Source organism: Mucilaginibacter segetis (assembly GCF_016522075.1).
GTDB lineage: Bacteria > Bacteroidota > Bacteroidia > Sphingobacteriales > Sphingobacteriaceae > Mucilaginibacter > Mucilaginibacter segetis.
Map to the genome: position 1 here is coordinate 403,700 of NZ_JAEHFW010000002.1, position 57,671 is coordinate 461,370.

Below are 57,671 nucleotides of genomic sequence, written 5' to 3' on the forward strand. Positions count from 1 at the left end.
GAAAAAATACGACCGGAGCATAAGCTAATTAAAACCTATGGCGCTGGCGCGGATATAACCCGCGCCGACTGGCAACGTTACCTGCGTGAATTGATTTCCCGGGGCTATTTATTGCTTACCGAAGATGCTTACCCGGTATTAAAACTGACCGCGCTTAGCGGTCCGGTATTAAGGGGAGAAAAAACTGTAGAACTTATTGCATCGCAACAGGTAGAAGAGCAAACTCCGCAACCACTTGATTTTGAAGCTGAATTATTGAGCGACCTGCGTAAGAAACGCCTGGAGATAGCACAGCAGGAAAACCTACCCCCACATATTATTTTGTCTGATGCTTCTTTACTGGAAATGGCTACGTATTTGCCGCAAGGTTTAGATGAGTTACGATTAATATCGGGCTTTGGCGATATTAAACTGGCAAGGTACGGAAGAGAGTTCACCAGTGTTATCAACTTATATTGCTATGCAAAAGGTTTAATATCCAGAGTGAGTAAGAAGGTGAAAAAGCGCGAAAAAAAGCCCCGCAAGCAAATAACATCTGATACCTACAAAAACACGCTTGAACTTTACAGAAAGGGAAAAAACGTTACAGAGATAGCTGCAGAACGCGGATTATCACCCACAACTATTGAAGGGCATTTAAGTACATTTGTACAAAGCGGTGAACTCGACGTGCTGGAATTTGTTGACGAAAGTAAAATTCCAGCCATTAAGGAAGCCGCTGAAAGTTACGGATACGAGAGGCTCGCGCCGATAAAAGAAGTATTAGGTGATAATTTTACGTATGGTGAAATTAAGGCAGTAATAGCCTGGATGAACAGAAAATAAAATAAATACATTAACATAACAATGCTTATCGCTGATAATGAATACCATTGAACATATCTACTCGCTGTATCTTAAGCATCCTGATATTTGCACCGATACCCGAAAAATAACACGCAATTGTTTGTTTTTTGCTTTAAAAGGCGAAAATTTTGATGCTAATACTTTTGCTAAACAAGCTATTGAGCAGGGGGCGGCTTACACTATTGTGGATAACCCTGCATTTGCCGAAGACAAACGTTATATATTGGTAGATGATGTATTAACCGCTTTGCAAAAGCTGGCAATATACCACCGCCGGCAATTAAATATACCGGTAATAGGTTTAACCGGCACCAATGGAAAAACCACCACTAAAGAACTTATAAACGCTGTACTCTCTCAAAGTTTTAACACACTTGCTACACAAGGAAATTTAAATAACCACATTGGTGTCCCTTTAACTATTCTAAAAATTAACAATGGGCATCAAATGGCAGTGATAGAGATGGGTGCCAATCATCAGCATGAAATTGAACTGTTATGTACAATTGCACAACCTACTCACGGCTTAATAACCAATGTAGGTAAAGCTCACTTAGAAGGCTTTGGAGGGGTTGAAGGTGTAAAAAAGGGAAAGGGTGAACTGTATGATTACTTAAGTAAGGCCGGAGATGAAAGAGTTGCATTTATTAATGCAGATGATAATACTTTAGCAGAGATGCAGCAGCAACGTAAGCTGGCTAATATTGTTTACTACGGTAAAAGTAATGATCCGAAGAACTTAATTAATGGTAAACTACTGGAAAACTCCCCTTTACTTAAACTGGTTTGGAACGCTAATCATACTGAAACAGACACGCATGAGGTAGCTACGCAACTTACGGGTACCTATAATCTGGATAATATACTTGCCGCAATCTGTATAGGTTGTTATTTTAAAATAAGTCCGGAAGCTATAAATAAAGGTATTGCGGATTATCAGCCTAAAAACAACCGCTCGCAAATAACGCATACGGCAACCAATACACTTATCTGCGATTATTATAATGCCAACCCAAGCAGTATGGCAGTAGCAATTGAAAATCTGGATAAAATTTACGCTGATAAAAAAATATTAATACTTGGTGATATGTTTGAAATGGGTAGCGAGGCGGCCATTGAACATGTTAACATTATAGAAAAGGCCTTTCAGGCTAATGTTGATGAACGCATATTTATAGGAAAAGCGTTTGAAAGCGTGAGATATACTATTAAAGGCGAGGGAAAAGAAGCACAATTTTATGCTACTGCTGAAGATGCCATAACCGCTTTAAAAGCAAGACCTGTAATGAATGCTACCATTCTTATAAAAGGATCACGCGGAATGGCACTGGAAAAATTGGTAGAACTATTTTAAGCCAGCCACTAATTAACTCATTGCCAGTTCGGCTACTTCTTCACCAATAAGGCTACCCATAGCTATACCCATACCGTTACAGCGCACTGCGCAAAATATATTGGGCTCAACCTGTTTTACTATTGGGTTTATATTTTCTCCAAAGCCCATTATGCCACTCCACCAATAATCAATTTCTGCATTTTGGCCTGGCAATATTATATCATTTAAATATTGTGTTAATTTTTCTTTTACTACAGCGGTGTTGCAAAATTCATGGGTGGCTTCTGCTTCAAAATCAATATTTCGTCCGCCGCCAAATAACACTCGGTTTTCAATATTACGGAAATAGTAATACCCTTCGTTAAAATGATAAGTTCCTTTGATTTTTATGCCGGTTATAGGCTTAGTTACCAGCACCTGGCCCCGGCCAGGGCTAACTTCCAAATCTGGATACAATTGAGCCGCAAACGCATTGGTCGCCAGTATTACCTTATTTGTTTTAAACATGCCCTGTGTTGTTTCTATATGAACATACCTCCCTTCAGAAGCAATGGAAATCACCCCACAGTTATTTAAGACCTGAACTTCATTCTTAAGTACCTTATACAACAATGTACGCATCATTAGCCCGGTATGTATTTGTCCCTCAAATGGGTTGTATAGCATATTGCTAACTCCTGCAAAACCAAATTCGGTAATTTTAGCATTGGCTACTGAATAAATGTCATGCCCGGTAATGGCGGTACCTAATAAATCATTTAACTTTTTTAAATGGCTTATACATTCCTCTGCTTTATCTTCTTCTCCATCCATAAAAAGCTCGTAACCACCGTGCTGGCGGTAACCTATGTTATTATCCCCTAAATTATTCCTTAGCCTTTGCAAGCCGTTCCATTTATATTTAGCGAGATGTAAAACATCATCCGCGTTAGCTTTATTTAATAATCCCAGTTGCTCTGAAACTGTACCAAAACAAGCAAAACCTGCATTTTTTGTACTTGCTCCGCTTGGCAAAAAACCCCGCTCCAATACCAAAACCTTTAACCTTGGGTGATGTTTTTTTAAATGTAATGCAGCACTAAGGCCCACTAAACCACTCCCGATAATTATTACATCATTATCATCAATAAATGCGGTGCGCTCCCAATACGAAAATGAAGAGGTTGAATTCATTTATAATTTTTTTAAGACAAATATTGTTAGTAATTTAAATCGGAATACTTTTTGAACCACCGGCATTTATTAAATAACTTTTGATATGGAACATCTGACGTTGATAACCGCATTTATTTCTTATAATTCGGCTTTACTATTGATGATTGTTATAGCTATTGCCAGTTTTATAGTTCAGTGGCGGTTTAAGAGCAAATTTAAACAATATTCAGAGATAGCGTTGACATCCGGACTATCCGGCAGAGATGTTGCTGAAAAAATGCTGCTTGACAGTGGTATATATGATGTGAAAGTGATCTCAGTAGAAGGACAACTCACAGACCATTATAATCCGGAGACCCGAACCGTTAATCTGAGCCCTGATGTTTATAACAGCCGCAGCGTAGCTGCTGCAGCGGTAGCAGCACATGAATGCGGTCATGCGGTTCAGCATGCTAAAGCATATAGCTGGTTAAGTTTACGATCAACCCTCGTACCTGTAGTTAGCGCAGCGTCTACTTTAACACAGTGGACCTTGATGATAGGTATAATGCTGTTAATATTTATGCACAATCCTGTAGTATTAGCTATAGGCGTTGGCGCACTGGCCCTTATAACCCTTTTTAGTTTTGTTACCTTACCTGTGGAATTTGATGCCAGCCGCAGGGCACTGGCGTGGTTAAATAATAATTATACCATAATGCAAACGCGTGAAGAACACGAGCAGGCTAAGAATGCTCTTTGGTGGGCTGCAATGACCTATGTTGTAGCGGCTTTGAGTGCACTGGCAGCATTGCTTTATTATGCGTCGTTTTTATTCAACAGACGCGATTAAATTTTAGAAGTTGATAACAAACACACGCCTTTTTGCCTTTATGTTAATAAAATGCGTTTTTAGCCTGTAATTTTTTTAATAATATCACTTTAGTTAAAAAAACTGGTATAAATTTTCATTTTAGTAAAACCTTAATGTACATATATACGTATTAATGTATAACCAAAATAACCTAATACGGGAGTATATGATTACGTTAATAAACTACTTAATAGTAGCTGCTCTAATAGTTTTCCTTATCAGTTTTATTATTAGCTGTACAAAGCAAAATCTATCCTGATTTTAACTGCACTATAAATAATAATCTGCTTAAACTTAGTTATACCTGTACGGAGCGATCAGGTAAAATTCGGGGATTTGTACTTTAAAGGTTGCGTTATCCAAAAGGCGCTGCATTTGGTATTCGCCTTTCATGCTACCCATATCTGTTTTAAGGTTACAGCCGGATATATATTCATGGGAGCTACCAGGTTCAATTACCGGTTGTAAACCTACTACACCTTCGCCCTCCACCTCACGTTTTGCTCCATTAGAGTCAAAAATATACCAATGGCGGCTCATTAACCTTACCGCATAATTACCCAGGTTCTCTATATTTACCCTGTAGGCAAACATAAAATGGTCATTAGCCGGGTTAGAATATTCGGGCTGATAAATTGTTTCAACTGAAACTTTAACGCCTTCAGTTATAGTGGTAGCCATTATTAATAAGTATCTTTTTTCTCAAATATAAATTTTCAAATCAAATATTACGCCATTTCAATGGCATATTTTTCGTTAACCTGATCTAAAATCTCCATTACTTCCTCAATTGTACCAGCAGTAACTAATCGCATTCGGTGTTCCTTAAAGTTTTCAACCCCTTTAAAATAATTAGAGTAATGCCGGCGCATTTCAAAAATACCGGTACGCAGGCCTTTCCATTCAATTGATTTTTCGAGATGAGTTTTGCAGACCTCAACCCTTTCAGCAATGGTAGGCTTTTCCAGAAATTCACCTGTTTTAAAATAATGTTTAATCTCGCGGAATATCCAGGGATAGCCAATTGCCGCCCTGCCTATCATCATACCGTCAACTCCATATTCCATACGCCAGTTGGCTGCTTTTTCCGGGGAATCAATATCACCATTACCAAATATCGGAATCTTTATGCGAGGGTTCTTTTTAATATCACGTATCAGTGTCCAATCGGCAACGCCTTTATACATTTGCGAACGGGTGCGGCCATGTATGGTAAGCGCCTTTATGCCTATATCCTGAAGACGTTCTGCAACTTCATAAACATTTTTAGTGTTATCATCCCAGCCGAGTCGGGTTTTAACGGTTACCGGCAAATGCGTTGCTTCAATAACAGCCTTTGTCATGGCCACCATCCTATCAATATCTTGCAGCAAGCTTGCCCCTGCACCGCGACAAGCCACCTGCTTAACCGGGCAGCCGTAATTAATATCCATCAGATCGGGGTTAGCCAGTGTGGCAATTTCAGTAGCTTCGCGCATATGCTCAATATCGCTGCCAAATATCTGAATGCCAATAGGGCGCTCATATTCAAAAATATCCAGTTTCTTACGGCTCTTGGCTGCATCACGGATCAACCCTTCTGATGAGATAAACTCCGTGTACATCATATCCGCCCCGTTTTTTTTGCATACGTAACGGAATGGCGGATCGCTTACATCCTCCATCGGGGCCAATAAAAGTGGGAATTCCCCTAAATCAATATTTCCTATTTGTACCGACATGGCTTATCTTTAAGCCCTGCAAAAATACGAATATTTAAAGTAATATGGTAAAAAGCCCTATAAATCAAATATCTCCTGCATTACAGTTCCTGATATTAGTAGCCATAACCATAGGCACTATATTAATCGGTAATTTAATCGGTGTAGGTATAATCTCGGCAAAATATGGGCTTAACGTCTTATTTGACATTACTAATTTAAACTTTACAGCACCGGGTGTTACCCAGGCTTTGTGGATATTACAAATAATAGGAACCACGCTTCCGCTTTTCTTAGCCCCTGTATTTTTTTCCTGGGTGATTGTAAAAGAGCCTTACGCTTATTTGAAACCCCGTACTAAGTTTCCGTTAATGCTATTGATAGTGGCATTTTTTGTAATGATGGTTTCTTCGCCATTAATTGAATTTTTGAGCAATATCAATCAGCGAATGGTATTGCCCCATTTTTTAGGTGGTGTTGAACATTGGATGAAACAAAGCGAAGAAAGCGCACAAAAAGTAACTGTTGCCATATTGCAAATGCATTCCGTTTGGGATGCAATAAAAAGTGTACTACTTGTTGGCTTACTTACAGCAATTGCCGAAGAGTTTTTGTTTAGAGGAGCAATGCAAACTATCATAAAACGCTGGACAAACAATGCACATGCTGCGGTTTGGATAACAGCGATTTTGTTTAGTGCCTTTCATATGGAGTTTTATGGCTTTTTACCGCGCTTGCTTTTAGGAGCGCTATTTGGCTACTTTGTTGTTTGGAGCGGGAGTATATGGCCCGCAGTATGGGGGCATTTTTTAAATAACGGTACCGCGGTAGTAGTAACTTACCTTTATCAGCAAAAAAAAATAAGCCTCAATCCTGACGATACACATACATTTAATTACGCAAGCTATGCTGTTAGCTTTATAATTGTTATAATTTTGCTGTTGGTTTACAAAAATATTGCACCGGTTAAAAAACAATCTGCAGATTTTAATGGAGAAGAACTGGGTTAAAATTTTTACGTCATCCAATTTTTACCAATCAGAAATTGTTAAACAGGTGCTAATTGGCCATCATATTGATGCTGTTTTGTTAAACAGGCAGGCTTCATCACATCAGGCCTTTGGCGAAATTGAAGTGTACATACACCAGGAAGATTTTAGCCAGGCCATTGAAATAATGATACTGAACCAAATAAATTTATGAAGACACGCGCCATAACGGGCCTTTTTTTTATCATCGTAATGCTGGCCTCGGTTCTTTTGGGGCACTATCCTTTCGGAGCTTTTTACCTGCTGCTAAGCCTGCTTTGCCTTTACGAATTTTACGGATTAAATATAAAAAGCAATATACTACCTAACCGTGTTGCGGGCTTTGTCAACGCAGCATTTATTTATATCATTTTTGCTCTTATAACCTATCAGGATAATCCCGGTTTACACAAAATACTACTTTTATTAACCCTAACCATCAGCGCAATTTTTATACAGGAGCTTTTTAAATTCTCTGTATCTCCGTTCACAAATATTGCCTACACCCTGGGGGGCCTGGTGTTTATTACTATACCGTTCTCGTTCTTCCATGCATTGGCATACTTAAAAGGCCCGTTTAATTTTCATTTCCCTTTAGCATTTTTGTTAATGCTTTGGGCAAATGATACCGGCGCGTACCTGGTAGGGATGGCTATTGGTCGTACTAAATTATTTGAACGGCATTCGCCTAAAAAAACATGGGAAGGCTTTATTGGTGGTGTACTGATAAGTGCGCTGGTTGGATTTATTATCAGCATATACTTTAAAGATCTGAAATGGAATCACTGGGTATCTGTAGCTATAATTATAGCGTGCTTTGGCACGCTTGGCGATCTGATAGAAAGTATGTTTAAACGCAGTATTAATGTAAAAGATTCCGGCGACCTATTACCAGGGCACGGCGGGTTACTTGACAGATTTGATGGATTTTTATTAGCGGCACCAATTGTTTATACTTACCTATACTTTATTATAAATACGTAATTTTGTTATAAATTAAATACTATGACTATTCATAAAGAGGGTTATACCTCACTCGCCATATGTATATTATTCATTTTTGTAATTAATGCGTTAGTGCATTTTTACTATCCTGATGCGCAGGTATTAAGATGGGTAATTTATATTTTTTCTTTTCTTTTGTTTTTCATTGTTCTCCAGTTTTTCCGTAGCCCGTACCTGCAAATAAATGCCGAAGAAACACAAGTACTTTGCCCTGCCGATGGTAAAGTGGTGGTAATTGAAGAGACCGAAGAAACTGAGTTTTTAAAAGACAGACGCATACAAATATCGGTATTTATGTCGCCGGTAAATGTGCATATTAACCGCAATCCCATAAGTGGCGTTATTAAATATTTTAAATACCATCCTGGTAAATATCTGGTAGCCTGGCATCCAAAATCATCAACAGAAAACGAGCGGACAACAGTTGTAACTGAAAACAGCGAGGGAACGGCCGTTTTGTTCCGGCAGATAGCCGGAGCACTTGCCCGTCGTATTGTTTGGTATGTGAACGAGGGCGACAAAGTAGAACAAGGTCAACAATTTGGTTTTATAAAATTCGGATCAAGGGTGGATATATTCCTGCCCTTGAATTCAAGTATAAATGTGGAGCTTGGCCAAAAAGTTAAAGGCGGACGAACCGTATTAGCTGAGTTACCAAGTGTGGGTACTTATGTTGAGGATATCCCTGAGGACATGGAAATAGCGGACCCATTACATCCGGTAGAAAAAGTTTTATCAGACGAGCATGGGGAGCCAACTATGATAATTGAGCACGATGTTGAAAAACAACCGGCAAAAAAAACAGTTAATAAAGCTCCACGTAAAAAAGCTCCTGCAAAAAAGCCTGTTGCTAAAGCAAAAAACAATAAGCCTGAAGGCGACGATAAGAATAATTAACCAGATATAAATACCGGACAAATAAAAAACCTGCTGTTATAGCAGGTTTTTTATTTATATAGCAGGCCATGGATACGGCCACAGTAAATATTAAACTCTTTTTGACTTGATACGAGCTTTTTTACCGGTAAGTTCGCGTAAGTAAAATAATTTAGCACGACGAACTTTACCATAACTATTCACTAAAATTTTATCAATATTAGGAGAATTGAAAGGGAATATACGTTCAACACCTATACCATTTGACATTTTACGTACTGTAAAGGTTTCACTGTTACCAACACTGTTGCGTTGTATAACTACACCCTGGTAAATCTGAACACGCTCTTTATTACCCTCTCTGATTTTATAGTGTACGCTAACTGTATCTCCGGCTTTGAAAGCGGGAAATTCGTTTTTAACTATTGATTGCTCTTCTACAAATTTTACTAAATCCATGATTTTAAGCTCTTAAAGCGATTTTTAGCCCGTAAAAATCGGATTGCAATTATAGGGATTTTATTTGATAAATAAAAGTCAATATTAAAAATTTCAACATTTTGATTTTTACTAACAAAGTGTCCGATTTTACAGCCCCCTATAATCTTACTCGAGCAGATCTGGCCTACGAGTTTTTGTGCGCTCCATGGCTTGTTCGAAGCGCCACTTTTCTACTTCGGGTGTATTGCCGCTTAATAATATATCAGGAACTTTGTGCCCATTCCAATCGGCAGGGCGAGTATAAACCGGTGCATCCAGCATATTGTCCTGAAATGAATCGGATAAGGCAGATGTTTCATCTGACAAAACACCCGGTATCAGCCGCACTACTGCATCAACTAATATTGCCGCCGGCAGTTCTCCGCCTGATAGTACATAATCACCTATTGATATTTCACGAGTAACGTAAATGTCGCGTATGCGCTGATCTATTCCTTTATAGTGCCCACAAAGGACGATGAAATTTTTTTGGATAGATAAGCGGTTAGCGATCTGCTGATTCAATCGCTCCCCATCGGGCGACATAAAAATCACCTCGTCATAGTCGCGTTCTGCCTTCAGTTTTTCAATACAAGCTGCAAATGGCTGAATGGTCATTACCATGCCGCTACCCCCGCCATAGGGATAATCATCCACGCTTTTTTGTTTTCCGGTTGAATAGTCGCGCAAATTATGCACTACGATTTCGGCAATTCCTTTTTTTTGGGCGCGTTGTAAAATAGAATGGGCAAAAGGGCTCTCTAACAAGCCGGGTAAAACGGTGATGATATCAAAACGCATGTGCAAATATGCTGATTTTAGATTGATGTAGGGTTTTCAGATTTTAAATGTACCGTAATAGCTTTGTCTTTGTTAGTTATTATCCTCCGTGCTGATAAATACTCCATAAATTTCCGGCCGGATCTCTAAAGTGTGCCGTTATCTCAGCAGCATCCTTGTTTATCGGCTGGATTATTTACCGCCATTTTCCTCAATCTCTAATACTGTGGCCTTAGCGTCATCTACCATAATAGAGATTAACAATCCGGCTTCTGTCATTGGGTTGCGATCTTTAACCCATATGCCGCTTACTTCGCCAACACCGTCATCAAAAGAAATATTGCCCTGATTATCGGACCGGATGCTCCAGTTAAAAACCTTGCTAAAAAAATTTGCCGATTGGGTGATATCATTTGCAGGAATTTCTATATAACATACCTTGCCTTTACCAAAAGTTGGTTCTTTATCTTCCATAATTTTGTTTTATTATATTACCATTTGTAGCTGCCACTGATGCCCGAACGGGTCTATCACGGTAGCCTGCCGGTAACCATAATCGTAATCTTGTATCGGGGAAACTATTTTAGCTCCGGCCAATTCGGCTTGTTTAACTACTGCATGTACATCATCAACGAACAGCCCTATTATTACTGTAGTTGCACCGAGTTTTGCCGGGCTAAATGCATGTGAATGCTGCGTTTGTTCATGCAGGTGAAATATAGTGCCATTGATGGATAATTCCGACACATGCACTGTACCATCATCATTACTAAAACGCCTTAACTCGATGGCACCGAAGGCTTTTTCATAGAAACTAATATCGGTTATGCCGTTCGGGATGAAAAGTTCGGGGGCAAAAGTTGGTTTCGCATTCATAATTATTATGGCTAATCTTCATCATCTAAAGTAAATATTTCTTCAACAGGCTTGCCGAATACGCGCGCAATTTTAAGGGCTAATACCGTTGAAGGTACATATTTATTACTTTCTATAGTATTGATAGTTTGCCGTGACACACCAATTGCATCGGCAAGATCCGCCTGGGTAATATTTTTTATAGCGCGTTGCACACGCAAAGTGTTTTTCATTTCAATTTAACTGATTGATAAAATTGGTCACAGGTTCTCCTGATTAACAGGTCGGCCAAGCCAATAAATAACCCACCGGAAGCGTATAATAAAAAATAATAAAGGAACCCATAAATTCAGGCGTAAAACATCAGTAAAATTTATCCCATTGGTAAATATTACACTTAGCGTAAGTAAAAAGTAATTAAGATAAATTGCCCATTGCAAGCAATCGAGCCTAAGTTTTGAGATCTGCTCATCTTCCACTTTTTCTTTTGAAAATGCGATCAAAAACAATCCGCTTAGAACCAATACTGTTGATGCAATAAAAAATAAATGACTATTAGTAAAAAGCAGGGAGTCGCCGGGATTTACAGGTAACCGGTGGCTTTGATCGATATCGGGATTGATGGCCTCCCAGATTGCCCTGACCGGAACGTGAGCAGCTATTAGTGCTAAGCCTACAAAACGTGCTTTGTATGGAAACAACAAATAAGGTTTCATATTTGTAAAGTATATTTTATCAAATGTAAAACAAACTTTACAAAAGTCAAGTATATTTGACAAAATTTATTCGTCTAAATAAACATCTAATAAACCCTCGGGCAGGTCAACTGATACGACTCCTTTAACTACATCAATACCTTTTATAATATTTTCGTTTAGCGGAAAAAGCACCTCGTTGTTTTTAAAATTAACCATTGCTATTAGTTGCTGAGGGAATTCATGTATGTCAATGATCTCCCCTAACTCCCCTTCATAAATATCTACAGCAATAAACCCTTTCAGGTCTTTCAGCGTAAATTCACTCTTTTTCTTCTTGGGCTTAAGTTTATTGGGCAGGTAGATGTCCTTTTTAACTAAAACAGCGGCTTTTTCGATAGTATCAATATCCTCCAGATACAAATAGGCTATATTTTTAGGAGCGTATTTTATCGACTCTACAAAAAAAGGCACCAGCTTACCGGCTATATCCAAAAAAACAGAGGAAATGTTAATAGTATCCGCACCATCAAAATCGATGTATAATTGTAGTTCGCCCTTCAGTCCTTTGGTCTTTAGTACACTTCCTATTCTGAAACAATCTTCGGTTTTCATATGATCAGGTGCTTTAAATAACAATGGCGAAGAACCTGTTGGTACTTCGCCATTGTTGTATAGCTTATTCAGTTGATAAACTCAGGAAGTTTCCCGCTTTCATCTCCTGTTTATATTAAATTATTCAGCGCTTTCGGCTTCGCCTTCAGTCTCAGCAGCTGCCTCATCAACAGGAGCTTCTTCTACTTCTTCGGCTGGTGGCGTATTTTTAGCTGCAATAGCTGCCGCTCTGTCTTCTTTCTTTTTAGCTTCAGCAATTAATGCTGCTTTGCGTGCTTCGTCCTTTGCAGCATTAAGGTTAGATTTTTTGCCGGTGATCTTGCTGTCTTTCTGGTCAAGCCATTCTGCAAATTTAGTATCTGCCTGTTCTTGAGTTAACGCACCTTTTTGAACACCGCCTTGTAAGTGCTTTTTGTATAATACACCCTTATAAGATAGTATTGCACGGCAGGTATCGGTTGGCTGTGCACCATTATTTACCCAATCAAGGGTTTTATCAAAATTGATGTCGATAGTAGCCGGGTTGGTGTTAGGGTTGTATGAACCTATACGCTCAATAAAACGACCGTCTCTTGGAGCGCGGCCATCTGCTACTACAATATAGTAAAAAGGTTTTCCTTTTTTACCGTGTCTTTGCAGTCTGATCTTAGTTGCCATTTTTTATTTTTATGTATTCAACATTATCCCCGGAGTTCTTTCTGCGGGGACGCAAAGGTATAAAAAATAATAATAATTTAAAAGCCTAATATTTAATTGCATACAACAGTTTGTGCTAAATACTTAATGCGTTTACATCTAATAATCGTATCGTGGGTTGTAACATCTAAATTGTCCCAATATCTAATATTCACTATATAGCCAAGGTCACAATAAAGCTATAAGTTTTGTGAGGGAGCCGCACCTTAAGGTTCCCGGTAATTAATCAATTAATAAAATGTATAATCCTGTTTTACAATTCTGGTGGGTATTGCCTGTAGTTGCTACCCTCCTGGTGTACAAATCTGTACTTCGTGTATTTTTCGGCATGATCATCGTTCCGGATAATCGTATTGGCCTGGTTATTAAAAAATTTACCCTATACGGTGATAAGCGAATGCCCGACGGGCGTATTATTGCTACCCGCGGCGAAGCCGGTATGCAGGCTAAACCACTGGCTCCGGGGCTTTACTGGCGCATGTGGCCTTGGCAATATGTTATCAAAATGGAACCTTTCATTATTATTGAACAGGGAAACCTGGGACTGGTAAAAGCCAAAGGTGGTGAAATATTGGATTCCGGCAGGGTGCTTGGTCGCCCGGTTGAGTGCGATAAATTTCAGGATGCTGTAGCTTTTTTAGAAAATAAAGGCCAAAAGGGTCCGCAAGCCGCTTTTTTAACACCCGGAAGTTATCGCATAAATACTTTTTTATTTGATATCGAAAAAGTTCCGGTTACTCATATTCATGAAAACAAAGTGGGTATTGTTACCACACTTGACGGCGAACCACTTGAAAAAGGAGAGATAGCCGGTGGATCGGTAGGTGGACACCGCAACTATCAGGACCCGATGGCATTTATAAGTGCCGGCGGGAAAAAAGGATTGCAGGAAGATGTAATATTAGCAGGCACCTATTACCTGAATCCGTGGTTTGTATTGGTAGAGCAGGTTAATATGATACATATACCCATAGGTTATGTAGGCGTGGTGAACTCATTTGTTGGCCCAGAGGGCAACGATACAAGCGGCGATGCTTTTAAACACGGCAACATTGTGAAAAAGTATGATAAAGGCGTTTGGTGTGAACCGCTGGATCCGGGTAAGCACCCTATGAATATTTACACCCATTCGGTAGAGATAGTACCAACAACCAATATTGTGTTGAACTGGGCAAACAGCCGCAGCGAGGCACACGAACTGGATAAAAACCTGTGTACAATAACTGTACGCTCGTCTGATGGGTTTACTTTTAACCTGGATGTATCGCAAATTATTCATATCCCCCGCAATGAAGCGCCAAAGGTTATTGCCCGTTTTGGTAACACCAAAAATCTGGTGTCGCAGGTATTGGAGCCTACCATTGCAAACTATTTCAGAAACTCTGCACAAAAAAGCGATGTGATAGAGTTCCTTACTAATCGTTCGCAAAGGCAAAATGATGCAAAAGACCACATTAGTAAAGTATTGGCAGACTATAATGTTGTTGGTGTAGATACGCTTATTGGAGACATAGTACCACCCGAAGCGTTAATGAAAACATTAACCGACCGTAAAATAGCTGAACAGGAACGAGTGACTTATGAAACCCAAAAAAGCGCCCAAATTGAGCGTAAGGAATTTGAAAGTGCCAAGGCTGGTGCTGACATGCAACCCGAAGTAGTAAAATCTACCCGTCAGGTTGAAATCAATACGCAAATGGCGGCTTCAAAGGTTGCTGCAGCAAAGGGTGATGCTGAATCGCGGATCATAAATGCAAAAGCTGAAGCCGAAAATAAAACCATTATTGCAAAAGCCGATGCCGAAGCTAAAACTATAAATGCTAAGGCTGACGCAGCAGCAACCGAAGTAAATGGTAGCGCTGATGCAGGTAAAATTAAGGCAATAGGCCTTGCCGAAGCCGAAGTTACCAAACAAAAAACCGAAGCAATGGGTATTGAACAATACGCCATAGTGCGGGTTGCTGAAGCCTTAGCAACGAATGGTATTAAATTGGTACCTGAAATACTGGTTAACGGCAGGGATGGCAACGGCAATGGTATGATTGACGCGCTGATAGGCAACGAGATGCTTAAAAAGCTGCAAAGAGAAAGCTATACCGAAGAAGCACAACAGCCGGACAAGTAAATCCGGTTGTTTAATAGCTGCATGCAAAAGAAAAAGCCATTCCGTAGTGGGATGGCTTTTCTTTTAACTTTTAAAATCTGTTTTATACTTTTAAATTGATAATATCTCTACTATCCTTAGCAGGTTGTTATTAATTTCGTTATGATGCTTGGTAGAAAGTTCAAAAGGTGTATATGATATTTCGTTATGAATAACTCCGATCATTTCATTACGATGACCATCGCGTAAAGCCTCTACTGCTGCAACCCCTATCCGGCTTGCCAGTACCCTATCCATACAGGTTGGCTTACCGCCGCGTTGTATATGCCCTAATATTGACACACGGGTGTCATATTGAGGAAACTTCTCCTTTACCTTTCGGCCTATTTCAAAGGCGCCGCCTACATCATCTCCTTCAGCAACCATTACAATTTTCGATGCTTTATCCTGCCGGCCTGTTTCTAATCGTTTCAAAAGCTCTGCTGTTCCTTGTTTTGATTCCGGTATAATTATAGCTTCCGCACCCGACGCAATTCCTGTTCTTAAAGCAATAAGCCCACAATCGCGACCCATCACCTCAACAATAAATACCCTGTTGTGTGATTCTGCCGTATCTCTTATTTTATCAACAGCATCTATTACCGTATTTATTGCAGTATCGTATCCAATGGTAAAATCCGTACCGAACAAATCGTTATCTATAGTACCCGGCACGCCAACTACAGGCATATCATATTCAGCCCCAAATATACGGGCCCCGTTAAATGTACCATCCCCGCCAATCGCAACCAAACCATCTATGCCATGTTTTACTAACTGATCGTAAGCTAATCTACGTCCTTCGGCAGTTCTGAACTGCTCACTACGACCGGTTTTCAACATAGTGCCACCCCGTTGCAAAATATTCGCAACAGATTTTACATCCATAGCAAAAAGTTCACCATTGATCATCCCCTCATATCCTCGACGAATACCAATAACCTCAATATTATAATACTTGGCTGAACGTACAACGGCTCTTATAGCGGCATTCATACCGGGAGAGTCGCCGCCTGATGTAAAAACTCCTATTCTTTTGATCTGCGTCATGTTTGTTTGAAACGCCCTTTTATATGTAAAAATGTACTTATTAAATGAATTGCAATTGTTGATGCCAATAACGACACTTCCCTGCAAACTTGGGGCGAATTTACATTAATTTTTTACCGATTCTTATTTTTATAGGCATCAATTCCACTATCAAGAAATTTTATATAGCTGCTTATATTCTCATCAGACCCACTTGGCGGCACTAATAAATTGCCCTCGCTATCTAATATTACATAATATGGCTGTGAGTTGGAATTAAATCGGTAAGCTTCAAACTCGCTCCATTTTTTTCCGATGGCCGTTATCTTTTTCCCTGTGTATTTTGATATTACCTGATCTGCAGGCAGCAGGTCAGCTTTATCATCTACGACCAATTGTAACATTACAAAATCATTTTTCAACCGTTTAAAAACTTCCGGATCTGACCACACATTCGCTTCCATTTCCCTACAGTTCACACAGTTGAACCCAGTGAAATCAATAAATACAGGTTTGTGTAATTCTTTTGAAACTTGCAGTGCCTGATCATAGTCATACCAGGCATCAAGGCCCCTTGTTTTAATTCGGTCGTAGTTACCATCGTATTTTTTCTTTTTAATACTCGTTTGCTGTTCGGTGGCAGCTGACACTGTATTGCCCCCACCAGGAACAGGCAGCAAATTGAAATCCTGAGTGGCTTCTGGTGGAAGAAATGCACTTATTGATTTTAAAGGGGCTCCCCATAAACCCGGTATCATATAAATAACAAATGCAAAAACACCTATTGATAAAAACACCCGCGGAATAGAAAGATACTTTACATCACTATCGTGTGAAAATTTAATCTTACCTATTAAATAAAGTCCTAACAGCAGCCCGATAGCTATCCATATCGATAAAAATATTTCCCTGTCAAACCAATCCCAGTGATAGGCAAGATCAACATTTGAAAGAAACTTAAGCGCAAAAGCTAATTCTAAAAACCCTAGTACCACTTTCACGCTATTAAGCCATCCCCCTGATTTTGGAAGACTTTTTAAAGCCGAAGGGAATAATGCAAAAATTGTAAATGGTAGTGCTAGCGCAACAGAAAACCCAAACATCCCCATAGCCGGACCCAGCCTATCTCCTTTTGCTGCCGCATCAACCAATAAAGTTCCGATAATGGGTCCTGTACAGGAGAAAGAAACCACTACCAATGTGGAGGCCATAAAAAAAATTCCTGCTAAACCGCCTTTGTCCGCATTTTGATCGAGTTTGTTCGCCAATGAACTCGGCAGCGTAATCTCAAAGGCACCCAAAAATGATATGCCAAATACAATAAGCAGCAGAAAGAAAAATATGTTAAAAACCCCGTTTGTTGCTATTTCATTTAAAGCCGTGGAGCCAAAAATTATAGATATTAGCAAGCCCAGTGTTACATAAATTATAATAATGGATACTCCGTATATAAGAGATTGCACAACACCCTTACTGCGTGATCCGCTTTTTTTAGTAAAAAAGCTTACTGTTAATGGCAATAATGGATATATACAGGGCAATATTACCGCTGTAAAACCACCCAAAAGGCCCTCAATAAAAATTTGCCAAAGTGTTTTAGGCACTGTTTTATTTTCGGCATTCGCTTTATCAGTGATCGCTTGCGCCTGAGCCATAGCATCCAATGTGGCTTTTTTAGCAGTATCGGTCATTTTAGCTTGCGCTGCTGCAATGCTATCTGCAGGAGTGGGTATATCCGTAAATTGTATATCCTCGGTCGAAACAGTATCAACTGGTTGTTGTGCAGCCCTTGCTGCTGGCATTAAAGCCATAAATACGAACAACATTAAAAAAAACGAAAATTTAGCCGTTCGTAAGCTGCGTTTGGTAGCTGGCGTCATTATTTTTATTATTTACCCAATGGAATGGAAAATTCAACTTCTTCAGGTGGCAGGCACTTACTATCATTACATGTCATATATTCCAGCTTGCCGCTTACTGAGGTTGCCTTAGCTGAATTTAATTTTATTTTTTGTTGAAAAACCACTGCGTTTTCAAAATAACTCACATTCATACTAAACGACTTTTCATATTTGGTTTGCGGTTTTGGTTCAATAGTTTTACCAAGGGGCACATAATCCTTGGATTTAGCATAGGTAAAAGAAGTCCTTATCGGCCCGCCGTCTTTTACCGTTTGCGAATATATATGCCAGCCTGGTTCAATAACAGCCTTTAAAAAAACAACCGCTTCCTTACTGTTTATTTTTTTTGCAGCATACTGCCATTTAACGGGTGTTTCAATCTGGGCATAAGCGCTTGCGCTAATTACCAAAACTGTTAATAATACTAATATTCGTTTCATAATTACTTGTTTAAAAATTCTATTTCCTTTAAATTGTATGATTCTTCAGTGCCCTCACGCTCAACTACTAAAAGGCCATTATCCATAACTCTTATTATTTTACCTGTAAACTTGTTATCATTTGACCTGAAATCCCTTACTTCGTTTAACCAATATAGTCGGCTTTGATATAAATCCCTTACAAGGTCTATTCTTCCGGCTTTAACGTGCAGATAATAAACTTCTATATAACTGCAAATTTGTGATAATATGTTCCTTAAATCATAATCTTTATGTAATATCTGTTTTAACGATACAGCATTCGTGGTATTTTCCCCAAAGTTTTGCTGGTTTATATTAAGTCCTATGCCAATAACGGAAGATTTTAATTGTCCGCCCTGTATCATATTTTCTATCAGCATTCCACCCAATTTACCACTGTCACAATATATATCATTAGGCCATTTTATTTTCAACCTGTCACCCAATAATGGCTGTAGTGCATCAAAAACACCTAAACTGACCACTCTTGTTAAATCAAACTGTTGTGCTACAGGGATAAATACAGGATTTAATAACAGGCTAAAGGTTAGGTTTTTACCTGCCTCTGCATGCCAAACATTATCTCGCTGGCCCCTTCCGGCATATTGGCTTTCTGCCATAATGACCGTTCCTTCAGGTACTGGCTTGGAATTTGACAATAAATTCTTCAGGAAATTGTTGGTAGAGTCAACTTCTTTAAGTGTTACTAAATTTTGTCCAACAAATAATCCTGAAATTATGTTATTTTGCAACGTATAATAAATTAAAAACCAAAATCGTTCAAAACTAATTCTTTTTGATGGTAAAAAACAAAGTGTTAAATGAATCGTCCTATATTTCTGAGCTTGCCATACATGGCATACAGGAAAAAAAGGGAAATGATATTATAAGACTTGATCTTCGTAATATATATAGTTCGGTTGCTGATTATTTTGTAATTAGCCATGCCGACTCCGCCACACAGGTAAAAGCTATAGCTAATAGTGTAGAGGAAGAGATTTTTAAAGCCTTACAACAAGAGCCCTGGAGAAAAGAAGGCCTTGAGTATGGCGAATGGATACTGCTGGATTATGTTGATGTAGTTATACACATCTTCAGGACTGATAAACGCGAGTTTTATGGTGTTGAAGACCTATGGGGTGATGCTGAAATAAAAAGCTATAAAAGTGCTTAAGCAAGCTCAAAATTTTACCAGCTAAAAAAACAAGTTATTGATTGTAAGTTGAGCTTATAAAAAAATGAAAGATAAAGATAATAACGCAGATAGCCCAAAACCAACGAGGAAAGTGCCAAATAAAAAAATTACCCCAAAGCCGCCTAAATTTAATTTTATGTGGCTTTATGCAATTGCAATAATAGGTCTGCTGGTTGTACCAACCTTGTTTGGTGGCAGCATTGGTAAGCAAATTGATTTTAAACGGTTTAGTAACCAAATGCTTAAACAACGTGATGTTGATCATATTGTGGCATACAAAAATGGCGACCTTATAACTGCAGAAGTTTATATAAAAAAGGATAGTCTAAGTAAACCACAGTATGCCGATGCTAACAAAAATCAACGTAGTTTAAGCATGTCATCAGATGAACCTCAGTATAATTTTACTGACGCCTCATATGAAAGCTTGAAACAATCCATAGCTGCCGCGGAAAAAGATATGCCCGATTCGCAAAAAACTCCTATAGAGTATCAGCAGGGAAAAGAAAATCTTTTATCGAACTGGCTTGTGCAATGCATTATAATGGCAGTGCTGCTGGTGGGTGTATGGATGTTTATAATGCGCCGGATGGGCGGTGGTAGCGGTGGCGGGCCAGGCGGTCAGATATTTAACATCGGTAAGTCAAAAGCTACCCTGTTTGATAAGGAAGCGCAGGTGTCGGTAACGTTTAATGATGTTGCCGGACTTGAGGAAGCCAAACAAGAAGTGATGGAAATTGTAGATTTCCTTAAAAACCCTAAAAAATATACAAATTTAGGTGGTAAAATACCTAAAGGGGCATTATTGATAGGTGCACCAGGTACCGGTAAAACCTTGTTAGCAAAAGCTGTTGCAGGTGAAGCCCAGGTGCCTTTCTTTTCATTGTCAGGGTCTGATTTCGTTGAAATGTTTGTGGGGGTTGGAGCATCGCGTGTACGTGACTTGTTCCGCCAGGCAAAAGATAAAGCACCATGTATCATATTTATTGATGAGATTGATGCTATTGGCCGTGCTCGCGGAAAAAACAATATAGTTGGAGGCAACGATGAACGCGAGAATACGCTAAACCAACTGCTGGTAGAAATGGATGGTTTCGGTACGGATTCGGGTATTATTATACTTGCTGCTACCAATCGACCTGACGTTTTAGATTCAGCGTTGCTACGTCCGGGACGTTTTGACAGGCAGGTTTCTATAGATAAGCCCGACTTAGTGGGTCGCGAACAAATATTTAAGGTACACTTAAAGCCTGTTAAACTGTCAGAAGGGGTAGACGCTAAGAAATTATCGGCACAAACTCCCGGATTCGCCGGTGCTGAAATAGCTAATGTTTGTAACGAAGCAGCCCTTATTGCTGCACGTAGAAACAAGGAAGCTGTTGACATGCAGGATTTTCAGGATGCTATTGACCGTGTCATAGGCGGCTTAGAAAAGAAAAACAAGATCATATCTCCGGAAGAAAAGCGAATTGTGGCTTATCACGAAGCCGGACACGCTATTGCGGGATGGTTTTTAGAGCACGCCGACCCGCTGGTAAAAGTATCTATCGTACCTCGGGGAGTGGCTGCTTTAGGTTACGCCCAATATCTTCCTAAAGAACAATTTCTGTACACAACAGAGCAATTGTTAGATGGCATGTGCATGACATTAGGTGGCAGGGTTGCTGAAGACATTACCTTTGGAAAAATATCAACCGGAGCACAAAATGATTTAGAACGTATTACTAAACTCGCTTATGCTATGGTAACCATTTATGGTATGAACGAGAAGGTTGGTAATATTTCATTTAATGATACCCAGGGAGAATATCAGTTTAATAAACCATATTCTGAAAAAACATCGGAATTAATAGATAACGAAGTTCGTAATCAAATAAATGAGGTTTATCAGCGCACGAAGCAATTGTTGATAGACAAACGTGAGGGTTTAGAAAAGCTGGCCAATAAGCTGATAGAGAAAGAAATACTTTTTCAATCAGATCTGGAAGAGTTATTGGGTAAGCGCCCGTTTGACAATCGCACCACATATGATGAGTTTGTAAATGGTGAAGGAGAATCAAACCAAGATCCTGTGGCTCAAAATTTGGTTCACGAGGGGGTTGGTGATCATTCAGGTACGTTTGAAAGAAAACAGCCCGAAAAAGGTACCGGCACCGATAAGGAATAATTATTTAGCCGAAAGCTTCTAAACACAAGCTTTCGGCTTTTAAATTATATATGAGGGATACTACCACACCTAAAGAGAAGCTACTTAAAAAAGTACGTAAAGCACTTTTAGAAAAAAGGGATAACCCTTATCCCAATCTGGAGGACAAGCCCCATTATCCGCCCACCCAGGAAATGCTGGAAGTGCTATTTGCTGAGGAATTTTTAGCGGTTTCGGGGCAGTTTGCGTTTTGCGAGGATGAGGTTCAGTTTATTGAGAGTCTTATTAACCTGGCCCAGGAGCGCAACTGGCATAAAATATATTGCTGGGAACCCGCGCTGCAGGAAATACTTAAGCTTTACGAATATCCTTTTTTTGAGACTGATAAAGAGTTTGAGCAAGCTGAGGTGGGCTTTACCCTTTGTGAAGCTTTAATTGCACGCAATGGCAGTGTAATGCTGTCAAATGGCAATGCAGCGGGGCGCAGGTTAAGTATTTACCCTCCCGTTCATATTGTGCTGGCATATACCAATCAGTTAGTGCTTGATCTTAAGGATGGATTTAAATTGATTAAGGAAAAATACGGTAACCGATTGCCCTCTATGATAACTAATGTTACCGGCCCAAGCCGCACTGCTGATATCGAAAAAACTTTGGTATTAGGTGCTCATGGGCCAAAGGAAGTGTTTGTTTTCCTTTTAGATAGTTAATCTATAACAAATCTGGGTGGCTGTTAGTTCTGTTACTCCAATCTTAATTCTTCAAGTTTACACTCTTCCAGTACATAACGTTTACTTGCTTTTCCACTACCTGTCCATTTTATGAGCCGAATAAACCCTTCTGCTATTTCTATTCCGGTAATATCACCATCGTCAAAACAACAGCAACCCGTATTAAAATACGTATCTAAATAACCATTAAAATCCGGCATTTTTTCGCCCTCAATATGCAGAGAAGTTATTTTTTCTTCCAACTCCTGTATTCTGGCAGTGTCTTGTATCTTCTTTGCATCCGATAACGCCTCATAAAGCGATTCCAGGTGTGTAAATGATCTGAAAACTGGCTGATGTGTATGCCCGGTTATTAAAAGCATGTCTTGTTGTTTGGAACTCCACTCGTACATCATTCTGTTATGATCGGTTTTTAATTGATTATTAAAAGCCGGTGTATTAGGATTAATATGTAAATAACCTTGTATTGGCCCCCAGATATCTGACACAAACCATTTGCTGAACCAATTACCATCACTTTGCAGATCACCCTGGTGACCATGTGTCATAAACACTGACAGTGGCTTATTATTTATGGTAGTTTGTAATATTATTCCCTCGTAGATCCGGATAGCCTTATCATAAATTTGCATTAAGCTTACAGTTGCAAGCGGATCGTTCCCCCAGTAAAGATCATGATTGCCAAATATCTTTATAAATGCATCCTGTTGAATAAACTTTTTTTCTTGTTTAAAAGTGGCTTTATTGTGCCTTTTTACCGAAACAAATAAATTCTCCCACAGTTCTTCGCTATCGCCCAAATTGATATAAGTAAACTTGTTTTCGAAGTAGTATTCCAGCGCACTAAGATATGCCTTTTCGCACCCGGCAAACATATCTGCACCATCACGTGCCCCTTTATGCTGATCTGATAATATAATAAACCTGTCGCTTTGAACATCAAAAGACACCACCTTGCCTTTTTTACCAGGTTCAGCTAAAATAGCTTTATGTAATTTGCTAAGTGCTTTATATACCCTTTCTTTTTTAGGGCGGGAAGAAAATTTTGCCGTCAGGCGAATAACCGGCTTGTATAGTAACCTTTGTAAGAAACGACGCATGTGTGGTAAACGTTTATGCTGATAGTTTGTGTTAAGCGCAACTTACTCAAATCAACGTACTAATAGCCAAGTTAAAATACCGTTAAAATACGGGGTGGATAAAAAAGCGAAAACCTTGTACATTAGTTTTAATAAACTTAAACCAAAAACTCATTTTTATGAAAAATTTCCCATTAATTATTATTTGTTTAATTGCCGGTGTTGTTATTGGTTACTTTATTCCCCGCCATCAAGCGTGTGATATTAAAGCGACGGCTTCGGATAGTACTTCTTTAAAAGAACAGGCCGATAACAACGAAACCCCGCATGTAATGTTAAGTGCAAGTCAACCTGCATCTTTACAGGGCTTTACAGAGACAACGATAACCGCTGCACAAGCAAAAAATATGATAAAGCTATTTAAAACTCAAAATTCCGCTGATATCAGAAATGGCCAGGGTATGTATAGCGAGGATATTAAAGGAAATAAGAACGAAGTAGGCGGATTTGTAATTTCGAGGGCAGCAATAGAAAACATATTTAAAACGGATGATTGCAACGGTATAAGAATATATTTTGCAAAACATCCTAAATATTTAGATACAAAATCGCGGGTTTTCACAATAATTTTTGCCGGCACAAAACCGAGCGCAAATAAAGGTGTCGACTCAACAGGCCTTGATATTGAAGCTCCTATTTACGACCATGTTGACCCGTGTCCTAACAATTGCGGACAGCTATTTAATTAAATATGTCTATACGGTTCTTCATCTATCTGTTATTATTACTTGCTGTATTTACATACGGAATGCTCAACTTTAAAAGGCTGAGCATTCCGTTTAAAATATTAACCTTTTTTTTAGGACTTACTTTTTTAAGTGAAACCATAAGCCGGATAGCCATTTTATTATATCGCAACAGCGCGCCTGTTGATCACATTTTCGCCGTTACAGAATACATTATGGTGGCAATGATATACTACAGGTTATCAACAGATAAAACATTTAAGCGATTTTTATTATTCAGTATTCCGGTATTTATTATCCTCGCTATATTTAGCATGCTGCTTTATCAGGGGATTTTAGAGTTTCCGTCTGTTTTGTTATCTATTCAGGAGGTGGCATTTGTAATTTTTTCCCTGTTATATTTTAAAGAAATGTTACTTAACCCTATAAGTATCAGCTTAAAAAAGCAAAGTGCTTTTTGGTTTAACACCGCGTTTTTTCTTTTTTCGTCGGTTATATTCCTCTGTTTCGGGTTGATGAATTCCTTTATAAAAAGTAAATTAGGAACTACGTTTCTGGACACGTTCGTTTATACCCTGAATATAATTTTCTATTGCACAATAGGATTGTCCTTAATTATTGAATCTAAAAAAACAATCAATGTTTCATATCATTGAAATTCAGGAATTATATATTGTGCTCATTTTAGGTATACTGCTTTTTGCACTTTTAGCTGCATTTATACTTCATTTTATTATCCTTTATAAAAATAAGCAACTTACCCATAAACAGGAACAAGAACAGCTAAAATCAAACTTCAGGCAGGAACTGCTCAAGGCCCGGAATGAAATACAGGAGCAAACACTTTTAAACATAAGCCGCGAAATACATGACAATATTACCCAGGTGTTATCATTCGTAAAACTTAATCTAGCAATGACCGGAGACTTAGATCGGCATCAACAAAAGGAAAGAATTGGCGAAAGCCGAATGTTGGTAGCACAGGCAATAAGTGATCTGCGTGATCTGTCAAAAAGTATTAGTTTTGAACATATTTCACAATTAGGTTTGGTAAAAACAATTGAGATTGAAATTGAGCGGATAAGCAAAAGTGGAATAATTAAGGTAGCTTTGTCTGTAGAAGGTGATGTTTACACATTAGGAGATAAGCGGGAACTGGTTCTGTTCCGCATTTTTCAGGAAGCATTAAATAATACGCTTAAACATTCAAAGGCCTCGTTTTTTAAAATCAGCTTGCAATATTCTGAGCTATTATTTAATTTAACCATCGAAGATGATGGAATCGGTTTTACAACCGACACGTCTCAAAAAGGCGGTTCGGGATTGAAAAACATGGAGAACAGAGCAGCCTTAATCGGTGCTGTTGCAACAATTAACAGTATGCCGGGTAAGGGTTGTTGTATTAAAATTACTATTGACCCCTTTATACAACAAGCATATGCTGACGGAAACGACTCTTATAGCTCTGGTTGATGATCACCGGCTTTTCAGAAGCGGGCTCGTTTCATTAATAAATAGTTTAAAAGGTTATAAAATACTTTTTGAGGCCGGAGACGGTGAAGAACTACAGCGTAAAATTTCTCCAAAATTTAAGCCGGATATCATTTTATTAGACATAAATATGCCTGGTATGAATGGTATTACAACAGCGCAATGGCTAAAGGCCAATTATCCCGACGTGTGTATTATCGTATTGTCCATGTTTGAAGATGCCGATAAAGTATTAACTATGGTTAAACTCGGCGTTAAAGGCTATTTGCTAAAAGATGCCGAACCCCATGAATTTGAACAGGCACTAAAAAAAGTTGCACAAGGAGAATTATACTATCCCGAATTTGTTACCCGCCATTTGGTGAGCAATTTTAACCGCAAACCCGAACAGGTAAAGTTAAACAGCCGTGAATTGGAGTTTTTAAAATTGGCCGGTACAGAACTCACTTACAAAGAGATTGCCGACCAGATGTGTATTAGTGCACGAACTGTTGATGGCTACCGGGATCAATTATTTGAAAAACTACAAATAAAAAGTCGGGTAGGCCTGGTACTTTATGCTATAAAAAATAATTTGGTGGAATTGTAATTTGCTAAAAAATTTAGCAAATTTGCTTTATGGCACATGAGGATAATGCGGAGTTTTTTAAAGGCAGGGGCGCACAGGTAAATACTCACAATAAGTTTTTAAAGAATAAATATGTACTTGATGAAATAGAAGGGCTTGACGAACCGTGTCTTGAAAACTCGCATACTCAATTTTTTGAGGAAACCCCGAAAAACATCGTCAGCACATCAAATAGTCCCGATCTTAGTCACATGTTTTCCATTAATCCCTATCAGGGATGCGAGCATGGCTGTATTTATTGTTACGCTCGTAACAGCCACGAATATTATGGCTTTAGCGCCGGCCTTGATTTTGAACGTAAGATAATAGTAAAACGCAATGCTCCTGAACTACTTGAAAAATATTTTAATAAAAAAAATTATCAGCCTGTCCCTATTATATTATCCGGAAATACGGATTGCTATCAGCCCATTGAGCGCAAGTTGAAAATAACAAGAGCAATGTTACAGTTATTTTTAAAATACAAACATCCGGTTAGTATTATTACCAAAAACAACTTGGTATTACGCGATATGGATATCCTAAGTGAAATGGCCCAAATGAATCTGGCGCATGTGAACGTTTCCCTTAACTCTTTAAACGAACAACTGAGGCAAAAACTGGAGCCACGTACCGTTACGGCGAGCGGCCGTTTGGCGGTAATTGAAAAATTATCGCAGAAAGGAGTACCCGTAAGGATAATGGTCGCGCCTATTATCCCCGGACTAAACAGCAACGAGGTTCCCGACATTATAAAAGCCGCTGCAGACCGCGGCGCACTATCCGCCGGGTTCACTTTGGTTCGCCTCAACGGTAGTATCGCCGAAATATTTACCGATTGGGTACATAAAGCCTTCCCTGATAGTGCCGAAAAAGTATTAAATATGATAAAAGCCTGCCATGGTGGTAACTTAAACGATAGCAATTATGGCCGCCGCATGAGCGGTGACGGGCACATAGCCAATTCCATTCATCAACTTTACCGAATGGCCTGTGTACGCTTTTTGGCAGGACGCGAAATGCCACCCTATAACCTCACCTTATTTACCCCTAAGAGTGGAAAACAGACGAGTATGTTTTAAATGTAAAGCAAAAAAAGGCATCCTATGGATGCCCTTTATGATTAGTTTTATACGTGGTCTTATCTTATGCGTTCTCTTCAACCAAAGCCATTTGCTCATCAACCAAAATACGGCCGCAATGTTCGCAAACTATCACCTTTTTACGCTGGCGGATATCCGATTGGCGCTGAGGCGGTATTTGGTTAAAACAGCCGGAGCAGGAATCGCGCTGAATGGTAACAACAGCTAAACCATTTTTAGCGTTATTACGCAAACGGTTATAAGCTATTAATAAACGCTCATCTATTTTGCTTGTGGCTTTCTCAGCCTCTTTAGCTAATGCTGTTTCGTCTTTCTCTGTTTCTGCGGTAATGGTGCCTAATTCGTCTTTTTTGGCTTCAAGATCGCTTTTGCGTGCTTCAAGATCAGCAAGAGCTTTATCGTAAATCTGTGTTTTTGATGTTATCTCAAATCCAAATTCCCTTATCTTTTTCTCGCTAACCTGAATATCTAAACCTTGTATCTCAATTTCTTTTGATATGGCATCATACTCGCGGTTATTCTTAACCTCGTTAAGTTGCGCCTCGTATTTTTTAATATTTGCCTGTGATTCTTTAATCAGGTTTTTGCGGTTGACGATCTCATCCTCCAAATCATCCAGCTCGTTTTTAATTTTTTGTATACGGGTTTCTAATCCGGCAACGTCATCTTCCAGATCGGCAACTTCCATTGGCAATTCGCCTCTTATCTGGCGTATCTTATCAATTTTAGTGTGGATGGTTTGCAGGTCATATAAAGCCTGAAGCTTCTGTTCTACAGTTTGTTCCATTAAATAAAATATTTGACGGGGTTTGTATTCACTTTTGTTAAACGGACCGCAAAGTTAACAAATTTATTTTGAATAATTTCATACAATAATTGTTGTGTAAATTGCTCACTTTCAAAATGTCCGATATCGGCGATCACTATTTTTCCTTCTGCATCAAAAAACTCGTGATATTTATAGTCTGCGGTTATAAAAACATCAGCTCCGGCGGCTATAGCATTCTTTAATAAAAACCCTCCCGAACCACCACAAACGGCAACCTGTTTTACCGGTTTACCGGTAAAAGCTGTGTGTCTTATTACTTCAGCATGCATTTTTTCTTTTACATCAGCTAAAAAATCCTCTTCGTCCATCTGCATCGGCAAATCTCCAATCATTCCGCTTCCCACCTGTTGATGCTTATTGGTAAGTTCGTATAAATCGTAAGCTACCTCTTCGTAAGGATGGGCTAAAACCAGCGCCATAATTATCTTACTCTCTAAATAGGCCGGATAAATGGTCTCTATACGTATCTCGTCTTCGTGGTGGCGCACTCCCGGTTCACCAACGTAAGGATTGGAATCTTCACACCCCTTAAATGTACCGGTACCTTCGGCATTAAAACTGCATTCATTATAATTGCCAATATCCCCTGCCCCTGCATGGAACAAGGCATTACGTACCTGTTCTGCCTGTTGTTTGGGCACATAAGTTACCAGCTTTTTTAATACTCCTTGTTTGGGAGCCAGGATCCGCAAATTCTCCAACCCTAAGTTTTCGCAAATACGTGCGTTAACACCTACCATCACATTATCCAGGTTAGTGTGTATAGCATAAATGGCAATATTGTGCCGAATAGCCTTTTCAACAACACGCTCCACATAGGTTTTGCCGTTAAATCTTTTTAACCCTTTAAAAACTATGGGATGATGTGATATGATAACCTGACAGTCGGTGGCAATTGCCTCATCTACTACCGCCTCGGTACAATCGAGAGATATTAATGCCTGCCAGACCTCCATATCCGGCCGGCCAACTATCAACCCGGAATTATCATAATGTTCCTGATATGCCGGCGGGGCCAGACTTTCCAGATACGCCGTTAGCTGTGCTAATTTCATAAGCCACTAAGGTAACGCAGGAATTTATCAGATGGAAGCTATCGGGCTATTTTATTTTAATCGGGGATATGTTACGGATAGCTCGGGAGGTACACAAAAAAGATCAAAACAAAAGGTAATATTTTCTTTGGCTTATATTAAATTGGCCAATGCTTACCTTGTTTTGATCTTTTATTAACGATCGCTTAATTTATTTAACGGCTAAACGAGCCTGATTTTTTGCTTTGACAGTTTTAAGATCGCTCATTAATACATTCATTAAAGCTTTATCGAAACTTGATAATAATTTATTAGTTGCGGTTTTGGTATATGTTTTCATGATTGAGGTTTAAATTATTTAACATTCATTTTAGTTATCTGGAAACTTTCATAAGCCATTTTTTGGTTATACTCTGTAGCTAACGAACGGTGGTTAACTAAATCTACAATGGTGCCGATCAAACAAAATCCACCTGTAAGCACATAAAATATACCCATTACTATTTGCCCTGTCAGAAAGCGTTGTACGCCAGCTATTAAAACAAACCCTAATAAGGTATATATTAAAATTTCCTGCGGACTTCTCCTTTTGCCGGAGTAAACCATATAGAAATATTGTTTTTGTTCATCAGAAAGATCGTTAGTAGCCTGCTGAACAAATGCCATTTCTTCCATGGTCATGTCTGATATATTCATATAATGTTGTTGATACATGTTCATCGCTTTAGTTTTTAGTTTGTGATAAATTGTTAGTGTAAAACTAAGGCAACATTAAAAAAACGGCAATACAATATTGGCAGCAGATGGCAATATATCGGTAAACGACATGCTTTTAACGGTAAAATATAAAAGAATCCGGAGGTTAGCTTTGATGTCGAGATTTAAAATATACAGTAGGATTAATTAAAGAATATATCCGGTATATTATTACAAACAACACGGGTATGCCCAACCAATGCGCTCCGAAAGATCGGCGTACATCACCATGAAAAAGAAAAGATATGGCATGCCCTAAGCCACAACCGGGGCACCATTTAAAGCCCAGTAACTTAAAAGGACAAAGTGTATAATGAGATTGGCCTGTAGGGTTAGTAAGAGCAAGACAAGCCATTGCAATTATCCAAAAAAGGAGTTCGAAATACCTGTTAAAAAGCTTTTTAATCAACCCTGTTTGATTTGGTGGTAAGCAATAAAGATACGCCTATTGCCATAATTACACCAACTAATAACGCGCCAAAGATACGACCGCTAAAACTTTGAAAAGTAGTATCGTTGCTGGAAGAAAACCAATTTACAAAAACAATTCCGGCAAATACGGCTATAGCACCGCCAACAAGTAATATTTTAAAGCTTTGTATAAGCGCTTCTAAAAACCCCATTTGTCCTTTAAGCTCGCCGTTTCTGAAATTTTTTACTCCAAAAAACAATCCAATAAGAGGAATAATAACAGATACATATTCAATTGGAGAAACTTTGCTATCTGTAAGATCGTATCCTGTTCCGCGCATAACAAAAAGCCATATGGTGCTTAAAACGCCTATTAATAATCCAAATATTACTGAGTTTTTCATAGTTATAAAGTTTAGCAAGTGTGCGTATTCAAAATATCATTTAAAAGTAAATATAAGGGTAAATTGTTTGGTACAATTTTTAGATAATAATTCCATACAAACATAAAAGTCCTTTTTATCTATATTTGCAGCGTTTTGAACATCCGTGATATATTAGAGCGTTACAAGGCTGACCAACGGATAAAGACATTGGCGCAAGCGCTTAATGCACATAAAAATCCAAGGATACAGCTTCGTGGTTTAGTCGGATCGGGTGATGCGGCCATGGCTACCGCATTATATTTTTTACAGCACAACCACATGGTGTTCATTCTTCCTGAGCGCGAAGAGGCTGCTTACTTTCAGGCTGATCTGGAGAATCTGACCGGAAAGGATGTTTTACTTTTCCCATCATCATACCGTAAAGCTTTTGAATTTACCCAACCCGACAGCAGTAATGTACTGGCCAGGGCCGAAGTGTTAAATGAACTCAATCATTCTACAGAATTTGGACAACTAATAGTAACCTATCCGGAGGCTGTTGCTGAAAAAGTTATCGACCGAAAATCTCTTGAAAAAAACACGCTGGAAATCGCAGTAAACAACAAGCTCAGTATTGAGTTTATTAACGAGTTTTTGGTAGAATACGATTTTGAACGGGTGGATTTTGTTTATGAGCCCGGGCAATTCTCTGTCCGCGGGGGTATTGTTGATATTTTCTCTTTCTCACATGACCTACCTTACCGGGTGGAGTTTTTTGGCGACGAGATTGAATCCATCCGCACCTTTGAAGTAGAAAGCCAGCTATCTGTTGAGCAGGTTAAAAGTGTAACCATTGTGCCTAATGTACAGTCTAAGTTTTTAACTGAAAGCAATATCTCCTTGCTGGAGTACGTAGAGGCGGGCACTCAGGTTTGGATAAAAGATGTTCAGTTTACCCTTGATATCATTCAAAGCGGATACAAAAAAGCGACTCAATTATGGAAGGCACTATCTGTAGAAGATAAAAATCTTAACCCTGATTGGATAGATCCAAAATTCAGTTTTACAGATGAGAAACTGATCGCTTCGCAGCTTCAGGATTTTGCCATAGTAGAATTTGGAAAACAGTTTTTCTATGATGCTAACGCCACTATTAACTTCGATATGCGTCCGCAGCCGTCTTTCAATAAAGATTTTAGCTTACTTATTCACAACTTTAAAAACAACGAAGCCGAAAAAATTGAAAATTATATCCTTACCGACTCAGCAAGGCAGGTAGAGCGCCTGTATGCTATTTTGGATGACATGGATAAAAGCGCAAGATTTACGCCCATAAGCGTGTCTGTTAGAGAGGGTTTTATTGACCGCGACCAACACCTGGCATGCTATACCGATCACCAGATATTCGACCGTTACTATAAGTATAAATTAAAAAAGGGATATCAGCGCTCGCAGGCCATTACCCTGAAGGAGCTTCGCGAATTAAAGCCCGGTGACTATATTACCCATATTGACCATGGCATAGGCAAATATGCCGGGTTGGAAAAGGTAGAGGTAAATGATAAAGTACAGGAAATGATCCGTCTGGTTTATGCGGACAACGACTTACTGTATGTAAACATCAATTCGCTTAATCGCATATCTAAATACAGCGGCAGGGAAGGCACGGTTCCCAAAATGAACAAACTGGGGACCGATACCTGGGAACGGCTGAAGAAGACTACAAAAAAAAAAGTTAAGGATATAGCCCGCGATCTCATTAAGCTATATGCGTTGCGTAAGGCTCAAACAGGCAATGCTTTTTCGCCGGACAGTTACCTGCAAAATGAATTAGAAGCTTCCTTCATTTATGAGGACACGCCGGATCAGGAAAAAGCTACGACCGATTTCAAAAAGGATATGGAGTCGCCCCATCCGATGGACAGGCTGATATGCGGCGACGTGGGTTTTGGTAAAACAGAAATAGCAGTGCGCGCCGCGTTTAAAGCCGTTGCCGATAGTAAGCAGGTGGCTATTTTAGTGCCAACGACCATCTTAGCGGCTCAACATTATAAAACCTTTAGCGACAGGCTAAGGGGCTTTCCTTGCAATATCGATTATGTTAATCGCTTTAAAACCAGCAAGCAGATAAAGGAAACGCTTAACAAATTAAAAGAAGGTAAAATTGATATAATTATCGGCACCCATCGCCTGGTAAGCAAGGATGTGAAGTTTAAGGACCTTGGGCTCATGATCATTGATGAGGAGCAAAAATTCGGGGTATCAACCAAAGAGAAGTTGAAACAAATGCGCGCTAATGTAGATACGCTAACGCTTACAGCTACCCCTATACCGAGGACCTTGCATTTTTCGCTAATGGGCGCGCGCGATCTTTCCATAATATCTACCCCTCCACCAAATCGGCAACCTGTGGTTACGGAATTACATGTCTTTAATGATAAACTAATTAAAGAAGCCGTTGAGCATGAAATAGAGCGCGACGGGCAGGTTTTCTTTATCCATAATCGCGTCGCAGATCTGCCACAGCTTGGCGGCATGATACACACCCTTGTACCCAAAGCACGGGTGGGCATAGCCCATGGTCAGCTGGAAGGCGATGCGCTGGAAGACGTAATGTTAAAGTTTGTTAACGGCGAGTATGATGTGTTGGTAGCCACTACCATAATTGAAGCCGGGCTGGACATCCCAAATGCCAATACCATAATCATTAACCACGCTCATATGTTTGGCCTAAGCGATCTGCACCAGATGCGGGGCCGCGTAGGGCGAAGCAATAAAAAAGCTTATTGCTATTTACTTAGTCCACCGTTATCAACCCTAACCAATGAGGCGCGTAAACGTTTGAGTGCCATAGAAGAGTTCAGCGACCTGGGCAGTGGCTTTAATGTGGCCATGCGCGATCTGGATATACGAGGCAGCGGAAACCTTTTAGGCGCAGAGCAAAGCGGCTTTATTGCCGAAATTGGTTTTGAAATGTATCATAAAATACTGGACGAAGCCATACAGGAACTAAAAGAAGATGAGTTTAAAGGAGTGTTCCCGGAAGAAAAACCAAAAGAATTTATTGCTTTTACCCAGATAGATACCGACCAGGAAATATTGATACCTGACGAATATGTCACCAATATAGCTGAACGGTATAACCTGTATACGGAACTTTCTAAACTGGAAAATGAAACAGAACTTTTAGCTTTTCAGCAACAATTGCACGACAGATTTGGTCCTATACCCCTGCAAGTAAAACGCCTCCTAAATACCATGCGACTGCAATGGTTGGGTAAGGCTATTGGATTCGAAAAAATTTCCCTGAAAAAGAATGTACTTCGCGGGTATTTTGTAACCGACCAGCAATCCCCTTATTTCGAAACAGATATATTTAAGGAGGTGCTTAATTTTGTACAGCGCAATCCACGTCGCACTAATTTAAAAGAGGTAAAAAACACACTGCGCCTGGGTATAAATGATATACACAATATTGATGAAGCGGTTGATTTATTGAGCGAACTGGTAGGTGTTGGTGTGTAGGAATATAGAAGCTATACCTTCTTATAAATACCCTTTAAATTCCGACCCAATTCTTTGTAATCTAATCCATAACCAACTACAAAATCGTTTGGAATCTGAAAAGCAACATAGCGCAGCTCTTCTATGCTATCCTCTAAAGAATCCGGTTTTAACAGCAGTGAGCATATGGTAATTGATGCAGGGTTGCGCACCGTAAGTTTTTCTACCAAATATTTAATCGTATTACCTGTATCAATAATATCCTCTACCAAAATAATATCACGCCCTTCAATGCTAACACTCAGATCGAAATCGTCGCGTATTTTGCGACTGCTGGATACTCCGCCGAAGTACGATGCGAGTTTTGTAAAGGTAATATCACAAGGCACAACAATTTCTTTAACCAGATCGGCTATAAACATAAAGCTCCCGTTCAGTATCCCAACAAATAATGGTTTTTGATCTTTAAAATCTTCATTTATTTGCTGTGCTACCTGCACTATGCGTTTTTGTATCGCATCAGGCGCTATAAGCGGTTCAAATTCAAGATCGGCAATTTGCAATTTCATAACGTAAACATACACAATTGTTCATAATCTGTATAGAGATACACTATCTTTGAACCACGAATGACAGATCATCAAATTCACACATTGCCTAACGGCATACGTATACTGTTAAAACATTCTCCGTCGACGATTACACATTGCTGTTTCGTGCTTAATGCAGGATCACGTGATGAGTTACCGCGCCAGACAGGGTTAGCCCACTTTATTGAACATCTGCTTTTTAAGGAAACAGAGCGGCGAAATACTCCTCAAATATTAAATCGCTTAGAATTGGTTGGCGCAGATTTGAACGCTTACACTACAAAAGAATATACCTGCGTACATGCATCTTTATTAAAACAGCACCTGGAGCGTACTATTGATCTGTTTGAAGATATCCTTTTTCATTCTACCTTCCCTACGGAAGAAATAGAAAAGGAACGCGGAGTAATATTAGATGAAATAGCCTCCTACCTCGATCAGCCGGAAGAAGCCATACAGGATGATTTTGAAGAATTACTGTTTAAAGATCACCCGATAGGAAAAAATATTTTAGGCACGCCTGAAAGTGTCGGTTTGTTAAATATTGCTGATATAAAACAGTTTATATCAGTTAATAACAATACCCATCAAATGGTATTTGCTGTGTACGGCGATTATGATTTTAAAAAGCTGGTTAAATTAGCTGAAAAGTACTTTGGCTCTGTACCTGAAAATAACGCGCAAAAAAACCGAATTGCCCCTCCTTCTATTATACCCGGTTATCATGTAGTAAAACGTCCGATTGCTCAAACACATTGCGTTTTAGGCGGCAGGGCATATGCTTCGGATAACAACAATAAGTATGCCTTATCTTTATTGAACAATCTGCTTGGGGGCATGGGCATGAGCAGTCGTTTAAATCTGGAAATACGAGAAAAATATGGTATTGCCTATACTATTGAATCGAATTATACTTCTTTAACCGATACCGGCATATTTTCGGTTTATTTTGGTACTGATGCAGAAAAATCCGAAAAGGCGCTAAAACTGGTACATAAAGAGTTAAGAAAGCTGCGCGAACAAAAGCTTGGTACTATACAATTAAGCCAGGCTAAGAAAAAATTTATAGGCCAGATTGCTTTGGCTGAAGAAAATCGCATGAATTTGATCATATCAATGGCAAAAAGCCTGCTTGATTTTGGTTATATTGATTCGCTGGAAGATGTTTTTTTTAAAATAAATGAGGTTACCGCCGAGCAAATATTAGAAATAAGCAACGAAATTTTTGATAATGACCGTATGATAACCTTATTATTTGAGCCTGAATAATAAATCACTTATTTTTGTATAATGAAATATCCTATTGTAGCGTATGGCGACCCGGTATTAAGACGCAAAGCAACTGCTATTGAGCCTGATGAATACCCGCATATAAAAGAACTGGTTGATAATATGTTTGAAACCATGTACGGTGCACGTGGCGTAGGATTAGCTGCCCCTCAGGTAGGAATGTCCATGCGTTTATTTGTAGTTGACGCATCGGTTTTTGACGATGAAGAACCCGAACTGAAAGATTTTAAAAAAGCCTTTATAAATGCCCTTATTTTGGAAGAAACGGGTGATGAGTGGTCTTTTAATGAAGGGTGCCTCAGCATACCGGATATACGCGAAGACGTATCCCGTAAACCTGTAATAAAGATTTCGTATTACGATGAGAACTGGAAGCATCATCAGGAAACATTCTCTGGCATGGCTGCCCGTGTTATTCAGCATGAATACGATCATATTGAAGGTAAGCTGTTTACAGATAAACTTAGTCCGCTCAGAAAGCGTCTTATTGAAAAGAAACTAACTGACATTTCAAAAGGCGCAGTTGATGTTGATTATAAAATGAAGTTTCCGAACGCTAAAAAAGGAAGATAATTTCCCCTCTTATTACAACTATCGTTTAATTTTCTGAATTACGACTTTTATCGCCCTCCGTTATTGATTTTATTAAACTCCCCCAAGCCAATGGATTTAATAAAGGGTTTGTAATAGAGTGCGAATTAACAATGTTATTGTGCATAGCCTGGGCATTAGCAGATTGGATTTCCTGGCCGTCGCGCGGTAAAGTGTTACTAAGTGCCGCCAATGAGGCCCTGCTTACATTCTTACGAGCAATTTCAAGATCATCATCAGCTAATTTAGCTGCAATAAAATCACGTCGGAATTCATCAGTTGTAGCCCATGGAAAAACCCGGAATGTTGGGAGATTATTTATCTGCGGCGTTATCTTTATTTTTGCAACATAGCTTTTATTGCTCACATTTGCCGGTATTACTACAGTAACGGGGGCAAAACCGATAGCAGTAAACCTGATGGTATCCTGTTCATGGGCCACAAACGAGAAGTATCCACGGTAATTGGCTATGGTGGTAGTATTATGGTAGCTGATATTTGTGACACTTACATACGGCACTACAGATGTGGTGCTATCAGCATTATATATTACACCGGTAAACTGCACTAAAGGCTTTTCTTGTTGCTGGGCAAAAACCGATAGTGATGCAAATAAAAATAATATGCCTATTAATTTTTTCATGTAAACCCGTACTTATTACTACCAGCCGCTTTGTAATTTGTTTTGGCAAGCTGATAAAAGTACGCTATTGAAATAACTCAATGCGCAATTTAACAATTCTTAACATTATCTTAAATTTTCAGGAAGCACGGCATTGGGGTCGTCAATATCCGTCAGGTTTATTGCTTCTATTGCGGTAATTTCGGGCACAGCCTTTTTAATAGCTTGCTCTATGCCTGCTTTAAGCGTCATTATACTCATAGGGCATGAGCCGCATGAGCCTAATAATTTCAACCTCACCACTTTGTCAGGGGTAATTTCCTCCACAGAAACGTTTCCCCCGTCGGCCTCTAAATAAGGACGGATGGTATCTAACGCTGCTTCCACCTGATCTGCTAAACTCATTTTATAAAATTATATAAGTAAAGTTATTAATTATTTATCACATTACTATTATTTGCAACTTGGGCATTACTGATGGATACCTGTTGTGCTACGCGCCTGGCCATTTCCATGAATGCCCCGTTCATCAAGCTATCATCTTCCAGCACTATGGGCTTACCGGCATCACCTGAATCGCTAATACCTTTAATTAAAGGTATTTCTCCTAAAAATGGAACATCCAGTTGGCTGGCGAGTTTTTGGCCCCCACCCTGCCCAAATATGTAATATTTGTTATCGGGCAGTTCTATAGGTGTGAAATATGACATGTTTTCTACTATGCCCAGTATAGGTACATTAATAGCATTCATCATAAACATGCCTATACCTTTTTTAGCATCGGCCAATGCTACATTTTGGGGCGTGGTTACGATTACCGCTCCCGTAACGGGGAAACTTTGCGTAACAGTGATGTGTATATCTCCCGTTCCCGGTGGCAGGTCCACTACCAAATAGTCAAGCTCACCCCAGTCGGCATCATTAAAAAGTTGCTTAACCGCAGTGGAAACCATAGGTCCGCGCCAAGGAACAGGTTGATTTGGATCGGTGAAAAAGCCGATAGATAATAGTTTTATACCGTATTTTTCAATTGGCTCTATTCTTGTTTTTCCATTATCCTGACTCGCTTTTGGGCGTGCACCTTCCAATCCAAACATAATAGGGATGGAAGGGCCATAAATATCGGCATCGATTAAGCCAACTTTGGCGCCGGTTTTTGATAATGCGAGTGCCAGATTTACCGATACAGTTGATTTACCCACCCCACCTTTGCCCGAAGCAACAGCAATTATATTTTTAACGCCCGGTACACCTGTGTTTTTTTGCGATGTAACCCTTGAGGTCATGTTGACGGTTACTTCTATCTCTTTGCTTATAAAATGGGCTATGGCATTACGGCAGGCATTTTCAATTAACGCTTTAAGAGGACATGCCGGAGTTGTTAATATAACCGAAAAGCTTAACCGGTTATCCTCAATATGTACATCCTGAATCATGTTTAACGTTACCAGATCCTTTTTCAGATCCGGTTCTTCGACATTTCCAAGAGCTTGTAATACTTGTTCTTTAGTTATATTCATATTATTGATCACAAAAATACAAAAACTGCCTGGTGCGTGTACTTGTTAAGAAAACAATTTGCTGTTGCTAACCGTTTGCAGCACATTATATTTGTTTAGTTTTGGATAAAATTTATAAATGCGCCGTATCAATATCAATTCCAAATATATCCGTATTGCTGGCATAGTAGCAGCCTTAGTTATAGTAATAGTGCTGATTGGTGGTTATATTGCTTATTCAAAACGCGAAGTGCTGCTGCAAAAGGCTATTTACAAAGCTAAAACAAAAGCAAAGAGGGATTATAATTTAGATGTAAAAATAGGTTCAGCCCATTTTACGGGCATAAGTACCGTGGCCTTTTCGGACATCTCAATAATTCCGTATCAGCGCGATAGTTTGATGTTTGTTAAAAATTTTACGGTCAGCGTAAAGCTGTTACCTCTGATTTTTGGAAATATAAAGTTAGCTGACGTTACTCTCCAAAATGGCCATTTAAGTTTAACCAGTATTAAAGGAGTTAAAAACTTCGACTTTCTTTTTAAAAAGAAAAAGGACTCTACTGCAACTAAAAACAAAGTAGATCTTTCTGTCCTTTCCAACAATCTGATCAATGAAGTTTTATATAAAATTCCCGATAATCTGTCGCTAAAAAACTTTATGATAAGTTTTAGAGATGATAGTACTAAGCTAAAACTGCTGGCCCAAACAGCAATAATTAACGATGGCCAATTAACATCAACTATTAATGTTGATAATGGAGCTGCTATCTGGCATTTTGCAGGATTAATGCATCCATCGGACAAGGATATTGACGTAAAGCTCTTTGCCGATGGGAAAAAGGTAGAACTACCAATTATAGAAAAGAAATTCCGATTAAAACTTAATTTTGATACCCTCACCACCCGCTTAACTAAGGTTAGTAATGGCGGTGGAGAAACTAAAATATATAGTTACTTTGCTGTTCGGAATTTATTAATAAACCACCCTGCTTTATCGGTAAGCAATATAGTTATCCCCAATGGATCAATAGATGCTAATATTTTTGTAGGAGAAAATTATTTATCACTTGATAGCTCATCAGTTGTTCATCTTAAAAAGATAACAGCAAATCCTTACATCAAATACACGCTAAACCCTGTTAAAATTTACGAATTAAAAATCAATACCGGATGGCAAAATGCACAGGATCTTTTTGATTCATTTCCAGATGGCATGTTTGAATCCTTAGATGGGATGAAAGTTGCCGGAAAACTAAATTATAATCTGAATTTGTTTCTCAATTCCGCTCATGTTGACGATGTTGTTTTCGATTCCAGGTTGGAAAAACAGAATTTTAAAATACTCAAATACGGAAAAACAGACCTTAATAAACTCAACAGCTCTTTTGTATACGTTCCCTATGAAAAAGGGAAGGCTATGTCTCCTCATATTATCGGACCATCGAACCCGGAGTTTACACCCTTGCAAAATATAGCTCCCGATTTACGTAATGCCGTAATGACTGCAGAAGACCCCTCCTTTTACAGTAATCATGGGTTTGTTGAAGAATCAATCCGAAAATCAATAGCTACTGATTTTAAAGATAAAAAATTCAAACGTGGTGGCAGTACCATATCAATGCAACTGGTAAAAAACGCTTTCTTGAGTCGCAATAAAACACTTTCAAGAAAGATAGAGGAAATACTGATAGTTTGGCTGATAGAAAACAACCAGATCATGAGTAAAAACAGGATGCTTGAAGTTTACTTTAACATTATTGAATGGGGTAGAAACATTTACGGCATAAGTGAAGCTTCGCATTATTATTTTGGGAAGGCTCCTTCACAACTTACTTTGGGTGAAAGCATTTACCTCGCCAGTATTGTACCTAATCCAAAGGCGGGTTTATACGCTTTTCAGCCGGATGGAACTTTGCGGCAGGGTTTACATGGGTACTTTAACCTAATTGGCCGGCTTATGGCAAGCAAAGGACTTACGCAAAGAGATTCTAATGCTTATGGCTTTTACAACGTTCGTTTGCGGGAGGCCTTGCGAAGGGAAGCCCCGGCCGACACCACACTGGCCGATAGTTTAATGATGCAGCTTAATGACGATGGGCAATTACCTGCATTTGATGAGGCTAAACGTCCTTCTTTTTTTCAGCGTTTACTTGGCAAAAAAGATACTTCTGCTGCAGCCAAAGCTGAGGCTAAAATAAAGGAAACTGATGAGATGATCAAAAATCGACTTAAACAGGAAATTGAGCAACTTAAAAATGACTATGATTATAAAATAGATCATATTGATACTGCCGGAAAAACGAAAAAAGAGATACGACAAGAAAAAAGAAGATTGAAAAAAGAAGAAAAGGATAAAGAAAACACATTAAAAGACCGGATGCCGTAGTATGGCTTTAATGTGACCGTATTACATGTTTAAACATTTAATTTTGCGTTTAATTAATTTGTTTATCATGTCAATAATAGATAGTCTTGAATGGCGCTACGCCACCAAAAAATTTGATCCGGATAAAAAAATCTCACCGGATAAATTAGCCGACCTTTTAAAAGCAGTGCAACTTTCGCCCTCATCGGCTGGATTACAACACTACAAAGTAGTAGTTGTAGAAGATGCCGCTATAAGGGAGAGATTACGTTTAGCGGGTTATAATCAACCGCAAATAACAGATGCATCTCAACTGATTGTTTTTGCAGCTGAAACAAATTTAGATGCCGCATATGCCAGGAACTATATTAAAAACATTGCTGTTACCAGAGGTGTAAGTGTTGAAAGCCTGGCCGGCTTTGAGCAAATGATCTTAGGTGCTATTAACAGCAAAACTCAGGATCAAAAAATAATTTGGGCTCAAAAGCAAGCTTATATTGGTGTGGGAGTGTTAATAAGTGTTGCCTCTGAAATGGAAATTGATACCTGCCCAATGGAAGGTTTTGAACCGGAAAAATTTGATGAAATACTGGGGTTAAAAGAAAAGAACTTAACATCAACTGTAATAGTTGCTATTGGCTTTAGAGCTGAAGATGACCCCTACAGCAAATTATTAAAAGTTCGAAAACCTTATAAAGAATTGTTCATTCACATATAATTATTTATATTATCTTTAAGTTTTTTAATCAAAAGTTAATAACGGCATGCGCTTTGCTATAATCATAAAAAGCAATGTTTATGCGTAAGAAAATATTAATTGTGGATGATAATGAGTTGATTGTTGAAATGATGAGTTTCATACTGTCAGCGAACGGGTACGATGTTAAATCATTACCGAGCGGCGAATATATTATGCGCGAAATTGATTCATCGCAGCCTGATCTCTTAATAATGGACGTAATGCTTCCGGGTGTTGATGGTATTAATTTATGCCGCATACTAAAACATAATAAAGCCACAGAAAAATTACCTGTTATTATTTGTTCTGGTAGCGCCGATCTCGAAAAAACATTACTTGCCGATGGTGCACCTGATGATTACTTACGCAAACCATTTGATCTGTCAACTTTTATAAATAAAGTAGCATTTCAATTAGCTGCATAAGATTCTTTATATATATATTGAGCCAAAAGTTATTCGAATATGCTTTTGGCTTTTTTAATGGTTTTTTCTAAATCGACACCCTTCCCTAAAACGCCTTTGAACAAATCCCCTTCTTTTTTCAACCGGCTTACCGAATTATGGATAGTAAAATGTTTCATAGTCAGTCCGGGTTTTACCTCATCCCAATGCAATGGCATTGAAACGGTTGCTCCAGGCTTAGGACGCAATGAGTACGGTCCTGCAATTGTTGCACCTGGACGATTTTGTAAAAAATCAAGATACATTTTACCATCGCGGTTTTTTATTGACCTTTCTAAGGTAGTATAATCCGGTATTTGCCTATGCACAATGTTTACTATTAAGCGTGCGAACATTTGAGATTGATCGTAATCGTATTTCGCATTCAGCGGAATATAAATATGCATACCTGTTGAACCTGATGTTTTGCAGTAAGCAGGTACATCTATGGCGTCCAACACTTTTTTTACTTCAAGCGCTGCCGATATAACCTGATCAAAGGTATTTTTATCAGGGTCAAGGTCTATTACACAATAGTCCGGATTGTCGGGCGATTGAATTCTGCTAAACCACGGATTCATTTCGATACAACCTAACGATGCCATCCATAGCAATGTGGCCTCGTCTGCGCCAACCAAATAATCTTTATCTCCACCATCGCTGGTTTTGTAAGGAAAGGTTTTTACCCAATCCGGCGATTTCCCTTTTACGTCTTTCTGATAAAAACCGGAGCTGTGTATACCCCCGGGGAACCGGTTAAGTGATTGAGGCCTGTCTTTTAAATAAGGCAATATGTACTCTGCAACCTGGTAATAATAATTAAACATATCGCGTTTAGTAATTCCATCCTCCGGCCAATACAACTTGCTTAAATGTGTAAATTTAAGATCGTGCCCGCATATCTTTTTTATCTGGGTTTCTTCATTGGGGTTCAATAGCGTACGTTTTGTTTTCTCCCCGGGTGGTTTTATCATGGGATGGGCCTGCTGTTTTGAAGCGACTTTTTCATCTACAACATCTTCAGTATCAGCCTCAGCTTCCCTTACAACTTCTCTTGCATTTTTATCCTCACGCATTCCCTGGAACGATGGGTGCCTGAATACGCCATCTCCTGTTACTTCGGTAAAACTCACCTCACATACCAATTCGGGTTTTAACCACGTAGCTTTTGCATTTGGCGGATTTGGCCTAAATCTTGATGGTTTGTTAACATCGGGCTCACTTTTAAACGGGCTTTCTTTTACAATTAGCGACTTAAATGCCTCCATCATTTCTTTTTGCTGCACGTCAGAAAAGCCTGTGCCCACCTTTCCTACATAATGAAAACCGTTATCTTCAAAAACGCCCAGCAATAACGAACTAAATAATTTACTGGTACCTGCATTTTTAGTAAACCCGCCAATAACTACTTCCTGCCTTTTGTTAATCTTGATTTTAAGCCACTCCTTTGATCTGCTGTCGGCTATATATGAACTATCCGCCTTTTTAGCAATTATTCCCTCAAGTCCTATTTTCTCTGCGGCTTCAAAAAACTCAACGCCATTTGCCGCGAACACCTGGCTAAGCCTTATTCTGTCATCATTAGCTGGTAATATCTCCTTTAAAATGGCCTGTCGCTGAATTAAAGGGAGTTCCATTAAGTTTTTACCCTCATACCATAACAGGTCAAATACATACAAAACCAGTTCACCATCAGCCTCGCTACGCCAGTTTTGTAACGCTCCAAAGTTTGATATTCCTTTATTATCCAAAACCAAAATTTCTCCGTCAATAACAGCGTTTATCTTCCACTCCTCCAGCAATCGGGTTATGGGATAATATTTGTCATTGAAAGATTTATTATTACGTGACAGCAATTGAACCTCGCCTTTGTTGATGAAACCTAACGTGCGGTAACCATCCCATTTCACTTCATAAACCCACTCGTCGTCATCAAATGGTTTGTCAACGAGTGTAGCCAGCATCGGTTTAATTCCTTTAGGAATGGCTGTTTTTGGTGCATGTTTTAATAGTTTATTAACATCCATTTTTTTTGTTTCACCCGCCTGCATGTCTTGAAGCGATTCTGTCGCATCTTTTCCTGAATTTTCGGAGTTTTTTACATTTTCCTCTTGTCCGTGTTGCCATACCTTTTCGCTGGTTTTTTCCATTTTTTCGATGGTCTTTCCGGATATTACCGATCTATCTTGTTTGGTAATATCCGCAGTAGAAGCGTAATCATCCTTATGTTTTATCAGCAACCACCCGTTCTCGCCCATACCGTATGTTTTAACTAAAGCATATTCACCCTTCAATTTTTTACCGTTCAGCTTTATTTTAAGTGAGCCCGATTTGAGTTGTTTTAACAAGTGTTTTTCCTGGGCTTTTTTACCCTTTATTTCCTCAATGGGTTCATAAGTCCCCTCATCCCATACGATAACTGTACCTCCTCCATATTCACCTTTTGGTATGATCCCTTCAAACGTTCGGTAGTCAAACGGATGATCTTCTACCATCATGGCCAGTCGTTTAGTCTTGGGGTCTGTAGAGGGTCCTTTAGGAACAGCCCAACTTTTTAATACCCCATTCATCTCCAATCTAAAATCATAATGCAGGCGGCTTGCATCATGCTTTTGTATCACGAACAACAGCTTGCTTTCATCTTTACTTTTACCGGCCTGGGGTTCCGCTGTTTTAGTAAAATCCCTCTTGGCAACATATTCTTTAAGACTCATAATAATCTCTGAATTATTTGTATAGACAACAGCCTGACAATGATTAAGGTTTGCAAAAGTCTACGTTAGTTAGGCGTTGTGTTTTTAGATATGTAAATTGCAGCGCCCCTTGGCTAAACCATGAAAATTTTTAACCTGCTATTTTTTGTTTTGTTCATATTTTTCGCGGCATTGCAATACAACGATCCCGATCCCTATTTATGGATGCCTATATATTTATATAGTTCGGCGTTGTGCTATTTTGCGGCTAAAAGAAAGTTTTATCCCAAAGCATACTTAGCCGGAATTATAGTTTACGCAGCGTATGGCGCTTATTTATTTTTTGACAAAACAGGGGTTTTAGACTGGGTAGAAGAACACCAGGCTGAGAGTATGGTGCAAACCATGCAGGCTACTAAACCCTGGATTGAAGAATCAAGAGAGTTTTTTGGATTAATGATATTAATTGTTGTTTTGAGCGTTAACTGGATCTATTCCGCGCGAGTTACTAAAAATGCAAAAAAAGCTTAAGCCTTAGTTTCAATCACCGATAGTATATTTCCTGCAGGATCTTTAAACCAGGCTATTAATGGCCCTCCCCCTCTGAAGATATTGTCCTCATCGGTTTTAAAGTTTTCCATATCATAACTTTCGAATTGTATGCCTTTAGCTTTAAGTTGGTTTACCGAATCAGCGATATTATCAACCAGAAAATTTAAAATAGTAAAAGTAGCGGGTGAATGATTGGGCTTGGGATAGGCCAAAATTTTAGCGCCCCCTGTAACATGAATAGTTAACACTCCACCCATATTGTTATCCTGCGTCACGTTCAGGCCTAAAATATCCCCATAAAATTGTTTGGCTTTTTCCGTATCATCAACCGAAAATCCGCTGAATGCTTTTGAATTTTGCAACATATGAACTTAATTATTTAAAATAATACAACCTTGGTATACAAAAAATCCTTGCTGTAATATAACAAGCAAGGATTCTTTATGTGTTACTAAACTCGAACTATTTATTTCAACTCTTCCGGCATAGGTTTTTCCAACAGATATTGATAAATAAATCTGTTGGTTTCCATACGCTGGTGCATCGCTTTTGTACGGTCGCGGAAACCATGACGCTGGCCCGGATAAAGCAGAAATTCAAAATGTTTCCCTGCATCCTCTAACTTATCAATTAATTGAATACTATTTTGAGCATGCACATTATCGTCCATTGTACCGTGTACTATACGTAAAACCCCCTTAAGCTTGTTGGCGTATGTTAATACCGAACTGCTTTTATAACCTTCGGGGTTGTTTTTAGGCGTTCCCATATAGCGCTCGGTGTAGTGCGAATCATATAAAGACCAATCCATTACTCCGAAGTTTGCTATACCATGTGTAAAATAATCTGATCCGTAAGTTAGAGCATACGCCGTTATATAGCCTCCATAGCTTCCGCCGGTAATGCATATTTTGCTTGGATCAACATAGGTTTGGTTGCGCAACCATTTTACCATTTCTATATAATCGTTCATTTCCCATTTTCCAAGGTCATGATACATATAATTTTGTCCCGCTTTACCAAAATGGCCGGATGCACGGTGATCCATAGCTACTTGTATCAGCCCTTCTTTGGCCCACCACTGGCTCATGCCGCTAAACCTCCAGCTATCCATTACTGTACCTGCATTGGGTCCGCCATATACGCTTATCATTACCGGATATTTCTTATTTGGATCATAATTAGGCGGGAGCATAATTGTCATCGGAAGGTCGAACCCATCTGGTGTTTTTACTCTTATTAATTGTGTGGTTGCCAATTGATAATCGTTATATTCATCCCCCTTACTATCGGCTATTTCCTTTATAAATTTACCCGAACTGTTATACAATGCTATTTTTGTCGGAGTAGATACGTTTGAATACGTATCGGTAAAATATGTACCATTATCGGAAACCGACACCTGGTGATTAAATTCTCCCGATGTTAAACGTGTTAAACTCTTTCCATTAAACGGGGCCTTGTAAAGATCAACCCTTGCAGAATTCTCCTTACGGGCGGTAAAGTATACTTGCTTGTTCTTCTCATCAATATACTCTATTCCTGTAACGGTGTATTTTCCATTGGTGATGCGTGATTTAAGTTTGCCATCCATACCATGCAAATACAATTGCATCCAGCCGCTTTTATCACTCTTTATAATAAAGCCCTGGTTGTTTTTTAGAAAATCTATGTCGTCAAACCAATCGATCCAGGTTTTTTGTTTCTCGTCGTATATTTCAGTTTTACTGCCAGATTGCGGATTAACGGCATATATTTTAAGGTTATTTTGATCGCGGTTCATCCACTGCATCCATAAAGCGCTGCCATCAGGCGACCAAAAAGGCGTACCCAGATAGGTATCAGCATTTTCATCAAAATCGGCCCAGCTTATCCTGTTATCTGCTATGGAATAGAAACCCATTTTAACTTTTGGGTTAGGATCACCCGCTTCAGGATAACGTTGTTTCTCCACAAAACCATGCTGACCTTCGGAGTTATAAATCGGAAATACCGGCACCTGCGAGTCGTTAAAATGCATCCATGCTATCCGCTTACTATCAGGCGACCACCAAAAAGCTCTGTAGCGGGATGCTCTGCCTAATATCTCTTCATAATAAACCCAGGATGCATATCCATTATAAATAACGTCTGAGCCATCATTTGTTATTTGAGATTGTTTGCCCGTGGCGATATCAATTATAAAAAGATTGCCACCCTCAGTAAAGGCAATCTTACTTCCATCGGGAGATAATATGGGATTTTGTTCTTCGTCAATCGTTTTTGTTAAACGCGTTTCTGTACCATCCTCTTTTTTCAGATAAATATCTTTATCACGAACAATAACTGTTGTTTCTTTGGCGGGGCTATATGGGGTTTCTATGCCGGTTTTAACATCAACCTGCATGCTGCCCCCTCCTCTGCGACCAAAGCTTCTGGTAATATAGTGCGAATCATCAGCCCAACCGGTAATTTGCGGTATCGGTGCAATTATTTTATTAGGCTCGTTTTGCAGCATCTGCCCTGTGGTAAGTTGCTTTTTTTGGGCCTGCGCGGATAAGGCAGAAACTGCAAGTAGCAGTAAAACACTTTTGCGAAAAGGTAAAGTTAACATCATATATACAAATGGTTTAAAAGCTAAAGTTTGTAAAAATACCCGACAATCTTGTTATCTGTAAGGGTAATTTTACAAGGATGCTTTTAATAGTATTTTGTTTTATTTAATTCTTAACATCACCCTTAAAAAATTCAATCAATAAAAAAGCGCCCTGAATTTTGAAGTCCGGGGCGCCTTGTATTGAAGTTTTGTTATTACATCTTTGGCATTCGGCGCATCATGTTTGCCATAGCAGCCGGATTGCTCATTTGTTTCATCATTTTGCGCATATCATCAAACTGCTTCATCAGGCGGTTAACTTCCTGCAGTTCGGTACCGGCACCTTTTGCTATACGTGTGCGTCGGCTTTGGTTAATAATATCCGGATTTTCTTTCTCCTTAGGTGTCATGGACTGAATAATTGCTTCGATGGATTTAAAAGCATCATCACTTACCTCTACATCCTTCATCATTTTACCAACACCAGGTATCATCCCCATCAGATCTTTCATGTTGCCCATTTTTTTGATCTGCTGTATCTGGCTATAAAAGTCGTTAAAATCAAACTTGTTCTTACGTATTTTTTTCTGTAGTTCCGCTGCTTCTTTTTCGTCAAACTGTTGTTGAGCCCTTTCTACTAATGATACGACATCACCCATTCCTAATATCCTGGATGCCATACGATCCGGGTGGAAAACATCTAATGCTTCCATCTTTTCGCCGGTACCTATGAACTTTATAGGCTTATTCACCACGGATTTAATAGAAAGCGCAGCACCACCACGGGTATCACCATCCAGTTTAGTAAGCACAACACCCGTAAAGTCTAATCTGTCGTTAAACACCTTAGCGGTATTCACGGCATCCTGCCCGGTCATGGCATCAACCACAAATAACACTTCTTGTGGATTAACAGCCGCCTTTACACGCTCAATCTCCTGCATCATGGCTTCGTCAATAGCTAAGCGACCGGCTGTATCAATAATTACTATGTTATTGCCATTCTGTTTTGCCTGAGCAATACCTTCTAAAGCTATCGCTACGGGGTTTTTAGACTCTAAATTTGCATAAACCGGAACGCCTATATGCCCGCCCAATACCTGTAGCTGATCAATAGCCGCGGGGCGATAAATATCATCGGCCACCAATAGCGGCTTCTTATTTTTTTGCGTCTTTAAGTAGTTTGCCAGCTTTCCTGTAAAGGTGGTTTTACCGGCACCGTTTAACCCGGCAATAAGTATAACTGTAGGAGACCCCTTAAGTTCCAACTCAGCAGCTGTACCTCCCATAAGTTCGGTAAGCTCATCATTCATGAGCTTGGTTAACAACTGCCCCGGCGAAACAGCCGTCAACACATTTTGGCCAATTGCTTTTTGCCTTACGTCGTCAGTAAAGGCTTTAGCTGTTTTATAATTTACGTCGGCATCCAAAAGAGCTTTTCTTATCTCTTTCATGGTTTCGGCCACGTTTATTTCTGTAATTGATCCTTGTCCTTTCAGTACTTTAAAAGCCCTGTCAAGTTTATCCGAAAGATTTTCAAACATTATTATTATTAATTTTTGAGGTTACAAAGTTATGATTTTGAAACAATTCGGCCACCTTCATTGTGCATAAACATTTTTTAACATTCATTAACCAACATTTAACATAAAAAAGTGTAACGTTTTTCCATCTTCATCCATCTTATAGCCTATAAACTAACTGATGAGAATTTTACCTGCCTTATTTTTATCTGCATTCACACTGACGGCCTTCGCTCAAAATCCAAAAAAAACCCTTGTTGCCATTAAAACAGAAACCGCTCCAAAAATAGATGGCATATTGGATGATGCGGTTTGGAATAATGTTCCTATAGCAACAGATTTTGTTGAACTGCAACCCAATGCCGGCCAGCACGAAAAACAAGATGAACGTACCGAGGTGAAAATATTATACGACAACAGTGCCATTTATATTGGCGCACGCATGTACGAAACATCTGCCGATAAGGTGGCGAGAGAACTGGCTACCCGGGATAAAATTGGAAATGCAGATTTTATAGGTATTATCCTGGATACTTATAAAGACGGGATAAATGGCTCCGGTTTTTTTGTAACAGCTGCAAATAGTCAGTTTGATGCGAAATATGCACCAAACCCTAACGGAAATATAGAAGATGAAACCTGGAATGCGGTTTGGATAAGTCGCGTGAATGTTGACAGTTTAGGCTGGACAGCAGAACTTAAAATACCCTATTCGGCATTACGTTTTGCAAAAAAAGATGTGCAAACCTGGGGTATGAACCTGATAAGAAAACGGCAGTTTGAACAAAAGCAATTATTTTGGAATGAACTCGACCCCAAGCAAAGCGGCTTAATAAATCAGGAGGGTATACTAACCGGATTGGAAAAACTAACGCCGCCGGTAAGGCTGGCTTTTTACCCGTATTTTTCTACTTACGTAAATAACTATCCATACAATACACCTGGAGTTAAAAACACGACTACATCTGTTAATGGAGGTATGGATGTTAAATATGGTATAAATGAAAGCTTTACCCTTGACCTTACCCTGATCCCAGACTTTGGACAGGTACAATCGGACAATAAAATTCTGAATCTTACTCCGTTTGAAGTAAAATACAATGAGAATCGTCCGTTTTTTACCGAGGGAACGGAGCTTTTTAATAAGGGGAATTTGTTTTATTCCCGCCGCGTAGGCGGACAGCCTATAAATTTTAATAATGCGTACAATGATTTGAAACCCGGTGAGGAAGTGGTGAAAAACCCGACAGAAACCAAATTGCTTAATGCTACTAAGCTTTCGGGGCGTTTGAGCAATGGCTTAGGAATCGGAGTTTTTAATGCTATTACAAATACTTCTTACGCTACCATTGAGGATGCACAAGGTAACAGGCGCGAAGTGCAAACCAGCCCGTTAACAAATTATAACATTATTGTACTTGATCAAAATTTAAAGAACAATTCGGCTGTTACGCTTATTAACACCAATGTAGACAGGTTTGGTAAAGATTATTCTGCTGATGTTGGCGGGTTGGTTTATAATTTAAATAATAAAAAAAACAACTATAACCTAAGTGGCTATGGTTTCATGAGCAACTTGTTTTATCCGGATAAACCAACACAAACCGGATACAGTTATGAAATTGGCGGTGGTAAATCTTCAGGGAATTTTACATGGAATGTTTATGAAGATTTTGTAAGCAGTACGTATGATCAGAACGATTTAGGCATTTTATTCAATAATAATTTTATAGATCATAATATTAACCTTCAATACACTAATTATAAACCTAAAAAGTTTTTTACCCAATGGGGAGCCTGGACAAACACCTATTATTCACGTAGGGTAACACCATCGGCCTATCAGTATTTTAACCAAAACTTTGGCGCCTTTTTTAACTTCAAAAACTTTTGGTACGGCAATTTTAACGGCCACTTTCAACAGGAAGGGAATGATTTTTATGAACCCCGAACTGAGAGTAGGGTTTATAAATCGCCGCAAACTTTTATTCTGAATTTTAATTTAGGTACTAACCAGGCTAAAAGACTTTCAGGAGGGCTTTTTTATTCCAACAAATGGCTTAACCGATTAAATGGGAAAGGCACCGACATTGAAGTGTATTACAATTTGCGGCTTAGTAACCGGTTCTCCTTCGGTGGCGATGTCACCTACAGTCCGCGGATAAATTATACGGGATACTCTACACGCGACACCCTAACGTCTGATCCGATATTTGCTTTACGTAATGTGCACACCGTTGAAAATATATTTAACCTAAAATATACTTTTAATAGTGTAATGGGGCTGTCACTAAGATTAAGGCATTATTGGAGCAAGCTTAACAATAAGGAGTTTTTTGATCTTGCACAGGATGGCTCCCTGGCTCCGCTTAGTACGAACAATTTCAATCATGAGGTTGATCAAAATTTTAACACCTGGAATATTGACATGATATATGTTTGGCAATTTTCTCCGGGAAGCGAATTAAGTATTTCCTGGAAAAACTCTACACAAACATTTAGCAACCTGGCCAATCAAGGGTATTTCCGTAATTTTGATAATACTTTTAATCAGCCTCAGAATAATAACTTTTCGCTGAAATTACTATACTATATTGATTTTCAAGATCTGAGAAAAAGACATAAATCAAAATAAACATCCCTCTTTAATATATTAATTTATATCCTTGCCCGCGTATATTCAGGATAGACACCGATGGGTCGTCTTTCAAATACTTACGGAGTTTGGCCATAAATACGTCAAGGCTACGGCCGGAAAAATAATCGTCATTGTTCCATAGTTCCATTAATAGACTGTTCCGGTTCAATACATTATTCCGGTTTAAAAGAAGTAAGTGCAGAATTTCACTTTCCCGGGTTGTAAGCGTACGTTTGTTTTCCATCCGGCTTAAAATACCCAAAGGGTATTGAAATTTATAGCTCCCTATCTGTATGGTTTTAATTTCTTCTTTTTCTTTTATTAAGATCCTGTTTCTACTTAATAACGCTTTAACACGAATTATTAATTCCTCCAAGCTAAAAGGTTTTTTTAAGTAGTCATTTCCTCCGCTTTCAAACCCTTTTACCACGTCCTGAATTAAAGATCTCGAAGTGAGGAAAATTATGGGAAGCTCTGCATCTATGTTTCTTATTTGTTTTGCAAAATCAAATCCGCTGCCATCCGGCAGCATCACATCAAGAATAATTATATCGGGAAGAATATTATAATACAATTCTTTTGCACCATGTATGGTATCAGTGTGTACAACTTCAAATCCACGCGAATTAAGGCTTTCATGCACAATTTCCGCAAGTACAAGTTCATCTTCTACCAATAATATTTTACTATTGTTCATACAGGCCACGCTAATGTTAATTTTGTGCCTTGCCCGTATTCACTTTCTGCTTTATACCAACCATGGTGTTTCTCTATAATACTTTTCACGTAGCTTAAACCCAATCCGTGTCCTTTTACAAAATGTTTGTCACCTGAACTCACTCTATAAAACTTTTCAAATACGCGAGGCAGAGCTTCAGAAGATATTCCGATACCGTTATCTTTTACCGCTATAGCCAAAAATCCATTTTCTACACTACAAGCTACCTGAATATTTACTTCACCGGGCGTATATTTTATAGCATTATCAATAACGTTTTTTATAGCATGTTCAAAGTATGTCTTATCTGCATACAGTTCATGTACCTGGCTTAAATTATTATAAAACCAGTTAATTTGCTTCTGCTGTATTGCTGCCGATTCATATAACATTTTCTTTAGCAGATCATCAACGTTAAACCACTCGGGGGCAATACTAAATTGTTGTGTATCATATATGGCTACATTTAATATCTTATCCACTAAAGCCGATAGTCTGACTAATTCATTTTTTGAGTGATTAAGGTATTTCTGCGTTTTCGCTTTGTCATCAAGCACATTAAAATCTGTTAAGGCTTCAATAGCTGCAGATGCTGTGGCAATAGGCGTTTTAAATTCATGAGTGATATTTCCTATAAAATCGTCCTTTATTTTTGACAGGCGTTTCTCATTAAACAATTGCTTTAATAAATAAAGAAGGCTAAAGGCTACCATTATAATTACCATTAACGATCCTGCAAACATCAGCCCCATTTTAGAAATAATATAGGAAAAAGGGTTGGTAAACATCGCCCGTACATATTGCTGTTCCCCTTTCTGCTTATATGTAGGATAAGATTTGGTAATTATCGGATATTTTGTTTTAAGAGCAGTATTAAAATTGCTTTTATTAAGAGTGCTATCTTTAGCACGCAAATAAAACCTGAAGGGTACGTTAATATCGCGTTGTTTTAAATAATTGGTTAATACTGGTCTTAAACGTATTGTATCGAAGTCGTATTTTTGACTATTATCTATCATAAAACCTCCCAAATTTTGGGTACGGTAGTATACTATGTGGTTTTCCAGGTCTTCGCTTCTGAAAGTATAAGCAAAACTTTCTGCTATTTCCCTTTTAAAGATGGTATCATTTAAGTGTAATACTCCTTTTATATTTTTGTTTGAAAATGATGATGATGAAAACTTATCTCCCGGGTTATGGGCATTTGCTATAGTATAAATGTATTTCTTTTTATCTTCGTTATATTCTCCTGTTATCTTAAACTCAGCCGTATCCATTAAGCGATTTGCGATAAGGTGCTGTATAGTGTCACACCGCAAGCTGAATTCTTTTTTTAAAGCATCCTCAAATGCCATGTTCACTTCCTTTTCGAAAGTTTCCTGATTTACTTTATAATAATTTTTTACCCAAAAAAACTGTAGCAGCAGCACTATTGCAATTGCAGATACACATAGTATTAATATAAACCGTGTTTTGGCGTTCATTACTCAAAAATACTGTATGGCATGTTAAATTATATTTCTATTAACCTAATATAACCTAAATTAACCCTTTCGTTAACCCTGTTTGTAGTAATTATTCTTCAGTTTTGATTAACAAATTTTACTGCAATGAAAAAACTTTTGATTTTTGCTTATTTGGTTGGCTGTTTACAAACCAGTGCTCAAAATACCGCTTTAAAGGTTGGAGACATCTTTCCACATATTCTTTTTAAACCTATTATAAACGCACCTGTTAAGGAGTTTTTAATTCCGGCTAACGCCAACACTAAATTGTATATAATTAATTTTTGGGGCACATGGTGTAGCCCATGTATTCCGGAAATGGATAAACTTGCAAAGCTGCAAATTACCAATCAAAAGGATGTACGAGTAATTGCCCTTTCTGACGACTCACCTGAACGGTTAAAAAAGTACCTGATTAAAAAGCCTTCCAAGTTATGGTTAGCAAGCGATACATCATTTTTTTTATATAAAGCTTTTGGCTTTTCTTATGTAGGACAAAGCGCCATAATTAATAGTAAACACCAAATAGTAGCTTTGGTTAAAACAGATTATATTAATCAAAAAATGATTGATGATTTATTGAAAGGGAATAAGATTAGATCCGGTGCGGAAATTAAAGAACAAGCGGTAACTTCCGGAAAAGACATTTTTGGCGTAGATAGTACACAATCTGAAAGTTTTACTATTCGGGGTTATATGAAAGGTCAACAAAGTATGGGACGACATTATATAAACGCTCCGTACAATGGCCGAAGGATTAGTTATATTAATGTTTGCGCAACAAATATGTATAAAGATGCCTTCGATATTGTTTCCTCAAAGCAAATTATTTATGAAATAGAGGAAAAACAAGTGTGTGATTACGATAATAAAAACTCGCTTTATTGTTTCGATCTGTTGGTGAAACCAGAACAAAAAGATAGCCTTAAAAGTATAATGAAAAAAAAATTATTAGCTGTTTTACCAATAAAAGCACGAACAGAACAAAAACTGATCCCTGTTTATATATTAAAATGTAGCGACTCTACTAAGCTAAATAAATCAACAAATGAAAAGTTTAGTTATAGCTTTAGCGGACGGGGTTTTGACGGTACAGCCGCCACTATGAAAGATTTTTCATCGACATACTTAAGCAACGAGATGGACCTTCCAGTCGTAGATGAAACGGGTTTATCTCAGCGCTTCGATATAAAAACAAATGTTGAGGTAAGAACCCTGGATGGTATTAAAAAATCTTTGCACGATCTTGGACTAACCCTTGAGAAGGCTGAAAGGAAACTTGACATGTTGATTTTTTATAAATAGTTTTTACGGAAACTTATAAATTATTCCTAATCCTAAACCTTCCGTTCCCTGAACTGAATCTGATGTGTTTTTATCAAATAATAGGGTACCGCTTATAGATACATTAATCAACCTGTTCACTTTTGAAACCAAAGCCGCATCTAAACGGTGGCGAACATAGGTAAGCGGCTGTCCATAAGGAATAAACATATCATAACGCGTATTCAAATGCATATTTTTAGCTATATCTTTATCGAAAATAGCTACTATTTGAAATGCGATATCATTTCTGATTGTTTTACCAGGTGTAACCCCATAGTTAGCCGGTTGATTATGATATATAGTAGTATCTAAAACAAATGTTTGGCGTGCCGTTCCGGTACCAAGGCGCAGATCAAAATAGGGCGCTGGTTTATATTCAAAACCTAAAGATTCGGTTAAATAACCCGGAGACATAAAATTGGAAATAAGTAACGGAGGATTTAGAACAGCTCCTGAACCATCAGTATATTGATATCCTTTATCAAATTGCGATTCGAAACTTAACGAACCAAAAAAGTACCAGTGTTTAGATAATTGAGTGGCTACTTTATTATCAAGGAAAATTCTGTCGTTTGATTTCCGGGCAGATTGACCCTTATTTTTAGATTTTCCGTAAAGCAGGTTTAATTCAGTTGAATAACTAAAAGGAGCTTTATTATAATCCAGACGGTAAATAAAATTAGACCCTAATGCAATAGAGTTTACACCACCGGCACTATAATTATCACTAAACGCTGCCTGATTAAAATTTAAAGCGAATGTTACATGTCTGCGCCAGTAACTTACCTTATAATCAAGCATGGTAACAGGTATCAATTCCTGCTGAATTTGCAATGGTTTAGACGGAACAGGTATAGCGTTTCTTTTAGGAGAGATGCGATATCCGTTTAGTACTGCAGTATCAATTTTTACTGTATCTTTTTTTACTGTGTCAATTAAAACTGTATCTCTTTTAACGGTATCGGTAGTTTGCGCATTTGCGGAGAACACGATTGAAAATGACAATAATAAAAGTGTCTTAAGTCCGGTTTTCAACATATTACAAATAAAATGTAAAATTCTCTTATTTCATTACTCTTTTTTAAACTTCTACTTCACATAACTCCTGCTCAAACCTTACATCGATTAGGGTATAGTTGTGGTTGGCACAATCACCGGCAAATTGTATGCATCCGGATTTCTTAAATATCTTTTTAAATTATTTTGTATAGATGCAATAAATTCATAATCTTTTGCAGCAATTACAAAATAATATCCGGGCCGGTATTTTGCCATAAAATCTGATAAATCCGGATCGTGCAAACCGGTTACACGACCAACAAACGATTTATTGAACCTAAAATCAATTATAGATTGCTTATAATCTGCCTCTATAACCTCCTGTAAATGTCTTGCATTTCTTCCACTTTTGCTGAAAATATTATACAGCGCATCTATATTGATCCCAACTCCGGCCCCGGGCGAAACGCTAAGCAAATCACGATCTCCTAATGAGCCATAAATTTTATTGTACGCTTTTTTTGTGGCTTCCAATTTTTTTTGGGGAGAAAT

Annotated in this window: 58 protein-coding genes and 1 pseudogene (2 of these 59 running past the window's edge); 25 read left to right on the forward strand and 34 right to left on the reverse strand. The window is 38.6% G+C overall.

Translation table 11 applies throughout. From position 1 onward, the window contains the following. Positions 1 to 825 carry the end of a DNA helicase RecQ gene (gene recQ / locus I5M19_RS11425; protein ID WP_200066463.1) on the forward strand. 1,308 nt of this gene lie to the left of the window's left edge, so 825 of the gene's 2,133 nt are visible here — the last part of the coding sequence; its start codon lies beyond the left edge, outside the window; its stop codon occupies positions 823 to 825. Between the two features lie 37 nt (positions 826 to 862). Continuing rightward, positions 863 to 2,200, forward strand: coding sequence for a UDP-N-acetylmuramoyl-tripeptide--D-alanyl-D-alanine ligase (locus I5M19_RS11430; protein ID WP_200066464.1), 1,338 nt, complete (start codon positions 863 to 865; stop codon positions 2,198 to 2,200). 12 nt (positions 2,201 to 2,212) lie between these two features. Here I5M19_RS11430 and I5M19_RS11435 read toward each other — a convergent pair whose 3' ends face one another. Beyond that, positions 2,213 to 3,355: an NAD(P)/FAD-dependent oxidoreductase gene (locus I5M19_RS11435; protein WP_200066465.1), complete on the reverse strand. Its 1,143-nt coding sequence runs from the start codon at positions 3,353 to 3,355 to the stop codon at positions 2,213 to 2,215. An 85-nt stretch (positions 3,356 to 3,440) separates the two neighbouring features. Here I5M19_RS11435 and I5M19_RS11440 point away from each other — a divergent pair, with 85 nt between their 5' ends. Further along, positions 3,441 to 4,169: a zinc metallopeptidase gene (locus tag I5M19_RS11440; RefSeq protein ID WP_200066466.1), complete on the forward strand. Its 729-nt coding sequence runs from the start codon at positions 3,441 to 3,443 to the stop codon at positions 4,167 to 4,169. 315 nt (positions 4,170 to 4,484) lie between these two features. Here the strand turns inward: I5M19_RS11440 and apaG are convergent, their stop codons facing one another. Beyond that, positions 4,485 to 4,871: a Co2+/Mg2+ efflux protein ApaG gene (gene apaG, locus I5M19_RS11445; protein ID WP_200066467.1), complete on the reverse strand. Its 387-nt coding sequence runs from the start codon at positions 4,869 to 4,871 to the stop codon at positions 4,485 to 4,487. Between the two features lie 47 nt (positions 4,872 to 4,918). Further along, on the reverse strand, positions 4,919 to 5,911 hold the full coding sequence (dusB, locus tag I5M19_RS11450; RefSeq protein WP_200066468.1) for a tRNA dihydrouridine synthase DusB: 993 nt from the start codon (positions 5,909 to 5,911) through the stop codon (positions 4,919 to 4,921). A gap of 44 nt (positions 5,912 to 5,955) precedes the next feature. Between dusB and I5M19_RS11455 the strand changes: the two genes are divergently transcribed. From I5M19_RS11455 to I5M19_RS11470, 4 genes and pseudogenes are all read left to right on the forward strand, one after another. After that, on the forward strand, positions 5,956 to 6,900 hold the full coding sequence (locus tag I5M19_RS11455; RefSeq protein WP_200066469.1) for a CPBP family intramembrane glutamic endopeptidase: 945 nt from the start codon (positions 5,956 to 5,958) through the stop codon (positions 6,898 to 6,900). Beyond that, positions 6,881 to 7,093, forward strand: coding sequence for a putative signal transducing protein (locus I5M19_RS11460; protein ID WP_200066470.1), 213 nt, complete (start codon positions 6,881 to 6,883; stop codon positions 7,091 to 7,093). Before I5M19_RS11455 ends, I5M19_RS11460 begins: the two co-directional genes overlap by 20 nt. Beyond that, complete coding sequence (locus I5M19_RS11465) at positions 7,090 to 7,902, forward strand: phosphatidate cytidylyltransferase (RefSeq protein WP_200066471.1); 813 nt, start codon at positions 7,090 to 7,092, stop codon at positions 7,900 to 7,902. The genes I5M19_RS11460 and I5M19_RS11465 overlap by 4 nt, the downstream gene beginning before the upstream one ends. A 21-nt stretch (positions 7,903 to 7,923) precedes the next feature. Beyond that, a pseudogene (locus I5M19_RS11470) lies at positions 7,924 to 8,577 on the forward strand (phosphatidylserine decarboxylase family protein); the annotation flags it as partial. 333 nt (positions 8,578 to 8,910) lie between these two features. Here the strand turns inward: I5M19_RS11470 and rplS are convergent. From rplS to I5M19_RS11510, 8 genes are all read right to left on the reverse strand, one after another. Then, entirely contained in the window at positions 8,911 to 9,258 is a 348-nt protein-coding gene (gene rplS, locus I5M19_RS11475; protein ID WP_200066473.1) for a 50S ribosomal protein L19, read from the reverse strand. Positions 9,259 to 9,405: 147 nt separating this feature from the next. Next, positions 9,406 to 10,080 carry a tRNA (guanosine(37)-N1)-methyltransferase TrmD gene (gene trmD, locus I5M19_RS11480; RefSeq protein WP_200066474.1) on the reverse strand — a complete coding sequence of 225 codons (675 nt, stop codon included), beginning with the start codon at positions 10,078 to 10,080 and terminating at the stop codon, positions 9,406 to 9,408. Between the two features lie 171 nt (positions 10,081 to 10,251). Further along, a complete protein-coding gene (locus I5M19_RS11485) occupies positions 10,252 to 10,533 on the reverse strand; it encodes a VOC family protein (protein ID WP_200066475.1) in 282 nt (93 codons plus the stop codon). A gap of 12 nt (positions 10,534 to 10,545) precedes the next feature. Beyond that, positions 10,546 to 10,935, reverse strand: a complete 390-nt coding sequence (locus I5M19_RS11490) for a VOC family protein (protein ID WP_200066476.1) — start codon at positions 10,933 to 10,935, stop codon at positions 10,546 to 10,548. An 11-nt stretch (positions 10,936 to 10,946) separates the two neighbouring features. Beyond that, positions 10,947 to 11,147 (reverse strand): helix-turn-helix transcriptional regulator, encoded by a 201-nt coding sequence (locus tag I5M19_RS11495; RefSeq protein ID WP_200066477.1) that lies wholly within the window; start codon positions 11,145 to 11,147, stop codon positions 10,947 to 10,949. Positions 11,148 to 11,174: 27 nt separating this feature from the next. Continuing rightward, entirely contained in the window at positions 11,175 to 11,630 is a 456-nt protein-coding gene (locus I5M19_RS11500) for a hypothetical protein (protein ID WP_200066478.1), read from the reverse strand. A gap of 66 nt (positions 11,631 to 11,696) precedes the next feature. Continuing rightward, on the reverse strand, positions 11,697 to 12,224 hold the full coding sequence (rimM, locus tag I5M19_RS11505) for a ribosome maturation factor RimM (protein WP_200066479.1): 528 nt from the start codon (positions 12,222 to 12,224) through the stop codon (positions 11,697 to 11,699). Positions 12,225 to 12,344: 120 nt separating this feature from the next. Next, positions 12,345 to 12,881, reverse strand: coding sequence for a 30S ribosomal protein S16 (locus I5M19_RS11510; RefSeq protein WP_200066480.1), 537 nt, complete (start codon positions 12,879 to 12,881; stop codon positions 12,345 to 12,347). 277 nt (positions 12,882 to 13,158) lie between these two features. On the opposite strand from I5M19_RS11510, the gene I5M19_RS11515 reads away from it, so the two are divergent. After that, on the forward strand, positions 13,159 to 15,045 hold the full coding sequence (locus tag I5M19_RS11515; protein ID WP_200066481.1) for an SPFH domain-containing protein: 1,887 nt from the start codon (positions 13,159 to 13,161) through the stop codon (positions 15,043 to 15,045). Positions 15,046 to 15,135: 90 nt separating this feature from the next. On the opposite strand, the gene pfkA is transcribed toward I5M19_RS11515, so the two are convergent. The 4 genes from pfkA to I5M19_RS11535 all read right to left on the reverse strand — a co-directional run bounded on the left by pfkA (position 15,136) and on the right by I5M19_RS11535 (position 19,206). Then, on the reverse strand, positions 15,136 to 16,113 hold the full coding sequence (pfkA, locus tag I5M19_RS11520) for a 6-phosphofructokinase (RefSeq protein WP_200066482.1): 978 nt from the start codon (positions 16,111 to 16,113) through the stop codon (positions 15,136 to 15,138). Between the two features lie 113 nt (positions 16,114 to 16,226). Then, positions 16,227 to 17,972 (reverse strand): protein-disulfide reductase DsbD family protein, encoded by a 1,746-nt coding sequence (locus tag I5M19_RS11525; RefSeq protein WP_394370714.1) that lies wholly within the window; start codon positions 17,970 to 17,972, stop codon positions 16,227 to 16,229. Positions 17,973 to 17,980: 8 nt separating this feature from the next. After that, positions 17,981 to 18,433 (reverse strand): protein-disulfide reductase DsbD domain-containing protein, encoded by a 453-nt coding sequence (locus I5M19_RS11530; protein WP_200066483.1) that lies wholly within the window; start codon positions 18,431 to 18,433, stop codon positions 17,981 to 17,983. Between the two features lie 2 nt (positions 18,434 to 18,435). Further along, positions 18,436 to 19,206, reverse strand: a complete 771-nt coding sequence (locus I5M19_RS11535) for a biotin--[acetyl-CoA-carboxylase] ligase (protein ID WP_200066484.1) — start codon at positions 19,204 to 19,206, stop codon at positions 18,436 to 18,438. A gap of 47 nt (positions 19,207 to 19,253) precedes the next feature. On the opposite strand from I5M19_RS11535, the gene rsfS reads away from it, so the two are divergent. From rsfS to I5M19_RS11550, 3 genes are all read left to right on the forward strand, one after another. Then, the gene (gene rsfS, locus I5M19_RS11540; protein ID WP_200066485.1) at positions 19,254 to 19,628 is read left to right on the forward strand and encodes a ribosome silencing factor; all 375 of its coding nucleotides are present in this window, start codon (positions 19,254 to 19,256) and stop codon (positions 19,626 to 19,628) included. A 64-nt stretch (positions 19,629 to 19,692) separates the two neighbouring features. Then, positions 19,693 to 21,816: an ATP-dependent zinc metalloprotease FtsH gene (gene ftsH / locus I5M19_RS11545; RefSeq protein WP_200066486.1), complete on the forward strand. Its 2,124-nt coding sequence runs from the start codon at positions 19,693 to 19,695 to the stop codon at positions 21,814 to 21,816. 50 nt (positions 21,817 to 21,866) lie between these two features. Further along, complete coding sequence (locus tag I5M19_RS11550; RefSeq protein WP_200066487.1) at positions 21,867 to 22,505, forward strand: LutC/YkgG family protein; 639 nt, start codon at positions 21,867 to 21,869, stop codon at positions 22,503 to 22,505. A 32-nt stretch (positions 22,506 to 22,537) separates the two neighbouring features. Here the strand turns inward: I5M19_RS11550 and I5M19_RS11555 are convergent, their stop codons facing one another. Next, on the reverse strand, positions 22,538 to 23,626 hold the full coding sequence (locus tag I5M19_RS11555; protein WP_200066488.1) for a metallophosphoesterase: 1,089 nt from the start codon (positions 23,624 to 23,626) through the stop codon (positions 22,538 to 22,540). Between the two features lie 158 nt (positions 23,627 to 23,784). Here I5M19_RS11555 and I5M19_RS11560 point away from each other — a divergent pair, with 158 nt between their 5' ends. The 5 genes from I5M19_RS11560 to I5M19_RS11580 are packed head-to-tail and all read left to right on the forward strand — an operon-like array spanning position 23,785 to position 27,531. Continuing rightward, a complete protein-coding gene (locus I5M19_RS11560) occupies positions 23,785 to 24,354 on the forward strand; it encodes a hypothetical protein (RefSeq protein WP_200066489.1) in 570 nt (189 codons plus the stop codon). A gap of 2 nt (positions 24,355 to 24,356) precedes the next feature. Then, entirely contained in the window at positions 24,357 to 25,007 is a 651-nt protein-coding gene (locus tag I5M19_RS11565; RefSeq protein ID WP_200066490.1) for a hypothetical protein, read from the forward strand. After that, complete coding sequence (locus I5M19_RS11570) at positions 24,991 to 25,824, forward strand: sensor histidine kinase (RefSeq protein WP_200066491.1); 834 nt, start codon at positions 24,991 to 24,993, stop codon at positions 25,822 to 25,824. Before I5M19_RS11565 ends, I5M19_RS11570 begins: the two co-directional genes overlap by 17 nt. Continuing rightward, positions 25,790 to 26,431, forward strand: a complete 642-nt coding sequence (locus I5M19_RS11575; protein WP_200066492.1) for a response regulator transcription factor — start codon at positions 25,790 to 25,792, stop codon at positions 26,429 to 26,431. The genes I5M19_RS11570 and I5M19_RS11575 overlap by 35 nt, the downstream gene beginning before the upstream one ends. Before the next feature lie 29 nt (positions 26,432 to 26,460). Further along, the gene (locus tag I5M19_RS11580) at positions 26,461 to 27,531 is read left to right on the forward strand and encodes a PA0069 family radical SAM protein (protein WP_200066493.1); all 1,071 of its coding nucleotides are present in this window, start codon (positions 26,461 to 26,463) and stop codon (positions 27,529 to 27,531) included. Between the two features lie 64 nt (positions 27,532 to 27,595). Here the strand turns inward: I5M19_RS11580 and I5M19_RS11585 are convergent, their stop codons facing one another. From I5M19_RS11585 to I5M19_RS11605, 6 genes are all read right to left on the reverse strand, one after another. After that, positions 27,596 to 28,339: a zinc ribbon domain-containing protein gene (locus I5M19_RS11585; protein WP_200066494.1), complete on the reverse strand. Its 744-nt coding sequence runs from the start codon at positions 28,337 to 28,339 to the stop codon at positions 27,596 to 27,598. Then, on the reverse strand, positions 28,339 to 29,436 hold the full coding sequence (locus I5M19_RS11590) for a Nif3-like dinuclear metal center hexameric protein (protein ID WP_200066495.1): 1,098 nt from the start codon (positions 29,434 to 29,436) through the stop codon (positions 28,339 to 28,341). The genes I5M19_RS11585 and I5M19_RS11590 overlap by 1 nt, the downstream gene beginning before the upstream one ends. A 190-nt stretch (positions 29,437 to 29,626) precedes the next feature. Beyond that, positions 29,627 to 29,755 carry a hypothetical protein gene (locus tag I5M19_RS18735; RefSeq protein WP_262895506.1) on the reverse strand — a complete coding sequence of 43 codons (129 nt, stop codon included), beginning with the start codon at positions 29,753 to 29,755 and terminating at the stop codon, positions 29,627 to 29,629. Between the two features lie 14 nt (positions 29,756 to 29,769). Beyond that, positions 29,770 to 30,111 (reverse strand): TM2 domain-containing protein, encoded by a 342-nt coding sequence (locus I5M19_RS11595; RefSeq protein ID WP_235985829.1) that lies wholly within the window; start codon positions 30,109 to 30,111, stop codon positions 29,770 to 29,772. Between the two features lie 166 nt (positions 30,112 to 30,277). Beyond that, positions 30,278 to 30,526 carry a DUF2752 domain-containing protein gene (locus tag I5M19_RS11600; protein ID WP_200066926.1) on the reverse strand — a complete coding sequence of 83 codons (249 nt, stop codon included), beginning with the start codon at positions 30,524 to 30,526 and terminating at the stop codon, positions 30,278 to 30,280. Between the two features lie 46 nt (positions 30,527 to 30,572). Next, positions 30,573 to 30,986 carry a DUF4199 domain-containing protein gene (locus I5M19_RS11605; RefSeq protein WP_200066496.1) on the reverse strand — a complete coding sequence of 138 codons (414 nt, stop codon included), beginning with the start codon at positions 30,984 to 30,986 and terminating at the stop codon, positions 30,573 to 30,575. A 135-nt stretch (positions 30,987 to 31,121) separates the two neighbouring features. Between I5M19_RS11605 and mfd the strand changes: the two genes are divergently transcribed. Next, on the forward strand, positions 31,122 to 34,472 hold the full coding sequence (gene mfd / locus I5M19_RS11610) for a transcription-repair coupling factor (protein WP_200066497.1): 3,351 nt from the start codon (positions 31,122 to 31,124) through the stop codon (positions 34,470 to 34,472). 11 nt (positions 34,473 to 34,483) lie between these two features. Here the strand turns inward: mfd and hpt are convergent, their stop codons facing one another. Beyond that, complete coding sequence (gene hpt, locus I5M19_RS11615; RefSeq protein ID WP_200066498.1) at positions 34,484 to 35,020, reverse strand: hypoxanthine phosphoribosyltransferase; 537 nt, start codon at positions 35,018 to 35,020, stop codon at positions 34,484 to 34,486. A gap of 60 nt (positions 35,021 to 35,080) precedes the next feature. Here hpt and I5M19_RS11620 point away from each other — a divergent pair, with 60 nt between their 5' ends. Both I5M19_RS11620 and def read left to right on the forward strand, forming a co-directional pair. Then, on the forward strand, positions 35,081 to 36,310 hold the full coding sequence (locus tag I5M19_RS11620) for a M16 family metallopeptidase (protein WP_200066499.1): 1,230 nt from the start codon (positions 35,081 to 35,083) through the stop codon (positions 36,308 to 36,310). Positions 36,311 to 36,331: 21 nt separating this feature from the next. After that, positions 36,332 to 36,904 (forward strand): peptide deformylase, encoded by a 573-nt coding sequence (def, locus tag I5M19_RS11625; RefSeq protein ID WP_200066500.1) that lies wholly within the window; start codon positions 36,332 to 36,334, stop codon positions 36,902 to 36,904. Between the two features lie 25 nt (positions 36,905 to 36,929). Here the strand turns inward: def and I5M19_RS11630 are convergent, their stop codons facing one another. From I5M19_RS11630 to I5M19_RS11640, 3 genes are all read right to left on the reverse strand, one after another. Continuing rightward, the gene (locus I5M19_RS11630; RefSeq protein ID WP_200066501.1) at positions 36,930 to 37,565 is read right to left on the reverse strand and encodes a hypothetical protein; all 636 of its coding nucleotides are present in this window, start codon (positions 37,563 to 37,565) and stop codon (positions 36,930 to 36,932) included. 105 nt (positions 37,566 to 37,670) lie between these two features. Then, complete coding sequence (locus I5M19_RS11635) at positions 37,671 to 37,949, reverse strand: NifU family protein (protein WP_200066502.1); 279 nt, start codon at positions 37,947 to 37,949, stop codon at positions 37,671 to 37,673. Between the two features lie 26 nt (positions 37,950 to 37,975). Further along, the gene (locus I5M19_RS11640) at positions 37,976 to 39,064 is read right to left on the reverse strand and encodes an Mrp/NBP35 family ATP-binding protein (protein ID WP_200066503.1); all 1,089 of its coding nucleotides are present in this window, start codon (positions 39,062 to 39,064) and stop codon (positions 37,976 to 37,978) included. Positions 39,065 to 39,182: 118 nt separating this feature from the next. On the opposite strand from I5M19_RS11640, the gene I5M19_RS11645 reads away from it, so the two are divergent. The 3 genes from I5M19_RS11645 to I5M19_RS11655 all read left to right on the forward strand — a co-directional run bounded on the left by I5M19_RS11645 (position 39,183) and on the right by I5M19_RS11655 (position 42,572). Continuing rightward, positions 39,183 to 41,429, forward strand: coding sequence for a transglycosylase domain-containing protein (locus tag I5M19_RS11645; RefSeq protein WP_200066504.1), 2,247 nt, complete (start codon positions 39,183 to 39,185; stop codon positions 41,427 to 41,429). A 67-nt stretch (positions 41,430 to 41,496) separates the two neighbouring features. Beyond that, positions 41,497 to 42,126 (forward strand): NAD(P)H-dependent oxidoreductase, encoded by a 630-nt coding sequence (locus tag I5M19_RS11650; RefSeq protein ID WP_200066505.1) that lies wholly within the window; start codon positions 41,497 to 41,499, stop codon positions 42,124 to 42,126. A gap of 80 nt (positions 42,127 to 42,206) precedes the next feature. Continuing rightward, positions 42,207 to 42,572: a response regulator transcription factor gene (locus tag I5M19_RS11655; protein ID WP_200066506.1), complete on the forward strand. Its 366-nt coding sequence runs from the start codon at positions 42,207 to 42,209 to the stop codon at positions 42,570 to 42,572. A gap of 29 nt (positions 42,573 to 42,601) precedes the next feature. On the opposite strand, the gene ligD is transcribed toward I5M19_RS11655, so the two are convergent. Further along, the gene (gene ligD / locus I5M19_RS11660) at positions 42,602 to 45,304 is read right to left on the reverse strand and encodes a DNA ligase D (RefSeq protein WP_200066507.1); all 2,703 of its coding nucleotides are present in this window, start codon (positions 45,302 to 45,304) and stop codon (positions 42,602 to 42,604) included. Between the two features lie 120 nt (positions 45,305 to 45,424). Here ligD and I5M19_RS11665 point away from each other — a divergent pair, with 120 nt between their 5' ends. Then, positions 45,425 to 45,814, forward strand: a complete 390-nt coding sequence (locus tag I5M19_RS11665; RefSeq protein WP_200066508.1) for a transmembrane 220 family protein — start codon at positions 45,425 to 45,427, stop codon at positions 45,812 to 45,814. Here the strand turns inward: I5M19_RS11665 and I5M19_RS11670 are convergent. The 3 genes from I5M19_RS11670 to ffh form a co-directional block, all read right to left on the reverse strand. Further along, a complete protein-coding gene (locus I5M19_RS11670; protein ID WP_200066509.1) occupies positions 45,811 to 46,200 on the reverse strand; it encodes a VOC family protein in 390 nt (129 codons plus the stop codon). The two genes, I5M19_RS11665 and I5M19_RS11670, sit on opposite strands and share 4 nt — an antisense overlap. A 101-nt stretch (positions 46,201 to 46,301) precedes the next feature. Continuing rightward, on the reverse strand, positions 46,302 to 48,431 hold the full coding sequence (locus I5M19_RS11675) for a S9 family peptidase (RefSeq protein WP_235985830.1): 2,130 nt from the start codon (positions 48,429 to 48,431) through the stop codon (positions 46,302 to 46,304). A gap of 194 nt (positions 48,432 to 48,625) precedes the next feature. Continuing rightward, complete coding sequence (ffh, locus tag I5M19_RS11680; RefSeq protein ID WP_200066510.1) at positions 48,626 to 49,954, reverse strand: signal recognition particle protein; 1,329 nt, start codon at positions 49,952 to 49,954, stop codon at positions 48,626 to 48,628. A 160-nt stretch (positions 49,955 to 50,114) separates the two neighbouring features. On the opposite strand from ffh, the gene I5M19_RS11685 reads away from it, so the two are divergent. Next, entirely contained in the window at positions 50,115 to 52,568 is a 2,454-nt protein-coding gene (locus I5M19_RS11685) for a DUF5916 domain-containing protein (RefSeq protein WP_200066511.1), read from the forward strand. 10 nt (positions 52,569 to 52,578) lie between these two features. Here I5M19_RS11685 and I5M19_RS11690 read toward each other — a convergent pair whose 3' ends face one another. Together I5M19_RS11690 and I5M19_RS11695 are read right to left on the reverse strand one after the other, a co-directional pair. Beyond that, a complete protein-coding gene (locus tag I5M19_RS11690) occupies positions 52,579 to 53,268 on the reverse strand; it encodes a response regulator transcription factor (RefSeq protein WP_200066512.1) in 690 nt (229 codons plus the stop codon). Next, positions 53,265 to 54,773: a sensor histidine kinase gene (locus tag I5M19_RS11695; RefSeq protein WP_200066513.1), complete on the reverse strand. Its 1,509-nt coding sequence runs from the start codon at positions 54,771 to 54,773 to the stop codon at positions 53,265 to 53,267. The genes I5M19_RS11690 and I5M19_RS11695 overlap by 4 nt, the downstream gene beginning before the upstream one ends. Before the next feature lie 126 nt (positions 54,774 to 54,899). Here I5M19_RS11695 and I5M19_RS11700 point away from each other — a divergent pair, with 126 nt between their 5' ends. After that, the gene (locus I5M19_RS11700) at positions 54,900 to 56,099 is read left to right on the forward strand and encodes a DUF3738 domain-containing protein (RefSeq protein ID WP_200066514.1); all 1,200 of its coding nucleotides are present in this window, start codon (positions 54,900 to 54,902) and stop codon (positions 56,097 to 56,099) included. Positions 56,100 to 56,102: 3 nt separating this feature from the next. Here the strand turns inward: I5M19_RS11700 and I5M19_RS11705 are convergent, their stop codons facing one another. Further along, positions 56,103 to 57,125, reverse strand: a complete 1,023-nt coding sequence (locus tag I5M19_RS11705; RefSeq protein ID WP_235985831.1) for a DUF3078 domain-containing protein — start codon at positions 57,123 to 57,125, stop codon at positions 56,103 to 56,105. 120 nt (positions 57,126 to 57,245) lie between these two features. Next, positions 57,246 to 57,671 carry the 3' portion of a hypothetical protein gene (locus I5M19_RS11710; RefSeq protein WP_200066516.1) on the reverse strand. 324 nt of this gene lie beyond the right edge of the window, so only the last 426 of its 750 coding nucleotides appear in the window; its start codon lies beyond the right edge, outside the window; it ends in the stop codon at positions 57,246 to 57,248.

Coding starts and splice junctions, on each gene's coding strand:
- I5M19_RS11430 (WP_200066464.1), top strand. CDS start 863: ATGAATACCATTGAACATATCTACTCGCTGTATCTTAAGCATCCTGAT.
- I5M19_RS11435 (WP_200066465.1), bottom strand. CDS start 3,355: ATGAATTCAACCTCTTCATTTTCGTATTGGGAGCGCACCGCATTTATT.
- I5M19_RS11440 (WP_200066466.1), top strand. CDS start 3,441: ATGGAACATCTGACGTTGATAACCGCATTTATTTCTTATAATTCGGCT.
- apaG (WP_200066467.1), bottom strand. CDS start 4,871: ATGGCTACCACTATAACTGAAGGCGTTAAAGTTTCAGTTGAAACAATT.
- dusB (WP_200066468.1), bottom strand. CDS start 5,911: ATGTCGGTACAAATAGGAAATATTGATTTAGGGGAATTCCCACTTTTA.
- I5M19_RS11455 (WP_200066469.1), top strand. CDS start 5,956: ATGGTAAAAAGCCCTATAAATCAAATATCTCCTGCATTACAGTTCCTG.
- I5M19_RS11460 (WP_200066470.1), top strand. CDS start 6,881: ATGGAGAAGAACTGGGTTAAAATTTTTACGTCATCCAATTTTTACCAA.
- I5M19_RS11465 (WP_200066471.1), top strand. CDS start 7,090: ATGAAGACACGCGCCATAACGGGCCTTTTTTTTATCATCGTAATGCTG.
- rplS (WP_200066473.1), bottom strand. CDS start 9,258: ATGGATTTAGTAAAATTTGTAGAAGAGCAATCAATAGTTAAAAACGAA.
- trmD (WP_200066474.1), bottom strand. CDS start 10,080: ATGCGTTTTGATATCATCACCGTTTTACCCGGCTTGTTAGAGAGCCCT.
- I5M19_RS11485 (WP_200066475.1), bottom strand. CDS start 10,533: ATGGAAGATAAAGAACCAACTTTTGGTAAAGGCAAGGTATGTTATATA.
- I5M19_RS11490 (WP_200066476.1), bottom strand. CDS start 10,935: ATGAATGCGAAACCAACTTTTGCCCCCGAACTTTTCATCCCGAACGGC.
- I5M19_RS11495 (WP_200066477.1), bottom strand. CDS start 11,147: ATGAAAAACACTTTGCGTGTGCAACGCGCTATAAAAAATATTACCCAG.
- I5M19_RS11500 (WP_200066478.1), bottom strand. CDS start 11,630: ATGAAACCTTATTTGTTGTTTCCATACAAAGCACGTTTTGTAGGCTTA.
- rimM (WP_200066479.1), bottom strand. CDS start 12,224: ATGAAAACCGAAGATTGTTTCAGAATAGGAAGTGTACTAAAGACCAAA.
- I5M19_RS11510 (WP_200066480.1), bottom strand. CDS start 12,881: ATGGCAACTAAGATCAGACTGCAAAGACACGGTAAAAAAGGAAAACCT.
- I5M19_RS11515 (WP_200066481.1), top strand. CDS start 13,159: ATGTATAATCCTGTTTTACAATTCTGGTGGGTATTGCCTGTAGTTGCT.
- pfkA (WP_200066482.1), bottom strand. CDS start 16,113: ATGACGCAGATCAAAAGAATAGGAGTTTTTACATCAGGCGGCGACTCT.
- I5M19_RS11525 (WP_394370714.1), bottom strand. CDS start 17,972: ATGACGCCAGCTACCAAACGCAGCTTACGAACGGCTAAATTTTCGTTT.
- I5M19_RS11530 (WP_200066483.1), bottom strand. CDS start 18,433: ATGAAACGAATATTAGTATTATTAACAGTTTTGGTAATTAGCGCAAGC.
- rsfS (WP_200066485.1), top strand. CDS start 19,254: ATGGTAAAAAACAAAGTGTTAAATGAATCGTCCTATATTTCTGAGCTT.
- ftsH (WP_200066486.1), top strand. CDS start 19,693: ATGAAAGATAAAGATAATAACGCAGATAGCCCAAAACCAACGAGGAAA.
- I5M19_RS11550 (WP_200066487.1), top strand. CDS start 21,867: ATGAGGGATACTACCACACCTAAAGAGAAGCTACTTAAAAAAGTACGT.
- I5M19_RS11555 (WP_200066488.1), bottom strand. CDS start 23,626: ATGCGTCGTTTCTTACAAAGGTTACTATACAAGCCGGTTATTCGCCTG.
- I5M19_RS11560 (WP_200066489.1), top strand. CDS start 23,785: ATGAAAAATTTCCCATTAATTATTATTTGTTTAATTGCCGGTGTTGTT.
- I5M19_RS11565 (WP_200066490.1), top strand. CDS start 24,357: ATGTCTATACGGTTCTTCATCTATCTGTTATTATTACTTGCTGTATTT.
- I5M19_RS11570 (WP_200066491.1), top strand. CDS start 24,991: ATGTTTCATATCATTGAAATTCAGGAATTATATATTGTGCTCATTTTA.
- I5M19_RS11575 (WP_200066492.1), top strand. CDS start 25,790: ATGCTGACGGAAACGACTCTTATAGCTCTGGTTGATGATCACCGGCTT.
- I5M19_RS11580 (WP_200066493.1), top strand. CDS start 26,461: ATGGCACATGAGGATAATGCGGAGTTTTTTAAAGGCAGGGGCGCACAG.
- I5M19_RS11585 (WP_200066494.1), bottom strand. CDS start 28,339: ATGGAACAAACTGTAGAACAGAAGCTTCAGGCTTTATATGACCTGCAA.
- I5M19_RS11590 (WP_200066495.1), bottom strand. CDS start 29,436: ATGAAATTAGCACAGCTAACGGCGTATCTGGAAAGTCTGGCCCCGCCG.
- I5M19_RS18735 (WP_262895506.1), bottom strand. CDS start 29,755: ATGAAAACATATACCAAAACCGCAACTAATAAATTATTATCAAGTTTC.
- I5M19_RS11595 (WP_235985829.1), bottom strand. CDS start 30,111: ATGAATATATCAGACATGACCATGGAAGAAATGGCATTTGTTCAGCAG.
- I5M19_RS11600 (WP_200066926.1), bottom strand. CDS start 30,526: ATGGCTTGTCTTGCTCTTACTAACCCTACAGGCCAATCTCATTATACA.
- I5M19_RS11605 (WP_200066496.1), bottom strand. CDS start 30,986: ATGAAAAACTCAGTAATATTTGGATTATTAATAGGCGTTTTAAGCACC.
- hpt (WP_200066498.1), bottom strand. CDS start 35,020: ATGAAATTGCAAATTGCCGATCTTGAATTTGAACCGCTTATAGCGCCT.
- I5M19_RS11620 (WP_200066499.1), top strand. CDS start 35,081: ATGACAGATCATCAAATTCACACATTGCCTAACGGCATACGTATACTG.
- def (WP_200066500.1), top strand. CDS start 36,332: ATGAAATATCCTATTGTAGCGTATGGCGACCCGGTATTAAGACGCAAA.
- I5M19_RS11630 (WP_200066501.1), bottom strand. CDS start 37,565: ATGAAAAAATTAATAGGCATATTATTTTTATTTGCATCACTATCGGTT.
- I5M19_RS11635 (WP_200066502.1), bottom strand. CDS start 37,949: ATGAGTTTAGCAGATCAGGTGGAAGCAGCGTTAGATACCATCCGTCCT.
- I5M19_RS11640 (WP_200066503.1), bottom strand. CDS start 39,064: ATGAATATAACTAAAGAACAAGTATTACAAGCTCTTGGAAATGTCGAA.
- I5M19_RS11645 (WP_200066504.1), top strand. CDS start 39,183: ATGCGCCGTATCAATATCAATTCCAAATATATCCGTATTGCTGGCATA.
- I5M19_RS11650 (WP_200066505.1), top strand. CDS start 41,497: ATGTCAATAATAGATAGTCTTGAATGGCGCTACGCCACCAAAAAATTT.
- I5M19_RS11655 (WP_200066506.1), top strand. CDS start 42,207: ATGCGTAAGAAAATATTAATTGTGGATGATAATGAGTTGATTGTTGAA.
- ligD (WP_200066507.1), bottom strand. CDS start 45,304: ATGAGTCTTAAAGAATATGTTGCCAAGAGGGATTTTACTAAAACAGCG.
- I5M19_RS11665 (WP_200066508.1), top strand. CDS start 45,425: ATGAAAATTTTTAACCTGCTATTTTTTGTTTTGTTCATATTTTTCGCG.
- I5M19_RS11670 (WP_200066509.1), bottom strand. CDS start 46,200: ATGTTGCAAAATTCAAAAGCATTCAGCGGATTTTCGGTTGATGATACG.
- I5M19_RS11675 (WP_235985830.1), bottom strand. CDS start 48,431: ATGATGTTAACTTTACCTTTTCGCAAAAGTGTTTTACTGCTACTTGCA.
- ffh (WP_200066510.1), bottom strand. CDS start 49,954: ATGTTTGAAAATCTTTCGGATAAACTTGACAGGGCTTTTAAAGTACTG.
- I5M19_RS11685 (WP_200066511.1), top strand. CDS start 50,115: ATGAGAATTTTACCTGCCTTATTTTTATCTGCATTCACACTGACGGCC.
- I5M19_RS11690 (WP_200066512.1), bottom strand. CDS start 53,268: ATGAACAATAGTAAAATATTATTGGTAGAAGATGAACTTGTACTTGCG.
- I5M19_RS11695 (WP_200066513.1), bottom strand. CDS start 54,773: ATGAACGCCAAAACACGGTTTATATTAATACTATGTGTATCTGCAATT.
- I5M19_RS11700 (WP_200066514.1), top strand. CDS start 54,900: ATGAAAAAACTTTTGATTTTTGCTTATTTGGTTGGCTGTTTACAAACC.